Raw genomic sequence first — 57,671 nt, 5'->3', positions numbered from 1 at the left:
TTACAAGAAAGTCGCGACGTTAAAACGATTCGTGAAGGTAACGCCCGCCGTATTTTAACGGTGCTAGATGGTTTGGCGAAATCTGAAGATGTTGCTGATCAAGAGAAGTTTGCAAAATTCTACGCTGAGTTTGGTTCAGTCTTAAAAGAAGGCTTAGGCGAAGACATGGCGAATCGTGAGCGTATTCTAAAATTATTACGCTTTGCTTCGTCAAATAATGATGAAGTGAAAACATCATTTGCAGACTATAAAGCCAATATGAAAGAAGGCCAAAAGGCAATTTACTATGTGACTGCTGATAGTTTAAATGCTGCGAAAAACTCACCACAACTTGAATTGTTCAAGAAAAAAGGTATCGAAGTGCTGCTCATGACTGAACGAGTGGATGAGTGGGCGATGGAATTTGTTTTTGAGTTTGATGGAACACCATTACAGAATGTATCGAAAGGTGCAGTTGATTTGGGTGATCTACAAGATGCTGAAGAGAAGAAAGCACTTGAGGAAGCTGCTGAGCAGTTTAAACCTGTTGTTGAAAAACTGTCGGATGCGTTAAAAGATAAGACCTCTGAAGTGCGTGTAACAACACGTTTAGTGGACTCTCCTGCGTGTTTGGTGGTGGCTGAGGGTGAGTTATCACCGCAACTGGTCCGTATGCTAAAACAAGCAGGACAAGCGGTTCCCGAGTCAAAACCAGTCTTGGAAATCAATCCATCCCATCCGTTGGTACAAAAATTAGAAAGTTCGGTGCAGTTTGATGACTTAGCAAATGTTATTTTTGATCAGGCGTTGATTGCTGAAGGCAGTTTACCCGAAGATCCTGCCCAATACATTAAACGGATTAACAGCTTATTGCTGAAGTAACGGTAGATATGAAATGAACCTCCTTCGGGAGGTTTTTTATTTGGTTTTTCGATAGAGCACATGAATAAAAACGTCCATGTTTTAATCTTTAAAACAAATTAAAAATAAATAATTAATCTATAATAACGATCACTAAGTATTGGGAATTTTAAGATGAAAATTTTAGTGATCGCTGCAGTGGGCTCGCTGCTCTCTATGGGTCTCATGCAATCTGCTCAGGCAGATAGCGCTAAGCAAAAAATGGTGCGTAATGACCGTGTGCAGGTTTCAAAACAAATCGCACAATATGATATTAATCCTTTTGTAGATAGTCGCCGTGTGATGCGAAATGATCGTGTTCAGTATAGTTTTCCTAAAGTGAAAAAAGTCGCTGAAAAACAGCCGAGTATTCTACGTAATGATCGTGTGCGTGTGATTAAGAAAAATTGAAGCTGAGTTATTTAAAAAAAGCCCATCCTGTTGAGATGGGCTTTTTATTCGCTGTGAAATAGCGGGTTCTAGAACAAGGCTTCAAGGCGCACTAAAGCGCCCACAAAGTGGCTTTTATCGTCACGATGGTTGTTGAGGTAGTTGAGATCACCTTGGATATAAAACCATTCACGTAGAAAGGGCTGTCGCCATGATACATAGGGTCCCCAACTGTTTAAACGCAGTTGATCGTTATTGTAAAAACCACCTGTATATAGGCCGTAGTTGAATCGGTTACCTTTAAAAAATTGGTGTTGGCGGTAACTGAAGTTATCCCATTTCAGATCATCATCCTGTGCATCTGCATAGGTCAGGTTGAATTGGTTTGAGATAAAGGGTTGGCCTGGACGGGCATGAGTTAATTCTAAATTGGTTCTTAGATAATTTTCACTATCGATACCATAACGATAAATTTGTTCGGCTAAAAAACTGTAATCATTGTCGAGTTGCCATTTTTTAGCTGCTTTTAAGCGGACATATAGGTCATCACCAGAACGTAAACCTAGATCAACGTCAGTTTCGAAGGGCAGTCGATCTGAAATTTCTGACCAACGTAAAGCCAGTGAACTGTTATCTTCACGGGTTTGCTTATTGTCATAATTTTTATCACTACGCCCCGCAGGGTTTTCATTGGTAATTGCAGCATTATTTTCTAATTCATTATCAAGTGAGTCATCACCAAAGACCACACTCAATTTTTTTTCTAAAGTGGGAAGCTTAATTTTACCGCGAATACGTGGCTTAATTTCGTATTCATCGTGCTTATTCCAACTGTTGTCTAAAATCACCCGTAGGGTTGCATTGGCAGGCTTTTCTGGCTCACTTTGCCCAAACCAATTATCCATACGAACGGCCGTTCGATCTGCCCAATTTCGGACTTTCTTCTGTTGTCGATCGGTCCAGCTATTATTTTCCGTTTGTTCTGTTGTCGGAACAATGGGGTGATCTGATTGTTCAGGTAAGAAGGTCGGTGTTGCATCAATCCAACGTGGAATTTGATCTAAAAAATCATAGGTCTTTGGCATGATATACGGTGAACTTTGCCCGGTTGCAGGCACATCCTGCGAATGTAGCCCCTCAGTTTCATTGATGACAGCATCAGTTTCATTGGCCCAAGCAACTTGATACATCAAGCTCATTGATGCGGAAAAAAGCAAAGTCCGAATAAAGTACTGTTGTTTTTTATGCATATGTTTTGGCTCTATTTAATTATCATCTGAGTATCCTGCATCTGTAGTTTTGTTATTTTTATCGGATAAATGCAAGCCAAACTACAAAATAAATGCAATTAATCTTCGGTCATTTGCTTAAGTGCTTGATAAAGCGAAATCACATCAATGGGTTGAGGCAATTGTTGGATCACATTTTGGATGCTTTGCCAATTTAAACCTTGCTGTCGATGGAGGATCAAATAGGGAAGGGCTTGTTCGGTACGCAAGAGAGCCATGCGTTTTTGACCGTGGATTAACCGTATTTTTTGACGTTCTTGTAATAATAACAACGGGGTATGTAGTGTCGGTTCAGGTTCATCAAAATGAATGAATTTTTGCGTATGAATTAACTGTGCCGGGATAAATGGATAATAGTCGTTTTGCGACCAAATCATTTCAGCCTGCTGAGACTGTTGATAGAGCTGATCAGGTGCAGCACAGAGTTGCTCTAGATTGTCCCATGTCATGACTTTAATCGCGGCAAGTTCATGTTGATGTTGTTGACAAAACAGTTGAGAGAGTCGAATGGCTTCCATTTGCGTTTGCGCACCAAACAACAAGAGATACTTGATGAAGCGACCCTCGGTATTGATTTGCTCTGCTAAATACAGTGGCTGGTTTTTCCAATCTGTACCATCTGTCGTATGCATTAGAACATCAAGTTGCGTTGTGAGTTCAGGCTGATCTATAAACTGCAATTCATACAAGGCCAATTGTGCATCGATGTTTTGCAGCTTTTGAACGCGAGCGGTGTATTGAGCGATTTGAACCTGTTCAGGAAGTTCAACGCCTGCCATTGTCGAGTTGAGATTTTCCTCCGATGGCGCATGTGTTGGCTGCTCAATTAGAACAAGAGGAATGGTATCAGGTGCAGAAAGCTCCGGTTTATTTGTATTTGAGTTATCAAGCAACGTATCCGCTTCATTGATTTGCTTATCGCAATGATCTAGATCGACAGATCCGTCTTTATTTATCGCTTCAATTGGCAGTAGGTCGTCCACACTTGCTGCAACACAGCTTGGCGCTGTGATGATTTCATCCTTTAGGCGTAAGGCATGTAGACGTAGATCGGTATCACTGATTAAACATTTATATAGCTGTTGTTGTTCAATTAACCAATCATAGCATTCGCTAAAATTGCCCCATTCACTGAGTAGAGCTGTGCGCTGTTTGGCTGGAATCATCCACACTTGCCAACCTAATTTATGGTCATGCAGCAAGGCCCAACCCATCTCTGGATATTGATATAAAGCATTTTCAAGTGCAGCATCATGGTTAAAATAGCCACGAAATAACAATGAATATGGCGTTTGTTTGGAAAATTCAGTGGCAGCCATTTGTGGCTTAGTTAATGCACGATAACTTAATATTTGCTTTTGAAAAATTGGTTCATCGCATAAGGCAAAAATTTCATGAATCCGACGTTTAGAAAGCGCAGTTTCATAAAAACTCAAAGCACGGTGTTCAAGTTGATGGGTCAGTACATGGATTTCTTTTATTAATTGTACTTTCTCTTGTAAATTCATTTGTCCGCTTCCTAAAGGACTTTTTGTGCTTTTTCTAAATATTTAGCCAATACAATATTGGTTGCAAGTTCTACTAATTTATATTCAGCCGAATTCGGGTTTCGATATGTATTGGCCAATTCAATCAGGCGTTCAATATCTATGACCTGCGGTGAAATTTTTCCTTGTATCAGTGCCTGAAGTTCTTGCATAGGACAATGTAAATTTAAAAATAAAGAAGTCGATTAGTTCATTTGATTATAGAGATTTCATTAAAAAAAACATGGAAATAAATGTCAGCTTCTACAAATTAAGTGTTGAATATGACAATTAATGCGCATTTTGTTTAAAAATAATACCAAATCATCAGCTTAAAGATACGCTTTGCAAATTTTATCGCGGCATAGTTGGATCAATTTTTTTGAAGTCATCATCAGCGATTGAGCGCTTTTAGATGTTCATTTTTAATGTTAAGTAAAGAATAAAGCCCAAAGTAAAGGCACATAAAATAAAAAACCGATGGTGGGAGCCATCGGTTTTTTATGGAAAAATCAGCTAAAAATTATGCTTTTTTTTCTGTGTTTGTTACAACTTTAGTTGTATCTGCAGCAGGTGCTTTGTTATCTGCATTGGCAGTTTCAGCAGTCACAGCTTTTTTTACTGGAAAATCTGGTACATAAACGATTTGTGCAGAAACAGTTGCAGAAAGCGCCATCACAGCAACAGCCATAGCATATTTGATTGCGTTCATTTGTGTATTCCTATCAATCATTAGTAACTCAAAAATTGAGTCAGGGAGAAAATTAATCACTTGAATTTATGTGAAAATAATATCAAAAAATAATCAATTAAAAATGATCGATTCGGCAACACAAGATAAATGGTAGGATTTAATATTTATATAAAACAGTCTATTAGAGTTATTGCTCTAGAGTTTTTAGTGGCTGAGTGACAGCGGCGTATCACTCAGATATAGATGAAAAATCTATGAATGTTTGGCACATTTCTTTTCATAGACTTTGCCTGCGATACCACCAATAATGGCACCACTAATCGTACCAAAAACAGGCAAAATACTGCCTGCAACAGCGCCGATCGCAGCACCTTTGACGGTCGGAGAAAAACGTGAGAGAAAGCTATTCTTCCCTGTTTGCGACTCGTTGGCGGTTGTTTGAGGGGTTGTATTGGTAGATAGTTCGGTTTCAGCAGAAGTTGCTTGAGGTTCAATAGTCATGACATTACTCCCGAGCATGATCGTTAGAAGAATGAAGCTTTTAGCCTAATCGGTAGTGGCCTTGGCTTAAACAGAAAGCATGTAATAAATGATGGTCAGTTTGTAATCCCTCGAAGTGGAATTCACTCCTGTGTAAGACATGTAATATTTTGCTGTTTTGATGTTTAAAAAATAACCAAAATAAGTGACTTAATCATATGATGAAGATTCAAAATCATAACAATGAGGATAAATACAATGTCTGTTGCTAAAGTCGTTGAAGTAAATGCAAGTAGCACAAAAAGTTTTGAAGATGCAATTCAAACGGGAATTAATAAAGTCACTGAAACCGTGAAAAACGTTCAGGGTGCATGGATTAATGAACAGAAAGTCGTGGTGAAAGACAATAAAATTGCGGAATATCGAGTGAACTTAAAAATCAGCTTCTTGGTTGAATAAGTTTTAATTTTATTGAAGTTAAAAACTGATCATAAAAAATCCCCGAAGTTCGGGGATTTTTGATTGAACACGCTGAATTATTTTTCAGGTGTTTCACAGCTTTCATCATTACAGACAGGTGTAGGAGCAAGCTCAGGGAGTTCCGCAGCTTTGTGCATCACTTTTTTAAATACATCTTTCGGTTGAGCGCCTGCTAAAGGAATGCGTTGCTCAAACACAAAGAACGGTACACCCGTAACTTTAAGTTGATCGCGTGCTACTTCTTCGTCGTATTTGACGAAATCAGCAAATTCATCTGAGTCTAATAAGTCATCGACTTCAACAGGGTTTAGACCAATACGAGATGCAACATCTTCTAAGGTTTCACGTTCACCAATGGCCAAGCCTTGCGTCATATAGCTATAGAAGAAAGCTTCTTTGGCTTCACTGCCGAGACCTTTGCTTTGTGCAAGATGAATCAAGCGGTGCGCGTTGAAAGTATTGCCTGAATTGGCTTTTTGCCAGTTAAATTCAATACCTTCAGCTTTTGCCATTTCGGCAATATTGCGCTGCATTTCTTCAACTTCTTCAATACTACGGCCATATTTTTGAGCCAGACGTTCAGTATTGGAAATTTCTAGGCGAGCGGGCGCATCTGCATCAAGTTGATAGCTATGCCAAAACACTTCAAGTTCTACACCCGATTCTTCGGCAGCAGCTTCAAGGCGTTTTTTCGCAATATAACAAAATGGGCAAACCACGTCTGACCAGATATCTACACGCATGGGAAATCTCTTTTCTATGTTCTGGGAAAATGATGGGGGCAAATCCTAAAATTTAAAGCCAAGCAATGCAAACCATTTTTGTCGAGATGGCGTAATGTGGAATTTTTTGATGCGATTACAACGCTTGAACGATGATCTGTCGGGACATCTAATCTGTGATTAAACGTTTACCCAAACAAATCACTTCAACCTCTTCATAGCCCAATTGTTCATAAAAATTTTGTACGTCAATGTTGTCTTGGCGAATCAGTAATTGAAGTTTGGGGCAACCTAAAGCAATTAAGCGTTTTTCTAATTGCTGAATGAGGGCGGTAGCGACGCCATTTCGCTGAAAATGTGGATGTACGGCAAGATAATTGACCCAGCCTCGGTGTCCATCATAGCCACCCATGACAGTTGCGATTAATTGATCATCTTTGACAGCCAATAAAAATAGTTGGTCACGTTGAGCCAATTTTCGAAATATATCAATTTCAGGGTTATTCCATGGACGGGTCAGATCACACAGTTCCCAAAGTGCAATCACTTCATCTAAATCAGATTCGAGATAGGGGCGGATAATAAACATAATTTTTGTTTTAGCATGTATTTTGACCAATTTAGATTAGTCGAGTTTTGCAGACTTGATAAGTCATATTGAAAAATAAAAGCCATAAAAAACGCTCCGAAGAGCGTTTTTCATTTCACTGTCAATTAAGCAGTTTTCACTTCAGGTTGAGCAGCTAACATGTGGCCGTTCTCTTCGAAGTTGATGTGCCAAGACAATGCTTCACGTAGAAGGTGAGGTGTTTGACCACCTTTCGCACATGCACGGTCGAAGTAATCATTTAGCGCATCACGGTACATAGGGTGAGCACAGTTGTCGATTACTGCACGAGCACGTTCACGTGGAGCAAGACCACGTAAGTCAGCAAGACCTTGTTCAGTAACTAAGATGTCAACGTCGTGTTCAGCATGGTCAATGTGAGAAGCAAATGGAACAACAGAAGAAATGTCGCCGCCTTTTGCAATTGATTTAGTCACGAAGATCGCCAAGTGTGCATTACGTGCGAAGTCACCTGAACCACCGATACCGTTCATCATTTTTGTACCGCAAACGTGAGTTGAGTTCACGTTACCGTAGATATCAAACTCAAGCGCAGTGTTGATACCGATGATACCTAAACGACGTACAAGTTCTGGATGGTTCGAAATTTCTTGTGGACGTAATACAAGTTTGTCTTTGTATTGTTCAAGGTTATTAAATACTTTTTCGCCATATTTAGCAGAAAGCGTAATAGAAGAACCTGAAGCAAATTTCATTTTGCCTGCGTCGATCAATTCAAATGTACAGTCTTGAAGTACTTCAGAGTACATGATCAAGTCTTCAAAGTTTGAATCTTTAAGACCAGTCAATACTGCGTTTGCAATTGAACCGATACCTGCTTGTAATGGACCAAGGTTTTTCGGTAAACGACCTTCTTCTACTTCTTTTTCAAAGAAAGCGATCAGGTGGTTTGCAATACCTTGAGTTTCATCATCAGGTGCAGTCACTGTAGATGGAGAGTCATGCAATTCGTTGTTAAATACGATACCTACGATTTTTGAAGGATCGATGTTGATTGCATGTGTACCAATACGTTCGTCAACTTGAGTCAATGGAATCGCTTGACGTGTTGGACGATACGTTGGGATATAAATATCGTGTAAGCCTTCGAATGCTGGGCTTAAGTTGGTGTTGATTTCAACAATCACTTTTTCAGCAAAAATTGCGAAGCTTGCAGAGTTACCTACAGAAGTTGTAGGGATGATGCCACCATCTTCAGTGATCGCAACAGCTTCAATAATTGCCACATCAGGCTTTTTAAGCTGAAGGTTACGCATTTGTTCAACTGTTTCAGACAAATGCTGATCGATGAACATCACTTCGCCTTTGTTGATGGCTTTACGTAATGTATTGTCTACTTGGAACGGTAAACGACGAGCAAGAACACCTGCTTCAGTCAATTTTTTGTCCAAATCGTTACCCAAGCTCGCGCCAGTAATTAGGGTAATTTTAAGAGGATTAGCATGAGCCTGTTGAACCAACGCTAAAGGTACAGCTTTCGCTTCACCTGCGCGTGTGAAACCACTCATACCTACCGTCATACCATCCTGAATGAATTCAGCAGCTTTTTCTGCGCTGATAACTTTGTCGTGAAGGGCAGCTAAACGGATGCGATCTAAAGACATCATATACTCTCGTGAAATTCTCAAAACTGATACGGATTGTACCGATCAAAAAAGCCATTTTGCATACCTGTTAGGCTAAGGTCTAATTTTTTGAAAAAATGTGGGTATAAGATTTTATTATGTTTTTTAAACTACTGAATAATAAAGTTAAAAATATCAATGGTTAAAGCTTAAACAAAACTGTTCGTTGCTTTTTTGAACGCTTGTTAAAAGCGTTCAGTTAAACTTTGCTTAATTTTTTCCAATGGGCTGTTGTTTAATATTTCATCATTTTCGAGTTTTTGCAGTGGTAAAGAAATGATCGCTTCGAGTCCACCTTCTGCTCGATTGTGAATTGAAAGTTGACCTTCGTGAATATCCACAATACGTTTTACAATGGCTAAACCGAGTCCACTGCCTTGAATGGTACGTGCATCATTACCACGTACAAAAGGTTGCATCAGGTCTTCAATTTGGTCTTCAGGAATCCCTTCGCCATTATCGGCAACGCGAATTTGAATATGGTCACCTTCATATTCGGTAGACAGTTCAATCGGCTCGGCACCATAGCGTTTTGAGTTATTGATTAAGTTCCCTATTAATCGTTTTAAGGACAGGCTACGTGCTTGAATAATCGGTAAGTCTTGAGGTTCAAAGCGAATATCTAAAGGTTTAAATTGAATCACTAATTCCTGCAATAGCGCATTTAAATCAGTATCTTGCGGAACCTCATCAGAGCCATCTCGCATATACGAAATGAACTGATTCAGAATTGCATCCATATCTTCAACATCGTAAATCAGACCTTCTTTTAGGAAGTCATCATCAGGCATCATTTCTGCGCTGAGTCGAATACGGGTCAGCGGAGTACGCAAATCGTGGGAAATACCGGCCAACATGATGCGGCGATCACGTTCAGTTTGTTCCAGCGTGTAGACCATGTGGTTAAAGGCTTGGTTTACTTCACGGATTTCTTGTGGCCCATGGTTGGTTTCTAAATAAGGTGCAGTGCCGTGTTTACTATAGTTGTTTGCCGCATCTTGTAAACGTTTTAGTGGACGGTTGAGCTGACGAACCAAGGTTAAGATAATGATGCCAGCAATCAGCGGAATACCCAATAACCAGCCTAAAATCAGCTCTGCGCTATAGTTGGCATAGGTTTTTAAAGGCTCGCGAACCCAGTTGCCATTCATTTCTGGAGTTTGAATCCAGATGCGTGGGTCAGGTTTAAATTGGAAATACACGGTCGCATTATCAATGCGCATTTCTTTGGCCAGTTTCTTTTCAATTTGATTGGTAAAGAACTCTGCAATGACTTTGTCTTTGACATTGGGGAATTCTTTCGGATCGGTCACATATTCGATCCCGACACGGTTGCGCATCCAGTCGTCGACATCCACTTCGGCATTGTTATGAAAAATCCGTAAATCAGGATTGTTAATGATTTCAAGCTCGACCGCGAGGTAACGAGCATGTTGTTGAATTTCGGGTAAATAGAGTGTGCGCCAAAAGAACCATAAGGACATAAACAGGCTAAAAAACACCACAAATAAGACCAATACGGTGGTCCGCATGGCTGCAGAGCGGGGTTTGATTTTATCGAGGAAGCGTTCCCAAGGTGTCCGTTTTTTTTCGGAGTAGGTAACGTAGTCGGTAAATTCCTGTGGGTCGATGGGTTCGAGTTTCACGCTATATCCCTAGAGTAAATTTTAGAGTGTGAGATCAATTAACCCTGTTGGATACGCGTTCAGGTCATACGCAACTGTTCGAGGCAGGAAGCATGGAATAGATTATGTTTCTGCGATGATTCTGATATGAAGCAGAAATGAGACGAGTTTTGCGTATGACAATGGTTTTGCTTACTTTTGCCGAAACAAAAGTAAGGCGAACCGCAGGTTATTGGATAAATTTAATGTTCAATGAAAAGACTCCGCCTAATGAACGGCGGAATTTTTTATTACTATTTATTTGGATTATTCAGCACCATCTGGAACAAAGACATAACCCACGCCCCAAACGGTTTGGATATAGCGTGCACGTGCTGGGTTTTCTTCAACCAAACGACGCAGGCGAGAAACCTGAACGTCAATTGAACGCTCCATAGCACCCCATTCACGACCACGAGCAAGATTCATTAACTTGTCGCGTGTCAGTGGTTCACGAGGATGTTGAACTAATGCTTTAAGTACGGCAAATTCACCCGTTGTTAATGTGACGACTTGACCTTCACGGGTTAATGTACGAGTAGACAGGTCGAGTGACCACGGACCAAAAGACACCACTTCCATTTGTTGGCTTGGTGCGCCCGGAACTTCACGCACTTGACGACGTAATACGGCACGAATACGTGCCAAAAGCTCATTCGGGTTGAATGGTTTTGGTAAATAGTCATCTGCACCGGCTTCAAGTCCAGCAATACGGTCTGAATCACTACCACGAGCGGTCAGCATAATGATTGGGGTATCGATGCTAGATTGGCGCAGACGGCGACAAATACTCAAGCCATCTTCAACAGGTAACATAAAGTCGAGCACAATCAGGGAAAAGAGTTCCCGCTGCAACAGACGATCCATCTGAGTCGCATCATGTGCGGTTTTGACCACAAAACCTTTATCTTCTAGGAAGCGTTGTAAGAGGGTGCGTAGACGCACATCATCATCGACAACCAGAATGCGTTCGACTCGGTCGGTTTCGGCTTGTACGGCATCTGTTTTTTCAGCAGGTACAACTAAACTCATGACGTGCTCCTTATTCTTTATTGTCATCGTAAACAAAAAGTCGATTTCACTTGAGTATACGATTCATTTATATAAATTTACTATGCTCTAAAGCAACAAATATTGCAGTTAAAATCAAGACATAGATACCAAATGTATACATGTTGTTCGAATCAGTTTGCTTATCTAAGTCTCGCTAATTTGCTGTTTCATAGTCAGTTTCGTAAAAAAATGTGTATTTGAGATGAACTGGCATTAAAAACCACGAATAAATTTATAAAAACAATTGTGGATTTTATGGTCTTGGTCTTTATAATCATGGCTTTTAGAACTTATCCTTGCAGGGATCTAATACGATGACTGACTTAGTTCAGCAGTTGGCAAAAGAAATTGCCGTACGTCCAAATCAAATTGAAGCTGCCATCAAGCTCATTGATGAAGGTGCCAGTGTTCCATTTATCGCACGTTACCGTAAAGAAGTGACGCAAGGTCTGGACGATACTCAATTACGTCAGCTCGATACACGTCTGACTTACCTGCGTGATTTATTTGAGCGCCGTGAAAAGGTAATCGAATCTCTAAAAGAACAAAACAAGTTATCTGATGACCTACTTGCTCGAGTGAATGCAGCAGAAACGAAAAATGCTTTAGAAGAGATTTACGCGCCGTACCGTCCAAAACGTACCAGTAAATCATTTAAAGCCAAAGAAGCCGGTTTAGGCCCAATCGCTGAAAAAATCTTTAATGAAGCAGTTGATCCAACCGAAGCTTTAGCTGGTTTTAGTCATGAAGATTATGCTGATGTTGAAAGCCAATTAGATGCGATTCAACACATTTTAATTGATGACTGGGCACAAAATATTGCATTAACCACTGAGCTAAAAGCGACATTTGCGAAAACTGCAGTGTTGAAAAGTTTAGTTGCAAGCGATGAGAAAAAAGAAGTCGGTAAAAAATTCCGTGATTACTTTGATTTCTCTGAAAGCTTAAACAAAGTTCCTTCACACCGTTTATTGGCGATGCTCCGTGGCCGTCAAGAAAATGTCTTGGGCTTAAAAGTCGATGGTGAAGATGATGCACCATTGGCTCGTATTGATACTGAATACAATTTAGAAACAGCACAACCACAAGCACGTGCAGATTTCTTAAAACAAACTGCAAAATTATTCTGGCTCGGTAAAGTTCGTCCTGCGATTGAACATTCATTATTGACTGAAAAACGTTTGGCTGCTGAAGCTGAAGCGATGGATGTCTTTGCTGAAAACCTACGTCATTTATTACTTTCTGCTCCTGCAGGCGCACGTTGCACATTGGGTGTAGACCCTGGCATCCGTACGGGTGTGAAATTGGCTGTTGTGAATGCATCAGGTGATGTTCTTGCACATAGCACGATTTACCCATTTGCTCCGAAAGAAGACAAAGCTGGTTCAGTGGCTGAACTTGCCCGTCTATGCCGTGAGTTTAATGTTGAACTGATTGCCATTGGTAACGGTACTGCAAGCCGTGAAACTGAAGCTGTTGTGGCTGAAATGATGGCAGCAAATACAGACTTGAACTTGATTCGTGTGTCAGTATCTGAGGCAGGCGCGTCGGTTTACTCAGCATCTGAATTGGCGTCAAATGAATTGCCAGATTTAGATGTATCGATCCGCGGTGCTGTATCGATTGCACGTCGTTTACAAGATCCATTGGCTGAACTTGTGAAGATTGATCCTAAATCGATTGGTGTGGGTCAATATCAACATGATGTGAACCAAACCGGTTTGGCAAAAACGCTAGAAGCGGTTGTGGAAGACTGTGTGAACTCAGTAGGTGTTGATGTCAACACAGCATCATCTGCTATTTTGGGTTATATCGCGGGTCTAAATAAATCGATTGCACAGCAAATCGTTGAATTCCGCAAAGAAAATGGTCGTTTTGATAACCGTCAAAGTTTGAAGAAAGTACCTCGTTTAGGCGAACGTACCTTTGAACAAGCAGCAGGTTTCTTACGTATTCAAGATGGTTCTGAACCATTGGATGCATCTGCAGTTCACCCAGAGTCATATGACTTGGTGGCAAAAATTGTGGAAGCAAAAGCGACGACTGTAAAAGATATTATTGGTAATACTGAAATTATCCGTCAGATCGATGCAGCAGCATTTGTAAATGACCAATTTGGTTTACCGACAATTCAAGACGTTTTATCTGAACTTGAAAAACCAGGCCGTGACCCACGTCCAGAGTTCCGCACGGCTAAATTCCGTGAAGACATCACAGAAGTGGCGCAGTTGACTGAAGGTTTACAGCTTGAAGGTGTGGTTACGAATGTAACCAACTTCGGTGCATTCGTGGATGTGGGTGTACACCAAGACGGTTTAGTGCATATTTCTGAACTTGCAAATGAATTTGTTGCAGATCCGCACAAAGTCGTGAAACCAGGTCAAATTGTTCAAGTTCGTGTCTTGAATGTCGATGTTGAACGTAACCGTGTCAACTTGTCTATGCGTGCAGAAGGTGCTGCTGCAGCGAAACCACAACGTCAACCACGTCGTGACAATGCCCAGCAAGAACAACGTGGTGAGCGTAAGCCACATGCGAAACGTCCACAGCATGCCCGTCCGCAAGGCGACCGCCCACAAGGTCATAAAAAACCTCAAGCAGCGAAACCACAAGAAAATAAAATTGGTGGTTTAGGTGCGTTGTTATTACAAGCAGGGATTAAAGGTTCGAAGTAATCTTTAACTGTTAAAAAAACCTCCCATATGGGAGGTTTTTTTATATAAGATTAAAACAATCAAAGCTTAAATAAACTTAGAAGATCATGATGTTACGTAGTTATTATCAGGGTTCAGTGCAACAATTCATACATACAAATGAACAAGAAATTATGGGGGCTTTGGCACTACAGCATGAATTTGCATTGGAAGATTTACAAAAGAACGCTTGGTTAAAACAAATTGAGATTTTAAAACAACAGTTGGATTTTTTAGATGAGGGAGAAATCTTTTTTGAATTCTCTATTCCACGGATGGGTAAGCGCGTAGATAACATTCTTTTGATACGTAATTTAATTTTTGTTATTGAATTTAAAGTAGGTGAAAAGAGTTACCCACAATATGCTAAGACTCAGGTCATAGATTATTGTTTGGATTTGTTGAATTTTCATGAAGGTAGTCATCAGCAAAAGGTCATACCACTTTTAATTTCAACCCAAGCTCAAAGTTGTGAACAGTCATGGTCAGCGGTATCCACTTATCAAGATACTTTATGCTGTAACACCCATAATTTACGGATTGTAATCGAACAAGCGCTTTATCAATTTGCAGGTCTTACGCAACTTAATATCAAACAGTGGGTTGAGTCTCGATATAAACCAACACCCACAATTATTGAAGCAGCTCAGGCGTTATATCAAGGTCATACAGTGGATGAAATTTCTAGAAGTGATGCCGGTGCAAAAAATTTAGCGATCACTTCGAAAAAAATCGAACAAATTATTGAAGATGCAAAATTAACAAATAAAAAAACGATTTGTTTTTTAACGGGTGTACCTGGTGCAGGAAAGACATTGGCCGGTCTTAATATTGCGAACCAGCGTTTAAAAACAAATGAACAAGAACATTCTGTATTTTTATCTGGGAATGGTCCTTTAGTTGATGTTTTACGTGAAGCATTGGTTCGAAATACCGTGGAACTTGCTAAGCAACAAACAGAAAAAAAGACGCGATCTGAGGCAGAACGTGAAGCCAAAGCCTTTATACAAAATATTCATCATTTTAGAGATCATTATTTGAAATCAAATGAGGTGCCAATCGAAAAAGTCGTTATTTTTGATGAAGCTCAAAGGGCCTGGCAAAAGGATCAGGTTTCAAACTTTATGAAACAGAAAAAAGGTATTGATAATTTTTCGATGTCTGAACCAGAGTTTCTCATTAGTGTTATGGATCGCCACGCTGATTGGTGTGTCGTTGTTTGCCTGATTGGTGGTGGGCAGGAGATTAACACTGGAGAAGCAGGTGTTTCTGAATGGCTATCAGCATTAGAACATAAATACCCGAAATGGAAGATCTACTTTTCTAACAAAATTTTGCAGGATAAAGTCTATTTAACTGATCCTAAACAACAATTCTGGGTTCAAAAAAATGGAAAAAATGAGGAAGATTTACATCTTGCTGTTTCTGTCCGGTCATTTCGCAGCGAACAAGTTTCACATTTGATTCAACATGTATTAGATGGTGATGCAAAGTCCGCGAAAGAAACTTACCATATGATGTCCCAAGATTATCCTATTCTGCTTTGTCGTGATTTTAATGTTGCTAAACAGTGGTTAAAAAGAAAGGCTAAGGGTTCAGAGCGCTTTGGGGTTATTGCTAGTTCGGGTGCCAGACGTTTAAAAGCCGAAGGTATTGATGTAAAGAATAAAATAACACCTGCAGATTGGTTTTTGAATTCAAATACAGATGTACGTTCTGCGTATTATTTGGAAGATATTGCAACTGAGTTTGATGTGCAAGGCTTGGAAATAGATTACAGTTGCGTGGCATGGGATATTAATTTTTATTTTGATCAAGATTGGCAATTTCAAGCCTTTAAAGGTAGTCGATGGCAAAATATAAGGCAAACTGAAAAGCAGAAATACCTGTTAAATGCATATCGAGTGCTACTGACTCGGGCGCGACAAGGTATGGTGTTGTATATACCATCTGTAGATGACAGTGACTGGACTCGTCCCAAGAAATATTATGATTCGACGTATAATTTTTTGAAGCAATGTGGTTTCAATACGCTATAAAAAACCTCCCATTTGGGAGGTTTTTTTATTTCTTTTAAGGCCTATCAAAGATAAATGAGCTGAATCTTAAACTTCGCAATAAAGTGTAAAAATCACACAAATCACGTATCAAAACACACTATAGAATCGTTCGATTGTCAGACAATATAAGTCACGCCATAAAGTGGTCACAAACTTTAGGTTTTACATACTTACATCTAATTATTTGATATTTATTATAAACGGTAAAATGATGACATCTAAAATTGAACGACATCGATTTCATATTCACGACTTTTTATCTGGAACAGTGGTATTTCTCGTGGCTTTACCGCTATGCCTAGGCATTGCATTGGCTTCTGGCGCACCGATTCTCTCTGGCATTATTGCCGGCATTGTCGGTGGTATTTTAGTTGGGGCACTGAGTGGCTCACATATCAGTGTTGCAGGGCCAGCAGCAGGTTTAACAGCAGTCATTTTGGTACAGCTTGAACTACTCAGCGGCAACTATGCCGCCTTTTTATTGTGTATTGTTTTTGCCGGTATCTTACAGATTGGATTTGGCATATTTAGGCTCGGTTTCTTTGCCAACTTTATTCCGAACAATGTCATATTGGGTTTATTGGCAGCTATCGGGCTGATCTTGATTGGGAGTCAAATGCCTTATCTGTTTGGCTTGAACCAATTTTCATGGTCAGTGTTGTGGCAGTCACAGCCGCTCAATTTGCAATGGGATGTGGGTGCCATTGTGATCGGTATCGGTAGCCTTGTACTGATGTTGCTTTGGGAGCAGAGCCCATGCAAAAAATGGGTTTTGCCTTCAGCCTTGGTTGCTGTCGTTCTTGCTGCACTATGTAATGCCGTGTTGGTGCTTAGTGGCTCGTCTTTTGCAGTTCATCCATCAAATCTCATCCAACTTCCTAACCTTTGGGATCAGCCACAAAATGTGATGATCTTTCCGGATTGGACCGCTTTAAATAATCCTCTGATTTATACGGGCGCTATCACTTTGGCGGTTGTGGCGTCATTAGAAACTTTATTGAATTTAGAAGCAGCAGATAAATTGGATCCGCATAAGCGCTCTTCACCCCCCAACCGAGAGTTATGGGCGCAAGGCATCGGCAATGTCGTTTCGGGTGCTATAGGCGGGATGCCGCTAACGTCAGTAATTGTTCGTAGTTCTGTCAATGCTAGTGCTGGAGCTAAAAGTAAATGTTCTGCCATCTTTCATGGCGTATTGCTCTTGTTTGCCGTACTGTGTTTAGTGCCTTTGATGAACATGATTCCGCTTTCAGCATTAGCCGCAATTTTAATCCTCACTGGGTTTAAACTGACACATCCCAAATTGTTTAAACAGTTGTATTTAAAAGGTTGGAAACAATTTATTCCTTTTATCATTACCTTGTTGGCGATTTTACTCACAGACTTATTGCTCGGAATCTTGATTGGTTTAGCCAGTAGTGCGGCCTTTATTTTATATGCCAATTTTAATAAGGGACTGAAGGTGTATAAAGAGCATCATTTACATGGGGTGATTACACGGATTGAATTGCCTTCACAAGTCAGTTTTCTCAACCGTTCGGCATTAATATCTGCATTGGAACATATCCATCGCGGCGAACAAGTGGTGATTGATGCCACACATGTGAGTGATATGGATGCTGATATTTTCCAACTCATTCAAGAGTACCAACAGGAAAAGGCTGTGCAGCGTAAAGTGCAAGTGCAGTTGATTGGTTTCAAGACACACTATGCCGATGCGCAGGAGGCGGCATTAGATATAGATATTAGTACAGCAGCTTTACAGCAACGTTTGAACCCAGAGGACGTGCTCGCTTTGCTTAAAGCAGGCAATAAACGTTTTGTACAAAATGAGCGTTTGCAACGAGATATCTATCGGCAACTGCGGGTGACTGCTGAAGAAGGGCAGCATCCGATTGCGGCAGTGTTAGGTTGTATGGATTCTCGTGCGCCGACTGAAATGATCTTTGATGTTGGAATTGGCGATTTATTTAGTTTACGCATTGCGGGGAATGTCGCGGGACAAAAAGTTTTGGGATCATTGGAATTTGCCTGCGAAGCCAAAGGTGCCAAAGTGATCGTGGTGCTTGGTCATACGGACTGTGGTGCGGTTAGCAGTGCTTGTCAGTTGCATTTAGCTGGTCAATCGATTCAGAGCCTGACGCGTATGCCACATATTCAATATGTGCTGGGGCCACTCAATGAGTCTGTATCGCGTGTTGCCGAATTGATGCAACCACAAACGCTGAGTCCGGCATTTTTAGAGCAAGTGACGCAAATGAATGTGCATTACAACATCCGCTATATTTTGCAAAATAGTGAAGTGCTACAGCAGTTGGTGCAAGAAGGTAAAGTGGCGATTGTTGGTGCAGTGTATGATGTAAAAACTGGACGGGTTAATTTCTTCGGATAAATAAAATCCGATGACATAAAAAAGGATCATCATGAACACATGATGATCCTTTTTATTGAACTAAAATACATTAGCGAATCATCGGTACGATCCAACTGGTAATGATCAGCAAAATACCGAAGTGTCCCAATTTACGGGTGACATATACCAATTTAGACGGTTTTTGTTCCAATTGTTTCGCATAGTCTTCGATACTAATGCCTTGTTTTGCATTACTAGTAAATAAAAATACCGCCAAATCGATACAAATTAAAATGGTACCGACATCTGCCACTACTTCCATTAAATCGTATTGGCCGCTGATCAAGGCGGTTGACACTTGATAAACAAGGAAAAGTGCAAAAGCGATGCAGGCATACTGCAAAACAGTTAAAAATATCCGCATAAATCTATACTAAATAAGCTCAAAATTCTGAAACAGGATTATAGCGTCCCTCGCAAGAGATTACTGTAACGCTTAGAGTGCTTGCATGACTGCTGGGAAATGTTGCTTCTCAACCATTTCCAAAAACTCATCGCCCATACGCTGACTTTCAGCCACGCATTGGTTCCACATTTTAATCCGTTGTTGGTTGTCTAAACCTTTGAGGGTAAAATCTTTGCGGTCAGGCAGTCGGCCAAGCGGCAAGCTTGCAAGGTATTCTTGTGAAGGTGATAGTAACAAGGTACGCGCTTGATTGTCTGGATTAGCCTGACGTTTAAATAATTTATCAAACCAACCGGGGGTGATGCTATCTGTGAAATGTGGATATAGTACGATGCCTTGACTTTGGAAGGGCAGGTCAATGTGATAGTCGATTAGGCCGCCATCGCGGTAACTGCCTTGTGGTGCATCAGGGATATCACGGATCGCGGCCATAACACCAGGAATAGATGCAGATGCCATAAGCCACGGCATAACACTATTTTGAGTCAATGCATGGTAATGCGTGGTAAAGCCATCATCCGCCACGGTAAATTGATGACCTGACACAGGCTGACTAATTACACGCTGCATGAAATAACGACTGTGTTTACGTGCGAGCGCTGTCGTTCCCACGATTCCTGCGACAGAGGCTAATAGCGGCAGAGCTTTATCACTTTGGAAAATATGCTGAGCTTTGACTGAAAGCACAGTGAGGTGATAATCCGGGTGATTAACCAGTGCCGCTTCTTGACCTTGAATCAAATCGATCAGCATGCCACGACACACATCGCTGACTTCTTGACGGCTCATCTTTTTATGAAAGCTCAGATTGGTATACAGCTCAGAGAGGCGTTTCGTCCCTTCAATGGCTCCCCAAGCAGCAATACTGGCAAAGCGCCAACTGCCAATCGATGAACCAATTAAAGTACGCTTTTGTTGCGCGCGTGGCAAAAAGTCAGCAAAAATCGCCTGATCTAAACCTTGAATACCAATGCCTTTCGGACCACCCGCAGCACCGGGCAGGATATCCACTTGAGCAGCGTTTAAACCCTCTTGTTCAATCAGTTGGCGGGCTAAATGGCCAGCACGGATATTGAGCGCAGGCGGTCTTTTTTGCAAAATTTGAGTCATGGTAGTCGCTTAAAATACAGTCGTAGAATTATTCTAATGCGTTTTTGCACAGACCCAATGGCTGAAACTTCCGACAAATGACTTCTCAGTCATATCAGGGCGTCTCTCAGGAATGCTGTAATAGTTGTTCGTTATGCCGATGCAATTGAAACAAACTGAGGCAGACGATTGCCCATGTCGCCATTGGAAAGACCGCCCAAGCAAATAGGTTAATGATAAAAATCACGGCCCCAGCTAATAACCAATAATTTAACCCCGCCATCAGCTTTTGCTGTGGCAAACAAAGTAGGAATAAACAGGGAAGTGCATTAAAGAGAATGATCCACCAAAATGTAGCGCTATGCTGCATCCGATACAGGGTGGTGTTGGCTGGCGGTTGCCAGTTTAGAAAAGGCATGTGCATATTTAATTGAACCAACACATCGAGCAGGGTCGAAAAACTATACAGCAAGGCCGTTGCACATGCTCGGAGAGGGTTTCGACCATACAGTACCCCTAAATAACTGTATGACATGGCGTTCAGCCTTATTTAAATTTTTGAATTTTTTGTTTTTATGGCTTTAAGCCTTTTATTGTCAAAAGGCTTAAAGGAGCTATGGATACATCAAGATCATTTAAACACAGATTATTTAAACACACGCCAAATGGCAAGTAAGCTTGAAAGTGCAATTAATACGATGGAAACATACCATGGCGCAATTATCGCGATGGAGAGGAAGATGGCCATAATACTGCCAAAAACCCAACTACGTTTTTGCTGATGTTCCATTTGCAGGCGCATGCTTTGCAGTTCATTCAGTTGTTTGGCATGCCAAGCCGACTGATTTTTTAAACCATTCAGGCTGTCGATCATCAGCGTTGGTAAATCTTGCGCACCTAAAAGTAAGTCTGGAATTTTTTGCCCGAGTTCTTTTAAGTTTTTCTGCGGATTCATTTGCGCTTTAATCCAATCGGTGAGGATTGGTTTTGCCAAACTCCAAATATCCAATTCAGGATAGAGATCAGTTCCTAAACCTTCAACATGGACCAAGGTCTTGAGCAGCAACATCAGTTGTGGCGGAATCTCTAAATGGAAACGACGCGCAATATCCATCACTTGAATCAGGATGCCGGCGAAGTCCAATTCATGCATTGGTTTAGAGACCATTGGGCCAACGGTACGACGCATTTCACGTGCTAAGGCATCTTGATCTGTACCCGGTGGAATCCAACCCGCTTGATGCACGATTTGAATCAGTTGCATAAAGTCGCTGTTCATAACCGCAAGCAGCATGCGTGCTACGGTCATTTGGTCGTGCTTTGAAAGCTCACCCATAATCGCGCAGTCCAAGGCAATAAAGCGTGGATTGCTTGGATTAATGGTTTCGACGAAGACATTCCCCGGATGCATGTCTGCATGGAAGAAGTTGTCGCGGAACACTTGGGTAAAGAAAATGGTGAGCCCTTTTTCGGCTAAATCTTTACGATCCATGCCCAAGCGATCAAAGGTCGCAATATCTGAAATTGGTACACCCGTAATACGCTCTTCGACCATGACATCACGGCTGTCCATATAGACTTCAGGCACGTACATCATGCTTGAACCGGTGAAGTAATGACGCATACGACGCGTGTTATCCGCTTCTAAAGTCAAATCCAATTCATTGAGAATAATTTGACGGTAGTCTTGAATAATTTCAGATAGATGCAGGGCACGAGCGGCTTCTAGGCGTTTTTCAAGGAACTGACCAAGCCACTCTAATATTTCAAAATCATGCAGAATTTGATTGCGAATATTCGGGCGAGCCACTTTCACTACGACTTCGCGACCATCATGCAGTGCAGCAGTATGCACTTGTGCGATAGATGCTGCGGCTAAAGGTTGCTCGTCAAAGCGTGCAAATAAGGTATTAACATCGGCTTTGAGTGATTCCTGAATGCGCATTTTGGCAACGTCATTTGAAAAAGGTTTTACACGGTCTTGTAAAAGCACCAATTGCTGTAAAACTTCAGGTGGAATCAAGTCACGACGGGTAGACAGTAATTGACCGAGTTTAATGGCCAAAGGTCCCATATCTTCTAAAGCTTGTTTTAGCTTCAGTGGATTTTTACGTTCTTTGCTTAAACGTGCTGCAGGATGTATACGAATGAGGGAAATAATATGACGGGCTTTTTCCGGTAATTCTTCCGCAGGAAACAACGTGTCGAGTCTATAGTGCGCAGCAATGCGCCAAAGGTCGAGTAAACGTGAAACGTGCGGAATCATATATGCAATTACCTAGTCTTAAGTGTTGTCTTGTAATGAGTCAATTTGGCTGTGCAGCTGCTGAATTTTTGCTTCTGCACGGTCCAGATTTTGATTCAAAATTCGGGTGTCTTGATTCAGGTCATCCATTTGCCAGCGTGGGGCAAGCAAGCCTGAATCTTCTTTTAACGCGTCTTCAGCAAAGAACAAATGGCTTTGTAAAGTACGTTTGAGATGTTTGGGTGCAAGTTGTAACTTACCAATTTCATGCGCAAGGCTTGGACCAATCCAAGGGCTTAGATGCGAAGCTAAATCAGGCTCAGCTTGCTGCATAATGCGCTGGATATCCTGCAATAAGTGATAATCACCTTGCAATGGAATATTGCCGACATCTTCAGCCAACAGCAGTTTGAGGAGCTCGACGACCGTTTTGACATGTAAGGTCGCCGTTGCTTCAGTTATGTTTGACTGCTGCTCGAAAGGGCGTTGCTCAAAGATGGATGCGGTTTCAGTATGTCCTGTTGGCGTCGGTTCTAAGCGAACTTTCTGATCGTCAAAAAACACATCCACCGACAACTGTGGTGAGTCGATCACCACACGAAGCATTTTGCCTTGCAATTCATTCAGTTGGATGCGGGTAATCGCATCCAAATCAATGACATGATGAATTAAGCGTTCAACTGCACCAAGTGCGAGAATCGACCACATAGTTCAGCCTGCAGTATTAAAGTTTGAAACCACGGTGTACAGCCACTATACCACCCGTTAAGTTGTGGTAATCACAGTTTTGGAAGCCCGCATTTTCCATCATACCTTTAAGAGTACGTTGGTCTGGGTGCATACGAATTGATTCTGCAAGGTATTTATAGCTTTCAGAGTCATTCGCTACGATTTTACCCATGATCGGTAATGCAGTGAATGAGTACAAGTCATACAGTTTTGAGAAAGGTTCAAATACCGGTTTAGAGAATTCTAAAATCAGTAAACGACCACCTGGCTTAAGTACGCGGTACATGGCAGCTAGTGCAGCATCTTTGTCAGTCACGTTGCGTAGACCAAATGAAATGGTCAATAGGTCAAAACTGTTGTCTGCAAAAGGTTCTAAAGTTTCAGCATTGGCCAAAACGAAATCGACATTGGTACAACCAGCATCAATGAGGCGGTCACGACCGACATTGAGCATCGATTCATTAATGTCTGAAAGCACCACATGACCTGTCGGGCCAACTTCACGGCTAAATACTTTGGCAAGGTCACCAGTACCGCCTGCAATATCTAGGACGTGCTGACCGCGACGTACACCAGACATGTTAATGGCAAAACGTTTCCATAGACGGTGAATACCAAATGACATTAAGTCATTCATGATGTCGTATTTTGCAGCCACTGAGTGGAAAACTTCCGCTACTTTTTGTGCTTTATCTTCGCTGCTCACGGTTTGATAACCAAAGTGCGTGGTTGCCCCAACGTTACCAGTATTCGCGCCACGTGGCAGATTATATTTGGGTACTGAACCTGTAACAGGTGTGTCGGTCAGACGTTGTTCTAAAGATTGTTGCTGACCTTGCGCTGTCCCTTGTGGTAAAGGCTCAGTTAAGAATGGACTCACTTTGTCTGTATTTTGTGCCGACTCAGGTGTAGGGGCAGGCGTTTGATTCTCGTTAGACATTAGAGTCACTCCTAACTTATAAATAGGGTTAATGTTGCTTTGCAAGCATGATGACAGATTCTCTGTTGTTATACAGCAGTCATTTGCATTTGTTGTGAATAATATACAGAAAAAATAAGGGTCTGCTGTAATTGCTTTGCAAATCCCCTATAAAAAATCTGAATTCAGTCTTGCAAGCCCAGTTTGTTTTATATCAAACATGGGCTTTGTGGGATGTGAGTTTTGTTAAGCCGCAGGCTGAAACGGGTTCGGGTCACCGGCATGTACACGGTCAACGATTTGGCGTTCTACAGCGGTAAATTCGCGGACAAATTTTTCTGCTGACTTGAGCGGTTTCATCGCCAAGAAGCCATCTTGCATAAAGTCGTACATCACTTCGAAGTTGTATTTGTTTGCTGCGCCCTTACACATTTTAAAGGCGGTATAGACCATAAACGAGCGCATATATTTATCTAAATTACGACCTAAATCGTCTAACAGTTGCAGTTGCAACATGCGGTCTTTGCCCTGATCGAGCTTGAGATAGGTCTGGCGCATCATTTCATCGGTCAGGGTTGGATTATTTGGATAATCTTCCAGTAATTGAATGGCCACTTGTTCGTCAAGCTGTACGGCCAATATCGCAAGTTGTACGCCCGAAGTGCCGGTCTTAATGGCATTGTCTGGAATTAGTTTTTCTGCTTTATGCGCATAGCGGGTGAGACGTGCAATTTGTGCAGCTAATGCATCAAAATCAGGACCGCCATATAAACGGTTAATAAAATATTCAGACATCAGTACATTGTGTTTTTCAGCAAATTGCACAGCATGCGTACGTTGCATGCGCTGTTTTTGCCACTGCTGGACATCTTGTAAACGCTGTAAAATTTCTGGCTTTTTGTGGTAGTTCAACTGGTAATACAGTTCAAGTAAATCATCTAATACTGCAAGTTTGGACATTGAGTGTCTCAATTATTTTTTAGATGTTTGAATCTTAGTGGGTGTTGGAGCTTAGGGCTATGACAAAGTGACGAAATTACAGGTCAATCTGAGTCAGTTTGTTGCAGAAACGGTCATATTTTGCATTTCAGCACATACATGAAAGCATTGTTGTGTGATGAACGGCATGGTTATACTCAAAACAGAATAAAACCAAGGGTCCGCCATGAGCTTAAAAGAAACAGAATTTCAATTGATGGATGAAGAACAACTCTCGGTTGAGCTGATTGAAGCGCAGTATCAACTGAAAAATACCAGCCGTCAGCCCAATGCCAAAAGCATGTTGATTTTAGTGAGTGGAATCGAGCTTGCGGGTAAGGGAGAGGCTGTCAAACAGCTCCGCGAATGGGTCGATCCACGCTACTTAAGGGTGAAAGCGGATGCCCCGATCATGTTTAATCAAAAACAAACGTTTTGGCAGTCTTATGCACGGTTTATTCCTGCCGAAGGGCAAATCATGGTGATGTTTGGAAACTGGTACAGTGATTTGCTCAGTACCGCCATGCATGTGTCGAAGCCTTTGGATGAAACCTTATTTGATGAATATGTCGAGAACATGCGAGCCTATGAACAAGACCTAAAAAATAATCATGTCGATGTGATTAAGGTCTGGTTCGATTTATCTTGGAAATCCTTACAAAAGCGCTTGGATGAAATGGACCCGAGTGAAGCGCGTTGGCATAAATTGCATGGTTTAGATTGGCGCAATAAAAAACAATATGACAACCTACAACGTTTACGTCAGCGTTTTAGTCATGACTGGGTCATCATCGACTGTGAAGATGAGCAAGTCCGTGATCAACAATTTGCACAGCATATTTTACGCACTTTAAAACATTGTCCACCACATGAAACCAAAGCGGTGGGGCGCTGGAAACAAGCCAAAACACCACAGGCGTTATTGGAACCCAGCACTGTCGTGGCTGATGAGGCTGATTATAAAAAAGAATTAAAAAAATTAAGCCGCAAGGTGGCTGAAGCTTTACGTTTTGATTCACGCAATGTGGTGATCGTCTTTGAAGGAATGGATGCCGCAGGAAAGGGCGGGGCAATTAAACGCATCGTCAAAAAGTTGGACCCACGCGAATATGAAATTCATACCATTGCAGCACCCGAAAAATATGAGCTACGCCGTCCATACTTATGGCGCTTTTGGAATAAAATTGTCCCTGAAGAAAAGATCACGATTTTTGACCGCAGTTGGTATGGTCGCGTTTTGGTTGAGAGAATTGAAGGCTTTGCCAATACGGTTGAATGGCAGAGAGCCTATGATGAAATCAACCGTTTTGAAAAGGACTTATATGACAGTCAAACGGTTGTCATCAAGTTCTGGTTAGCCATTGGAAAGGATGAGCAAGCTGCACGGTTTAAAGCCCGAGAAGAAACCGCGCATAAGCGTTTTAAAATTACTCCAGATGACTGGCGGAATCGTGACCGTTGGGATGATTATCTCAAAGCTGCCGCAGATATGTTGCAACGCACGGATACAGAATATGCGCCGTGGCATGTGATCGCCACCAATGACAAGCACAGTGCGCGCTTACAAGTGCTAGAGACGATCTTGGCGCAATTGAAAGCAGATTAAATGCATGAAAAAAGCCACGATATTCGTGGCTTTTTTCATTTTCAAAACTCGCTCATTTTCAGATTTACTTCATCTTTAGATCTATGGTTTAGATCACTTTGATTATTAAATCTTGTTGATGCGCTATACATCGTTTCGTTAACCATTGTTAGGCGTTGGGACAGGTTGGTTCGGAAATTTCTGTTGAATACGCTTCGCCAATTGGTAGCTTTCTTCTACATGGGTTTCAGCGACTTTTTTCATCACAATATAACCCAAACTGGCTGCCACCAATTGTCCACCTAATGGAATAAATTTAGTGACTTGTTTGGTAATATATTTTGCTGCAATGTTATTCAGCGATTTTTTCATGGCGGTTCGTGCAACCACTAAACCAGAAAATTCGACACCACGTTTACGCAGTTCCGTCCAATGAATTTGTTTGGTTTTTGGATCATACACACTAATTTGATCTGGCGCTAAACCAAAACGCGCATTAATTTCTGGAATGAGCTGTGACAAAATTCCGACGTCAATCACCACATCCAAAAATGGCACAGGAATAATAGCTGCACCTGCTGAAAAATAAGCACGTTTTTTGACGAGCTCTAAGCATTCAGCGCGAATAATGTCCAGATTTAAGTTAGGGTCGATGGAATCAGGAATGTTATCAATTTTCATAAGCAGATACCCTTGATACTGGATTGGTTTTTTTCTCATAAAGTATCATTAAGATACTTGTTTAAAAGCATTTTTTGCAATCTATTCTCTTGTCAAAGTCGCATAGACAGCCCAAGATGTATAGTAAATAATCATTGTTGTTTTGTAGTAGTTGGTCACGCAGGCTGTAAAGGTAATCCATGGCAATACATGTAATTCAAAGTCAACGAATCGAAGTTTTGGTGGATTGTCTAATCGAAAAATTGAAATCGAATCAATCGACCAATGCTTTGTCCGTCTTGCAAGAACGACATATCGTGGTGCCCGATCAAGCCATTGCTGCATGGTTAGAAAAACAAATTGCTGAAAAAATCAGTATTAGTGCCAATATTAAGCATCATCGTAAAATTTTAGGGCTGCAGTGGAAAGCCTACGATTGGGCCTTGCCGAATAAACAAGACCGTGAGCGGATTAAAGGTATCAACATGCCGCCGTTGATTATGCAATGGCGTATTTATAATGTTTTAGCGGTTTTTATTGCGGCTGATCAGTTTGATGCTGCACAGATGCCGACAGATGTGCAGCCCTTAGTCCAGCGTATTTTTGACAGTACAGCACAGCTTTCAGATCGAAAAAAACGTGAGCAAAAGCGGCAAGAAATGTTGTATTGGATCGCTGCTCAAGTCACTCGGCTTTTTACCAACTACATGGCCTTTCGTGGCAGTTGTATTCATACCCCAGATGAAGGTGTTGAGCACTGGGTTTGTCCACATTGCGATACTGACTGGCTAAAAGCGTGGAGTTATAACCAGCCGTTAAATATTATGCAACTTACAGGTCTGAAACCTGAACAAGCTGATGAATATCTACCGACTCAGGCTCGACAACTGGAGCATTGGCAGCGTTGGCTGTGGCATCAAGTATTCCAAAAAGACTTTAATGACCGTCAGGAAATAGACAATAAATTTTGGTTTGCCTTGGCGCATGCTGAGCAAAATCGGCAGCAGCAATTTGATTTGGATGCTGAGGATGATGAGCGCGATGATGATGAGCGTCACCAAACCTATAACGGTTTGCCTGAACAGATTTTCGTCTTTACGACCTTAGAATTACCCCCTGCACAACTGAAATTTTTATATCGCTTGGCAGCGTATACCGAAGTACATTTGTTGTATTTCAACCCATCGCGTGAGTATTGGGCAGACATGGTCGATCCAGTTTGGAAAGATCGTTATAACTTGAAATTACAACAGCGTTATATTGAGCGAAATCCCAATGTCAGCACAGCGCAAATTCAGGCCTATCTGAGTACGACCAATGCCGAATTTCGTGAATCACAGCATTCACTACTGACGCGTTTAGGCAAGCGTGCGCGGGATAACTTTGCATTATTGGTGAATATGTCTGGTGGCGAAGGCTGGGAAGATATTTTTCCAGACACCGAGCCGACAACACTGCTCGCTCAAATTCAATATGACATCATGACCTTAGAAGAACCCGAGCAGCATCAATATGCACTCGCGGGGGCAGATGAATCGATTCAATTTCATGTCTGTCATTCTAGCCTGCGTCAGTTAGAGGTTTTACGTGAACAGTTGGTGCATTGGTTGGCCGATGGCACGGAACAAGAGCCACGCCATCCGAGTGATATCTTGGTCTTGGTGCCAAACTTAAAAGAACTGGAACCGCATATTCGGACGGTCTTTTCGACGACTCGAGGCATGGGTCGCAGTGCTGTGGATTTACCTTATATCCCAGTCAAAATTGCAGGGGTGGTCAGTCAAGATATTCAAAATGCATGGCAAGCCTTTGTTGGACGCATTGAAATTAGTCAAGGTCGTTTTACCGCAGAAGATTTTCATGATTGGCTGAATTTGAATGCGGTGCAAGAACTGTATCAGCTCGACCATGTGCAAATGGAACGTATGATGGAACTGCTGATTCAAGCCGGTTTCCGTCGTGGTTTAGACGAACAGCACATGTTGGCTTATTTGTCCGAGCAAGACCGAGATTATCGTTATACCTTTAAATTTGCATTAGACCGTTTGGCGTTAGGAATTGCGATACCACAACATGCCGTATTTGAGGACACCTTAAGTTTTGCAGGGGTGTCGAGTAGTGATTTTGAGTTGGTTCAAACTTTAATTCAGATCTACCGAGATATCAGTGCGCGTCGAGATTGGCTCAATCCGAATCTCAGCACACAGACTGTCAAAGTGTGGTTGCAACAATTAGATGCAGATTTAAAGCCTTTTGTGGAAGCCAGTGGTCGAGCATTTGAAACCATTCGCAGTGTGATGCGTGCGATGACGCAACGTCTGCATAATGCCCAAAGTGATAAAGTTGAGTCGCTCCCAAACAGCTTTAATTTGCCGTTATCTTTGCTGCTCAAAGAAATACAACAAGGCATCGATAGCTCTGCCGATCAGATCGAACCGACAGGATCAGTGACCTTTGCGGACATGGGGAAAATCCGCCAAGTCCCATTTTCATTGGTGGTGTTAATGAACATGGATAGCGGCAAATTTCCGCGTCGTGATCAGCAAGTGCCTTTTGATTTGATGGATGTGTTTAAACCGGTTTTGGGTGATCGCTCTCGTTTGGAAGATGATAAAGGTGCATTTCTAGATGCCTTGTTATTTGCCCGACAGTCCTTGTGGATTTTCTATAATGGCTTTGATGTCAATGATGGTGAAAGTCGGGAGCCATCCTCTGTGATATATGAATTTAGCCAGTTCCTCGCACGGATGATTCAGCCGCAGCAATTGAACCAACCCCATGATGCCATGCTGGATTTGGATGGCTTACGCATTCCACAGCAGCTCGAGCCGCTATACCATATTTATCCTTTGCAGCCTTTTGACCCGATGGGTTTTCAGCAGTCGAAAAACTTACGATATAAAGATCAATGGTTTGCTGTGGCGGAACATATTTTAGATCAGTCGGGACAACGCCAATCGTGGATTAACCGTGATTATCCTGTGCATGATGAGCAAGAAGTACGGGTATTAGATGGTCAGGAATGGATTAAAGATGTGGTGTTTCCTGCCCGTGCATATTTGAAAACGCTTGGCGTGGCCAGTGTCTATACTGGTGACCAATTGCCGCAGCAAGAGCCTTTGTTGCTGGACCGTTTACAGCGATATCATGTCCGTGACTTATTGCAAAAGCATTATGTGCAGCCTGCCTCTCGTGTCGATCAAACAGAGGATCAGAACTCTACGACCTCAGCTGAACCCGATATGGCCTTGTTCCAAGATGTACTGCCTGTGGGACATAGCCAAATAGCGACTTGGAAGCTCAGTTTGCAAGAGCAGGCACAGTTATTAGAGCGTTTAGATGGACGTTGTGTAACCGTGACCACCCTACAAAACCTACAGCTTGAACCGCATTTGATACTGAGCATCACCGTGCCTGAAGACCCTCAGAGTATGCATTGGTTGAGCTGTATGGCGTCAGGGGCAAAGCCTAAGCGTCAGACGCAAACGTGGCTCGAATATCTACTGTGGTTGAGCTATTTAGACTTAGGGGATGAGGGCGCTGCGTATCGTCGTGAAGTGATTTGTAATGATAAAAGCATAGTCTGTTGTGGATTAAGCTCTGCACAAGCCAAGCTGCAGCTCAGTGAGTGGGTGGCGATGTGGAAACATGCACAAAAACGTCCAGTGGTGCTGCCTGCTGCCTTAATTCGCCAAGAAAAATGCACTTGGGTGGAAAATGAAACAGGCCAACTCATGCCAGATAATTTTGCAAAGCTTCAAGAGGAATGGCTGAAAAATCATAGTTTTGGTGGAGTGGAGTTGGAATCGAATGAAGCCAATAGCCACCATCGTGATTGGACTTTTATTTTACAGCAACAAGCGGCAGATGAGCTTCTGGCATTGTCCTGTCGTTATTATGCAGAACGTTTATATCATGTGATGGATACCGAGGCAGATGACGGCCTAAAAAAACTTAATGTCATCAAGCCTGAGGTGAAAAAATGAATATGCCACAGCAAACGATGAAAATGTCCACCAACCCGATTGCAGACATGAGCTTTACGGGGCTGCACTGGATTGAAGCCTCTGCGGGTACTGGTAAAACCTATACGCTTTCCAGTCTGATGGTACGGATTTTTCTCGATCGCTATATGCCGAATCAGGTCATTGCCACCACTTTCACCCGTAAAGCCACAGCGGAACTCAAAGCGCGAGTTCGGCTGCGGATTGAAGAAACCCGTGACTTTATTTATGGCCTGCTCGCGGCATCTCAAGATGAGTTGGCCGAACTTCAGCAAATTTTGAGTGACCCTTTGTATCAGCAAGTGCTGAAAGATCATGGGCATCATTTAGATTATGCCTACAATCGTCTGAACGTGGTCTTACAACAATATGAAGAACTCTTTGTCGGAACTTTAGACAGCTTTAGTCAAAAGTTATTACGTGAATTTGCCTTTGAAAGTGGTCGTATTGAACAGGTGCAAATCAGTGATGATGAAGACCTGCATATTGAACGGATCATTCATGATTTATTAAGAGATTGGATTCAGCAGCAGCCTGCGCATTTGATTGAATATTTGATGTTGAATCATCAGTTGAAAGGTCCTGAATACTATCTTAGTGTAGTAAAGGAAAGTCTAAATTTCCCATCGGTGGATTTACGCGTCCCTGAATTACCCGAAAATGCTTTGGCGCATTTTGAAGCGATGTGTCATCAGCTTGCACAAATGCTGCCTGCCGCTCGTGTAGAGCTTGCAGCGTGTTTTGATGCCGCAAGTCATTATAAAAACCTGGTGGACGCTCGACGTTTTAATAAAGGGGCATTTTTTGTCACCTTTAACACACGCATTCCCGAGTTTTTACAGCACTTTGAAGCTGCGGGTAGCCAAGGGGTTTTGACCCAGTCCGACGTGTTACAACCGACGATGAAAGCCATTCGCTCATTGTTTTATGATCCGAATAAAACTGAATTTAAGCCACGTGTCTTTAAAGACAAAGTCGTTGAAGAGCAGCCTGATGTCTCAAAAGCGTTTTATCAACATGCTTTTGTTCAACAACTCCGAGCGGTGCTCAGCGCTTATGAACATATCAATCAAGCAGAACAATACCTGAATTTTTATTTGGCGCAGGAAGTCAAAAAGCGTTTGCCTCAAGTGTTGTCCCACGCTGGGGAAACCACCTTTTCACAACAAATTCGGACCTTATCGGAAGCCTTACAGCAAAGTTCAGCAGCGGGGAAAGATAGTTTTGCTGCCCATGTTTTAGCACGATATCCGCTGATTTTAGTCGATGAATTTCAAGACACCAACCAAGATCAAGATGACATGCTGTCCAGTATTTGGCGGGTCAAGGAGCGCTTACATCAGGGCTGTATGATTATGGTCGGCGACCCGAAACAGGCGATTTATGGATTCCGTGGCGGTGACATGCTGACCTATCGTAAAGCGCGTCATGATATTCAAACCAAGGGTGGACGTTGTTATACCTTGAACAAAAACCATCGTTCAGTCAAAAACTTGGTTGAAGTGGTGGATGCCTTGTTTCATCGGCAAACGGACTTTGGTGAGCAAGTTGAATACACCCCGATTCAAGCAGGTGAGCGTGAGCATCCGCCGTTGATTGATCATGATCAAGTCAATCCACAACCTCTGCGTTGGTTGGCTTTGGATGAAACGCTGAATGAAGCTGAGCAAGTGGCTTGGCAGATTCAGTCATTACTCAACCAAGCGCAGCAAGGACATTTATATTTTCAAGAAAACAATATCCAGCGAGCACTGACAACAAACGATATTGCGGTCTTAGGGCAAAACCATTTCGACTTAGAGCAAGTGCAACAATGTTTATTGCAACTGGGTGTTCCTTGTTATAAAGCATCGCGGGACAGCGTCTATAAAAGTTCCGTCGCACAAGACGTTGCCGCTTTGCTGACCGCAATTTTAAATCCTTATCAAGAAGCCAAGGTGAAACGTGCGCTGCTGAGCCGTTTATTGGGTTTTGATCTGAAACAACTGGTCGCACTCGAACAGCAGGCAGATGGGCTGAGCGAAATTATCGAAAAACTCGAACAGATTCGACAAATTTGGAATGAGCAAGGATTCCGCAGCGCGTGGAATAGCTGCATGACGGTCTTTCAGGTGTGGACGCGTTTGGTGGCTGGGCAAAGTCGAGATAATGAACGCACAGTGGTGAATTTACGCCATATCGCAGAATTATTAAGTCAGCAAAGTGAACATTACACAGGTGCACATAAGCTTTATCAATGGTTTATTCGCCAAATCAATTTAGGCATCAATAATGAAAGTACCCAAGAGCGAAAATTGACTGGGCAATTGGGGGTGCAACTGATGACGATTCATGCATCCAAAGGCTTAGAGTTTGGTTGTGTGTTTTTATTGGGAGCAAATGCGGGCTTAAGTGAAAAAAGCAATTTGAATTTTTCCCTTAAAGACAATCAGCAAAAAAGCCTTGGGTTAGAACGTGTGATTGCCGTGAAGTCTTCGGACTTACCCGAAGATGATATTCAACAAAATGATGCGCGCAATGAAGCAGAGCATCATCGCTTGTGGTACGTGGCGTTGACCCGTGCCAGTTATCGTGTTTATGCCGTGCTACGTCATCATGAAGTAGAAAAGAAACAAATGGCAGAAGCGCGTTCAGGACTGACTTTTTGGCGTGGAAGCGCACCAGATCTGTTCCAACACGCAGATAGTGTGGATGCCGATGTCTTGCGTGCAGCACCACCGATGTTGACTCAGACTCAGGTTGAAGCTGTTGTGTTAGAGGCGGAAGAGATTCCCAACAGCCATTTTTATCCACGAGAAACCACCAGTTTTACCGCGCTCACGCGCACGGCGCATAAGGCGCACATACAACGTGACCAACTGGCAGCGGCAATGACCGAGCAGGAAGACAGTGCTGCCGATGAAGTTGAACAAGTTGAAATTATTGAAGCAGAAACGGCAGAGAAAATTAGCTGGATTAAACGGCATTTTCCAAAGGGAACCAAGCCCGGAAGTTTCTTGCATAAATTGATGGAAAAAGTTCGATTTAGCACCCCTGAAGAGAAGTTGGCCAAAGCCATCGCATCACGTTTTCATAGTGATGTTGAGTTTGATTCGCCGCAAATGTTGCAAAACTTAATGAAACAGTTCGGGCAAACGGCAAACCCTGAGCAAGATGAAGCTGAACTGATTGAAGAAATGCGGGAATGGTACAGTCAAATTATTCATACACCATTGCATGATGGTTTTAGCCTGCATCAGTTAAACGATGGTGAATATCGTTCAGAAATGGACTTTCATTTAAGTATGGCAGATCGTGCATTGGCGATACGTAAAATACGCATGCTATTTGAAAGCCTAAATGAGCCAGATTTACAGATACAAGATTTGAATGATGTGTTTACGGCACGCTATCTGACGGGGTCGATTGACTTGGTGTATTTTGATGGTCAGCGCTATCACATTGCCGATTATAAAAGTAATTTCTTAGGCGATCAGACCGCACATTATGATCATGCCTATATTCGAGAAAGTATGAGTCATTCCAGTTACTGGTTGCAGGCTGCATTATATTTGGTGGCCCTGCATCGTTATTTGAAAGCCGTGATGAAAGACTATGATATGACGCAGCATTTGGGTGGGGCGAGTTATCTGTATCTTCGTGGTATGGATGGACAGTCCGATCGTGGGGTATATCACTGGAAGCCGGCGGATACATTCATTCAAAACCTCGATGCAATATTGAGCGAAAAGGTTGTGGCTAAAACGTGAAAAAGCACGAAAAAGATAAAAATATTCACGCTGAAACAATAAGTTGCTTTGTGGATAAGTTTGAGGATAACTGTGTGGAAAATGATCAAAAAGCCTTGTCAGCACAGCCTTTGCACGCGGGACAAGAAAACACTGTAGAAATGCAGGTTTTAGTTACCCAAAATCCCCAAGAAACTGCTGATTTAGATGCGGTTTTGCCGGATTGGATTGACTATTTAATCCAACATTATTTACCCAATCAGGCCAGTCATCCTGCTGCAAATCAGTTAATTCAACAATTGATGCAAGCCGTGGAAAAAGGCGATAGTTGTATTTTGGCCGAAGATGCGCAGATTCAATGTTTGGCTCAGATGGTTCAGCATGAGCAAGCTGAAAAAACACCTGTTGCGCCTTTTATTTTTGATTCACAGCGACTGTATCTCTATCGCTATTGGGCACTAGAAAATGCTTTAGCCAAGCAAGTTGCACGTTTAAAACAGCAAACAGAGCAAAATCTCAATCAAACGCAGATGCTTAATATTGAAAAGGATTTACTGACCGATCCCCATCAGATCCAAGCACTGCACATGGTGTGTCAGCACAATTTTAATATCATTACCGGTGGGCCTGGGACAGGTAAAACTTATACCTTGGCTCGGATTATTGCCGTGTTGAATGAGCAAAATCCAAATTTAAGAATTGCGATGGCAGCGCCGACAGGAAAAGCGGCGCAGCGAATGGAAGAAGCCTTACAAGCAGCGTTTAAAGATCCTGCATTGCAGCATTATTCGATTATTCACAAACATTTGAAACCCGTAACTTTGCATCGTCTATTGGGTTTAGGGACGCGCGCTATCCCGCGGTTTAATGAGCGCCAACGCTTACCCTATGACGTCATTGTGGTCGATGAAGCCTCCATGTTGGATTTAAGTTTGGCGCAGATGCTATTCGCGGCAATCCCTCAACACAGCAAGCTGATTCTCTTAGGGGATGCAGAACAGTTGGCTTCGGTCGATGTTGGCGCTGTTTTGGCCAACCTTCAGGATGTCGATGCCTTACAAGCCAACCGTACCCATTTACAGACCAGCCGCCGTTTTGTACAGGGTGCAGCCATTGGTGAGTTTGCTCGTTTTATTCAACAACAAGAACAACAGCAAACAACCACTGAAGTTCTGGCGAAATTCGAACATCAGGTGGTATCTGCATCCGAACTTCAGCCGATTCAACTGACACCGAATATGAGCGATGTGATTCAGTTGCAATATCTCCCCGACGCTACGAACAGTGCGGCACATTGGGCAAAATATTATGATCAACTGATGTATGGTTTTCAGCCCTATGTGGCATGGTTAAAACAATGGCCAGAGCAACCCGCTGAATATGCAAATTGGTCAGCCCAATTGATTCGCTATTTTGATGATTATCGGATTCTATCGGCCATTCGACATGGAAAATTAGGCTTACACGAACTCAATCAGCAGATTGAACTTCGGGTCTTAAATACCTTGGGTGTGTTGAAACAAGGGGATTGGTATGTCGGTCGTCCAGTCATGATGACCTATAACGATTATCAACTTGGACTATCAAATGGTGATATCGGGATTTGCTTAAAACGACCGATGACGGAAAAGTCGCAGTTTGAGGTTTATTTTCCAAGTTTGGATAAATGGGTGGTGGCAACACGGTTACCTAAAAGTATAGAAACCGCCTATGCCTTGACCATACATAAGTCTCAAGGTTCTGAATTTACCCATACGGCGGTAGTTTTGGAAAATCATGCTACCGAAATGATGAGTAAAGAGCTGATTTATACCGCCATCACTCGTGCCAAAAAAGTGGTGAGTTTGCTTGTTGCAAAAGATGCATTGGCAAAAGCGCTTATAAAAAGAACAGCGCGAGTTAGTGGTCTGTTAGAAAAAATTAACAATCACCTACCTTTGTAAAGCCTAGGCAAAATGTACCGTATTTTGTAAGAAATGGCTTACATCGATTCAGGAGATTTGCGCATAGAGCTTTTTAGAGCTTTTTGAGAAGATGACTTCACAGAAAAAGAACTCAACACGGATGGTTGAGTAAAATCGCAAAAGTATAAGAATAACGTCAAAAGACAGCGAACTTACAGTGAAGTAAGGAAATAGGAAACTTACAGCCGCTAAGCCTTGTAGTTTTGGGAGAGACTACAGGGCTTTTTTATGTCTGGAAAATAAGAAATGCCTATACGCTGTAACAGAAAAGAAATAGAGCTTAACTGATGTACGAAAAAGCTTACATATAGATACGAAAAATACGACTTTTATCTAATAGCCGTTGTGGCAAAATCTACCACATAAGGAAGTGCAAGTTAAAACATGGAATGTTTGACATAAGGACGCGGAAAAGCGCCACATAAAACAATAAATAATAAAACAATAACTAAAAAAGAAGAAACTACAGCGCAAAAAAGCCCGAGCCTAGCTCGGGCTTTTTTTTTAATCATTCCACTTTGAGTTTTGCATGCTAAACATCGAGTGGCAAAATATATCAAAAAATCAGTTTAAAATTCATTCAATGACATCGCATTCAACATGTTAGAAATATGCGGTTTTGTGTCGCATAAAGTATCGAAACATATAAAAAATTTATAATGGAATCGATGTGAAAAAAAAGGCGCTATTATCGTCATGAAAACCTGACGAAGTCGGCCATCTCTTTTTGCAATTGGGACGATTTTCCCTTAATATAATGCACTTGCTGTAGTGATGCACGGCAGTCAGCTGATTTATCAGTTGATTCGTATCAAAAGTTAACTTTATAAGCATCTCGGAGAAATCGAATGGCTTTAACAAACGCAGATCGCGCAGAGATCGTTGCAAAATTCGCTCGCGCTGAAAACGACACTGGTTCACCAGAAGTTCAAGTAGCTCTTTTAACTGCTCAAATCAATGATTTACAAGGTCACTTCAAAGAGCACAAACACGACCACCATAGCCGTCGCGGTCTTATCCGTATGGTTAACCAACGTCGTAAGCTTCTTGACTACCTTAAAGGTAAAGACGCTACTCGTTACAGCGCATTGATTGCTGCTTTAGGTTTACGTCGTTAATTCGATTTAAACTTTTATTTTCGGACTATTGCATGCTTAGTGCTGTATTACTGAAAACTAAAGTCTATCCAACCTTGGTTGGATAATGGGGAAGGGGCGATGATTCGCTCCTTCTTTGTGTCTCAAATTAGCATTTTTAATTAATGTTTTTAATATCTAGTGAGGTCGGCTTCTAAGCTTTGTCATTTATGTTGCAGCGTTTGGGGCGTTGAGTGAATGCCAAACCTTAGGGGTCTCCACTAGAATAAAATCAGGAAAAAATAAAACATGTCGATGTTTAATATTATTCGTAAAGAATTCCAATACGGTCAGCATCAAGTTGTCCTAGAAACAGGTCGTGTTGCGCGTCAAGCGAACACTGTAATCATCACTATGGGTGGTGTACAAGTTCTTGTTGCCGTTGTTGCTCAACCAACAGCTAAAGCAGGTCAAGACTTCTTCCCATTGACTGTTAACTACCAAGAAAAACAATATGCTGCAGGTCGTATCCCGGGCGGTTACGGTAAACGTGAAGGCCGCGCGTCTGAAGCTGAAACTCTTATTTCACGCTTAATCGACCGTCCAATCCGTCCGTTGTTCCCAGAAGGTTACTACAACGAAATCCAAGTGACTGCGACTGTGATTTCTTCTGACAAAACGATGGATGCTGACATTGCTGCAATGTTAGGTACATCTGCTGCACTTGCAATTGCGGGTACGCCTTTCCGTGGTCCAATCGGTGGTGCGCGCGTTGGTTTAATCAACGGTGAATACATCCTTAACCCGAACCACGAACAGCTTAAAGAATCTGACCTTGACCTTGTGGTTGCAGGTACAGAATCTGCAGTATTGATGGTTGAATCAGAAGCGAAAGAACTTTCTGAAGACCAAATGCTTGGCGCTGTATTGTTCGGTCATGACGAAATGCAAATCGCGATCCAAGCGATTAAAGAATTTGCTGCGGCTGCTGGTGCAACAGAGTCTACTTGGACTGCACCTGCGAAAAACGAAGACCTTCGTGCAAAATTAAAAGAAGCGTTTGAAGCGAAAATCTCTGAAGCATACACAATCGCTGTTAAACACGATCGTTATGCAGCACTTGATGCGCTTCAAGCTGAAGCTGTTGCTCAATTTGTTCCAGAAGAAGACGTTGACGGTATCGCTGACGACTTAGCTGAATTATTCGAAGACCTGAAATACCGTACAGTACGTGACAACATCTTGTCAGGTAAACCACGTATTGATGGCCGTGATACTAAAACAGTTCGTGCGCTTGACGTACAAGTTGGCGTGTTAGACCGTGCTCACGGTTCTGCATTATTCACACGTGGTGAAACTCAGGCGTTGGTAACAACAACTTTGGGTAATACACGTGATGCGTTAATGGTAGATACATTAGCGGGTACGAAAACTGACAACTTCATGTTGCACTACAACTTCCCTGCATACTCTGTAGGTGAAACTGGTCGTGAATCTGGTCCTAAACGTCGTGAAATCGGTCACGGTCGTTTAGCGCGTCGTGGTGTACAAGCTGTACTTCCAGCAGCTGACCGCTTCCCGTACGTGATCCGTATCGTATCGGACATCACTGAATCTAACGGTTCATCTTCAATGGCTTCTGTATGTGGTGCTTCTCTATCACTTATGGACGCAGGTGTTCCACTTAAAGCACCAGTTGCGGGTATCGCAATGGGTCTAGTCAAAGAAGGCGAGCGTTTCGCAGTTCTTTCTGACATCTTGGGTGACGAAGACCACCTTGGCGACATGGACTTTAAAGTAGCAGGTTCTGCAAACGGTATTACTGCACTTCAAATGGACATCAAGATCGAAGGTATTACTGAAGAGATCATGGAAGTTGCATTGAACCAAGCGTATGCAGGTCGTATGCACATCTTAAATGCAATGAACCAAGTGATTTCACGCGCTCGTCCTGAAATCTCTATGCACGCGCCTACATTCCAAGTGATCAACATCAACCCTGATAAGATCCGTGATGTGATTGGTAAAGGCGGCGCAACGATTCGTGCGATCACTGAAGAAACTAAAGCAGCAATCGATATCGAAGATAACGGTACAGTTCGCGTATTTGGTGAAACTAAAGCGGCTGCTTCTGCTGCTGTTGCGAAAATCCAAGCGCTTACTGCTGAAATCGAACCAGGTACAATCTACACTGGTAAAGTGATTCGTATCGTTGAATTTGGTGCGTTTGTAAACATCCTTCCAGGTACTGATGGCTTACTTCACATCTCTCAAATTTCTAACGAACGCATTGCGAACGTTTCAGACGTATTATCTGAAGGTCAAGAGATCAAAGTACAAGTTGCTGATGTCGACAACCGCGGTCGTATCAAATTAACCATGAAAGACATCGAACAAGCTTAATGGTTTGTTGATTCACAGGGTTTCGGCTCTGTGAATGGATTCTAAAAAGCCTTGAGTGCAGTCAGAGTATGAACTTTGACTTGCTCAAGGCTTTTTTTATGGCATCATGCAAAAAGTAAACACAATAATAAATGAGATATGCAAACCTATTATTTTTTTCAGCATCCAACAGCCGCGCATATCTATGTGCAAGACCAAGTGCAATGTGAGCATCATCCTGAACTTGAGCCTGAGTTTATTTGGATTGATTGTACCCGTGAAGATGTCGTCAACCGCCCAGAGCTGTGGCAGAGTGATATTTTTCAGGCATCAGACTTGCGGGTCAATGAATACCATCTGCGGGATATTTTAAATTTAGAGCATCCGTGTGCTTTTGACACACTTGATGATTACGATTTATTAATTTTTAGAAAAATGGTCACACCCGATGACCAAATTGCTGCCGGCGCCGATGCGCTTGAAAAGCATGAGCGGGTCTTTGGTTTGGCGACCACCCCGATCAGTTTTTTGCTCACACCCCAAGTGCTGATCACGGTGCGCGAAAAAGGCAACAAAGCCATTGAAAGTTATATCCAACGAATTGAAACCTTAATTTCTCGGCCGATAGAAGAGCAAAATAAGCCGCGAAAATTAGCCCTGACACCCTTAGATTTGGCATTGCGCTTACTGAATAATATGGTAGATGGATACTTGGATTTACGCGTTCCTTTGACCCGCCGTGTCGAGTTTTGGCAGCAAGAATTGCTGCAAGGGCATCGGCGTTTTACCAAGTGGCATCAGTTGCTGCAGGAAAATATGGCCTTTCAGCAAGTGGAAAATTTGTGTGAAGAGCAAATTGAAGCTTTGCAAGAACTGCGTGATGAAGTTGTAGATAATTACCCACATTTGAAAGGCAAAAAGCGCAGTGAAAAGCAGGATATCATGCTGGTTCGGGTAGATGATTTAACCAGTCATATCGAACGCATTCAAAAACACACCACACGATTACGCAGTGCTGTGCAGGCCGCCATTGATCTGCATTTTTCAGCCGTTGCTAACCAAACCAATGAAAATATGCGGATTCTGGCGATTATTACGGCAATTTTCGCACCATTAACCTTATTAACCGGTATATACGGTATGAACTTTGAGTTTATTCCGGGACTCAAATCGCCAACCGGTTTTTGGATCATGCTCGGCATCATGCTGATGACCACGATTTTACTACTGTATTATTTTTATCGACGGCATTTGGTCGGGCGCGGTGAAAAAAGTGTGATTGATATGTTAGCACAGCAGCACGGCGATCAACACATGAATCTGTTTTGGTTTATGGATTATGAACCAATCAAACAGACGGTGAAGGGCACAGTCAAAGGTACGGTTAAAACCATGAAAGAAATTGAGAAGCTGACGAAACTCAAATAATTCGTGTCAGCTTCTCTGATGGGTGGGTTTAGTTGCTAATCATTACGAATCCATGTGGTACTACGTCCGAGTGCAGACACGCCAATATAGCCGCGCATGGTTAAACGTTTGCCATTTGCACTCAGCTTGCCTTTGCCTTTATAGACATTGCCCGAGAGGGGATCCAGCACGGTTCCATTGCTATATTGATTTGGATGTTGTGGGTCTGGTTTAAATTCTTTGATAATTTCGGAACCTATCAAAACCCATTTTTGAGTTTGCCATTACATTTTAAGCATACTTCAACCAAGGGTTTGTACGGCAATGGGCATATTGCAGTGAGTGTTCCACTATACGTCCCGTCGGCATTTTTAACGACGGTGACATCGCCGCGTGAATATCCTGTTTGGTCATCAATTGTTTTCCAAACACTGGTCATATCATTGGCATGCAACAGAGCGCTGAAACTGAGTAATGCTCCAAATAGCACATGATGCATTTGCATGATGAATCCTTTGTCATGATTTTATTGTTTTTAAATTTTGTTTTAAAAATCTGCAGTACAACGCGATTTGACCGATCCTTATGGTCTTAGTAATTCAATTGCTTAGCCTCGTGGGTTGTACTGCGAACGACATGCATCATGAAAATTCCCCTATACGAGTCGATATCTCAAGATATATCATCATTTTCATTACTTTTCAGTAAGCGATAAATTTCATCTTTTAGCTTTAATTTCTTACGCTTAATGGTCTCAATATCCGTGTTGTAGTGATTAACAGGATCTAATTCCAATTGAATGATTTCGCGATCCAACTCATCATGTTCTTCAAAGATCCGCGCAAAATGCGGATTTTCATCACGTAACTGAGTGACCAAATCACGGTACTCAGGAAACATGTTTTTGACTTTTTTATTGCAATCTCGTGTTTTCATGGTTGTCGATCATTTCCTCTACAAGAAAAAAGAAAAACGCCCTGCAGGACAGAGCGTTCACGAATACATTTAGTGCGAATGAAGCTGTTGGTGTTTCACTTGGCGACGTAGTTGTTGGACTTCATCAATCAGGTCGAGCATCATGGCGACCGCAGTAAAACTGGCATCGAAATCTCGTTGAAGCCGATAGGCACGCCGTGCGCGAGATATATCATCGCCAAAAAATTGATGAATCCTGTCTTCTGAACGGCTAGGCAGAATATCGTATTCGAGTAGTTGCAGAACCCATTCTGGACTTTGCCCACAGGCAGAGGCAAAGTGTTGTAGATCAAAACTACTTTTTTCGTCTACGATTTCAGTCTGTTTACATCCGTCACAGACAATTTCACGATAATGAATTGTTGTCATGGTGCTCTCCTTAAGACTGTCGTGGATTAAATGACGGAAAAGCTTGAGCAAAAGCCGCATAAGCTTGTTGCTCTTGTTCTGTTTGTGCAGCTGGTATCACTATATTTAAAACCAGGTAAAGCTGTCCGGGTGTTTTGTTTGGTATCCCTTTGTCCTTTAATCGTAGCTGCTGTCCAGTACGCGCATTTTTAGGAATCTGTAGCTCTAATGTTTTGCCATCAGGACTGGTAAATGCAATTTTTTGACCCAATGCTGCTTCCCAAGGACTGATATTCAGTTGTTGGAAAATATCAGCACCTTCTACACGGGTTTGCTCGGTTTGTTTATACAAAATTTCAATGTATAAATCACCAGCAGCTCCACCGTTATAGCCAGCTTGCCCTTGGCCCGAGAGTCGAATTTGTTGACCTGATTTCATGCCTGCAGGAATTTTGACTTGTAGGGTTTTACGTTGAACTTCAGGCTCACCATGGGCATTTAAGCTCGGAATCTGCAAGGTGATATTCTGCGTTGCACCATGAAATGCGATTTCTAAATCCACTTCTAAACTGGCGTGTTGGTCTTCACCACGGAAGCTCTTGGTTTGGCGGTTTGCACGTTGATACTGATAGTCACCGCCACCAAAGCCTTGCCCAAAACGACCAAACAAGTCTTCAAATCCACTAAAGTCCGCATGCTGACCATCAGTCGTCGATTGGCGATAAAACTGAGATTGGTCAAAACCATCTTGGTTGCCAGCATTAAACCCAGCAAATCCTTGAGGATGATCGAGTTCAAAATCGTATTGTTTTTTCTTTTCGGCATCACTCAAGGTGTCGTATGCAACATTAATCGCTTGCATACGCGCTTCAGCATCAGCCTCTTTACTGACGTCAGGGTGATATTTACGCGCCAATTTTCGATAGGCTTTTTTAATTTGATCTGCCGAAGCATCTCGGGCGATCCCTAAAGTTTGATAGTGATTGTCTGGCATACTCTCTGTATAAATATTAATCATGTTTTAATCAATATAGAAGGGTTCATCAAACTGTCATAGGGGCAAACTGCAGCATATTGTTTCAAAACATGACAATAAAAAAGCCTCACGAGGAGGCTTTTAAAAACACATTTAAAATTAATATTTTATCCAAGTGACACTACGACCAATCACAGATACACCAACATACCCACGTATAGTTAAATGTTTTCCTGAAGCACTAAGTCTTGCTTTGCCTTTATAGATTTTTCCACCAATCGGGTCCAGAACTTTACCGTTTTGGAATTCACGTGGATTTTTTGGATCTTGTTTAAAGTCCCAAATAAATGGCAAGCCGATAAAAGGTTTATTTTTCAATTCACCTGGGCAGTTCGAGCAGACGCCCATTTTTTCAGTGCCAGGGACATTGCGTGTGGTGACAATGATGCCTTCATAGCTTCCATCGGCTTTTTTGCGAATTTCAACGTCTGCACGTGAATATCCGGTGCGGTCATCGACAGTTTTCCACTTACCCACTAGCGGATCGGTTTCCGCAGCGATTGACAATCCTGACAAAGTGCTAAGTACTATTCCGGCAAATAATTGTTGATATATTTTTTTCATTTCATCCCCTGAAAATTCAGAATTGTGTTTTTAGAGTAAGTTGCCTAATTTATATATAAAGCCCTACAAAATCAATGTGATGGTTTGTGATGTATTTGGCAGATTTTTTTAAAACACTGCTTTAATATGGAGTTTTTACTCTAATTTTTAAGTTAAAAAAGGCCTTTAATGATTTAAAGGCCTCGTGCTTAGTTTTTGACCCAAGTGACATTGCGTCCAATTGCAGAGCCTTCAGTACGACCATTGATGATCAAATGCTTGCCATTATTCATCAAACGAGCGCGTGCATTGTAGTGCTTGCCTGATTTGGGATCGAGCATCACTCCACCCACAAATTCATTGGGCTTTTCTGGATCAGCGCTTAAGCCGCTTAAAGTGGTTAAACCGACCATGGGTTTATTTTTCTGAGCACCGGTGCATTGCGTGCATGTCGAAACATTTGCTGTTCCGGGTACGCTTCGGCTTTGGATAATGGTGGCCGAATACAGGTCATGCTTATCTTTACGAATCACCACATCGGCAAGGGAATATCCTGTTCGATCATCAATGGTTTTCCATGTCCCCACTAAGGGGTCAATCGCTGCAAAAGCAGAGGATAAACTGCAGATGGAGAACATGCCGAACAGGATAGAAGGGAGGAATTTAACAGCCATATAATTACCCACATTACACAAAAAGCGGATGCCTAAAACTTAAAGGCATAAAAATATTATGGGTTTAATGTAGCCTGAAATAATATGAATATTCTAGTGATTTTTTAAGAATTGGTATTTATATTTTGAGCCAAAACATGAACGAGTTGGCGCTAAATGAGGTTTATGCTGAACGTCTACGCACTAGTAAAATAGTCGGAATTCATCTCAAAGTAGATTATTATCGGCATGATGAACTCGTCTGGAGTTGAGTTCATCATGCCAATGAAAGCCAAATGGCGACTTTAGTTGACGCGGATCCAAGATACCGTCCGGCCGAGAAGCGTGGTTCCAACATAACCTCGAAGTGTCAGGACATTGCCGCGCGCATTCAATTGCCCTTTACCTTGATAAGTATTGCCTGAAAGTGGGTCGATCACCTTGCCATCGGTATAGGCATTCTCTTTTGCATTATGTTTAAAGCCAGAGAAGATCGGTAAACCAATTAAGGGTGCATTTTTGAGTTTACCTTCGCATTTTTCACAAATCGTGGTGACAGGGCGGTTGGGGATGGCATGTACTTTGGTGATTTTACCGCTATAGCTGCCGTCTTTTAATTTAGTGATTTGGACTTCAGCACGGGCATAGCCTGTTTTATCATCTATGGTTTTCCATGTCCCGACGAGGTCTGCTGCATGTGCTGTTATTGGGCCAAAGCAGATCATGGCTAAGGGAATAGCGAGTGTTTTGAGTTTCATAATTTATCCAATTTTTTTACATTATTTTTCTATTAAAAATAAAGCTTTGTTGGTTTTTTTGACTTTATTTCTGGCGCGATTCTACTCGAAAAAAAATTGATCGCAAATACAGCTGATCATGTTGATGCTTTATAGTTCGAACCCATTCGACTAAGCGCAAGAAAGTAGTAGGTCTAAATTTTATCGGGACAATAAAAAAGCACCCCGAAGGATGCTTAGATTTAGGCTTTTAATCATGCAATGATTTAGCTAAGGTGTTGACCAAAAAGGGATAAAGCTTCTTCTGCCGTAAAGGTATATTTTGTATTACAGAATTGGCAGTCCATTTCAATTGGGTTTTGAAACTCTAAGGTTTCACGAACTGCAGCAACACCAATTTGTTCAAGTGCTGTCGCACAGCGTTCTTTTGAACATGTGCAGCCAAATTTTAAGGCTTCAGTTTCAGGTAGACGAACTTCTTCTTCGTTATATAAACGATATAAAATTTCGTTTGCAGATAAAGACGTTAACTCTTCTGCTTTTAATGTCTCGGTCAGCATGGTTAAACGTGGCCATAGATCTTCATCAACTCGGCGTTGTTCTTCTTCGCTGTTACGCGGCAATAACTGGATCAGTAAACCACCTGAACGGCTGTTGCTGCTTGCTAAGACGATGCGTGTCGGGATCTGTGCAGATAGATCATAATATTGCATCAAGCAACCCGCTAAAGTCGGTTTGTCTAAAGGTACAATCCCTTGATAACGCTCACCAAATTCAGGCTCGATATTAATGAAAAGTACTGGGTTTACCAAGGCTTTCAGTACCGTGCTGCTGTCTTCAGCGGTTTGAAAGTGCGGGTCTTCTTCATAATCTGCAAGTGCGCGAACTTCACCGAGATGATTACATTCCGCCATTGCCCATTTAAAAGTGCCTGCAGCCTGAATTTGTAAGCTAATACGACCTTTAATTTTTAAGGTACTGGCCAACAAGGCAGTCGCGCTGAGCATTTCACCCAAGAGAATTTGTACAGCAGGTGCATAGTCACGCTGTGCAAGAATCGTTTGTAGAGCTTCTTCAAGATGAACCACTTCTCCACGAACAGGGCTATCTTCAATAAAAAAGCGTTGGCGTAAATCTGACATAAAATTCTCCATAACCCTGCTTTAATGGTGACGATATTGTAAAACACAAGTCATTCATTATCATCTCTTGTGACATCAATACGATGACGTTGTAAGCTGCGTTGTAAATCAACACCTGTAGGTTTTTCACGGGCTTGCGCATCGCTTTCAAACAAATGTTCCAGTTCAGCTAAAGCGTTACGATGCGTTTCATAAATCTTTTGTTCATCGGTATAGATTTGCTGCTGTTGAGTCAGCAGTTTTTCATCATAATCACGGAACAATTCGATACTTTTATAGGCATCTTCATCGCTGATGCCTAAGTCACACAGCATGTGATAGGCCATTCCTAAAGAGGATAAATAGGTTTCACGCCAAATATGCTCAATCCCCAAATCACGCAGCAAATGCACCTGATGACGGTCACGCGCACGGACCAATAATTTTAACTGAGGGTAATTCAGGCGAATATGACGCGCCACATTCATCGAGTCTTCAATATCATCTATAGCAAGGACGAACACTTTGGCATGTTCAATGCCCGCAGCGCGTAAAATATCTGGTTGTGTGGCATCGCCATAATACAGATGACCACCATAATTACGTACGAAATCGACTTTGTCTAAGTTGCTATCAATGGCGGTAAAAGACAAATGCTGTAAATGCGCCACACGAGCAATGATTTGTCCAAAACGTCCAAAGCCCGCAATAATCACAGGATTATGTTCATCCGGAATGTCGTCATACTCTGGGATGGTTTTAGGATTAAAACGCGGCAAAATTTGTGATTGTATTAACCAGTACAACATAGGGGTCAACACCATCGACAAAGTGACGATGAGGGTTAATGGCTCCAAAATGGCTTGCTGTACGACATTTTCACTTTTCGCCACACTAAAGACTACAAAGGCAAATTCACCGCCTTGAGCCAAACAGGTCGCCAGTAAAATACTGTTGCGCCATGAATTTTTAAGATAACGCGCAATCGCGGTAAGTGAAGCCATTTTGATGAGCATCAGTGCCAACGCACCACCGATAATGAACCATGGCATTTCAACGAATAATGACAGTTCCGTGGTCATGCCCACGGTCATAAAGAACAGACCAAGTAAAAGCCCTTTAAACGGAGCAATACTTGCTTCGAGTTCATGGCGGAATTCAGAGTCTGCCAGTAGCACGCCAGTCAGAAATGCACCGAGTGTGGTACTGATGCCAAGTACGTCCATCAATACCACCACACCCAGCACTATAAATAAGCCGACGGCGGTGATCAGTTCATGCGCGCCACTTTTCGCGACGAAGCGGAAAAACGGTCGCATTAAGTATCGACTAAATAAAAATAAGCCTGAAAAAGTCGCAATGATTGCAGCGAAATAGGCGATTCCGTGATGTGATGATTCTGTCCCTGCGAGCAGGGGAATGACTGCAATCAGGGGAATTGCAGCCATATCTTGAAACAGCAAAATCGAAAAGGATTGCTGCCCATAGGTGGTGTTCAATTGCTGCTTTTCACTCAGCATCTGCAAGACAAAGGCAGTAGAAGAAAGAGCGAGAGCGGAACCGATAACGATACTGGCTGCAATGCCTTGTTGTAATGCAAAAAAACTGCCTAGCGCTAAAACAAGACCGGTCAGACCGACTTGTAAACTCCCCATGCCGAAAATAGAACTACGCATACTCCATAGACGCTGTGGACGGAGTTCGAGGCCGATCAGGAACATCAGTAAGATCACGCCAAACTCAGCGAGATCTTGGATCGCTTGGGGATCACTGGCAATGTTAAAGACATCGGGGCCGAGCAAAATACCAGTGAACAGATATCCCAATACCGTTGCAATACCAAAGCGCTTGAGCAAAGGGACAAGCAATAAGGATGCGCCAAGGAAAATTGTGATCTGTAACAGTAGTGACATTTACTCGTCCTAGAGTTGTGTTTTTGGTCGAAAGTTGCAATTCAGTATGACTGATATTTTCAGACTGAATTGTACGCGTTTAACTGAGTTCCTGTGGGTCTATATCGAGGCTTAATTTCATATTTGATGGCTTGTTATGCAAGATATTTTGCCACCAATAACGCAGATAATAATGTAAGCGCGCACGATCTGTAGACAGTAAAACCATGTGGGATTGGTAACGCCCTGCTTTGCGCTCCATCGGGGCAGGAATCGGCCCCCAAATATCAATAATTCCAGCAGAGTCCTGACGCAGCAATTGGGCATGTTGCTGTAAAAATTCAGTATTGAGTTCTTGGTTTTTTGACTCACAGCGTACCAATGCGGCATAGCGAAACGGTGGCATTTGTGCCATTTCCCGTTCTTTCATGGTTTCTTTGGCAAATTTTCGATAGTTCTCATTGACCAAAATATTCAAAAGCGGATGGTCGGGTCTTAATGTTTGTAGGAATACATCGCCTTTACGTTCGCCACGGCCGGCACGCCCTGTGACTTGCACAATGAGTTGAGCGGTACGTTCGATGGCACGGAAGTCCACACTCAGCAGACCTGAATCGATATCTAAAATCGCCACCAAGGTGACGTAAGGGAAATGATGACCTTTGGCCAGCATTTGCGTACCAAGCAAAATAGCAGGCTCACTTTTTTGAATTTTGTCATAAATCTTTTGCCAACTACCAACGCGGCTGGTTGAGTCACGATCCACTCGAATGATGTCATGTTCAGGAAACAACTCATTTAAACTTTCTTCAACTTTGGCTGTGCCCATCCCAATAGATTTGAGCTCCTGATGATTACACTGTGGACAGTGATCTGGCATACGGTGAATGGTGCCGCAGTGATGACAATGTAAATGTTGATAAGGTGTACGATGAACCGTGAAATTGGCATCGCAATGTGGGCATTTAGCTTGCCATGCACAACTTTCACAAATCAGTACAGGTGCATAACCCCGGCGGTTTAAAAACACTAATACTTGCTCTTTTTTTTCAAGCCGTTTACGGATTTCACCAATCAAAAGTTGGCTGATTCCATGCTGTTTCTGTGCCACTTTCAAGTCAAGGATGTGCATTTTCGGCATGACCGCGGTGCCCGCACGTTGGTTCAATTCCAGTACGGTCATTTTGCCTTGTTTCGCCAGTGCATAGCACTCGATACTAGGCGTGGCAGAACCTAAAATTACAGGGCATTGTTCCAGATGCCCACGGTAAAGTGCGACATCCCGAGCGTGATAGCGAAAGCCTTCTTGTTGTTTAAAGGACAGATCATGCTCTTCATCAATCACAATTAAACCTATATTAGGCAGTGGCGTATAAATCGCAGAACGTGTGCCTAAGATAATTGACGCCTTACCTGTTTGCGCAGCTTGCCAAGCTTGCATACGTTTTGAATCGTTTAACCCCGAATGTAATAGGGCAATATTGCAATGAAAACGTGATTGGAAGCGGCTAATGGTCTGTGGGGTGAGTCCAATCTCAGGAACTAAAACCAAGACCTGTTTGCCTTGCTTGAGAACCTCTTGCATGATTTGTAAATAGACTTCAGTTTTACCACTGCCAGTTAAGCCATCGAGCAGGAAGGCCTGATATTTTTTACGTGCTTTTAATACGCTATCGATCGCTTTTTTTTGGTCAGGGTTTGCTGTAAGTGGCATTTGCGCCATGCTCATCGGCATCGGGCTAAAATCTTGTTCTGCTAACACACATTCGCAGATGCCTTTTTTCTCTAAGGCTTTGAGTGTTGCTGTTTCAACACCTGACAAATTTAAAAGATTTTCACCTGTGCCTGTGGGATGTAATTTTAGTATTTTATAGGCTTCTTGTTGACGCTCTGAACGTTTAATTTTGGCTTCAGCATTATGGTCAATCAGATTCCATGTCCGTGCCAATAAATTATAAGGCTTTCCTTGGCGTAACAGCGTCGGAAGGGCACTTTGCATCACTTCACCAATCGGAAATTGGTAATACTGTGCAGACCATGTCAATAAATTTAAAACTTTCTCATCTAAAATGGCACGATCATCAAGAAGTTCGGTAATGGCCTTGAGTTTAAAGCTTGAATTGAGTGGTGCATCGGGAGCAATTTTTTCCACGATGATACCGGTCAAATTTTGCCGACCAAAAGATACAGCAACGCGTGCACCTACTTCAGCTTGTTGGTATTGCTCTTGGTTTAAGCTGTAATCGAAGCAGTCGTATAAATATACCGGAACGGCGACTCGAACGCGGTAAATAGGTGTTGCAATGCTCGCTGAATTTGCCATAAAACGTGGATAAGTTCCTGATTAAATTTCGTCGTGATCGTAAAGGAGTTGTGTTAGAGTGAGCTCATATTTTATATCTAAGAATATGAATGATTTTGATGGTCAGACGCAACTGCGCTGATAGAAATTTTGGAAAATTAGAGCATTACAATGCCTGCATATCAGTTTATTGCCATAGACGCTTCAGGGAAGCAGCAGAAGGGTGTACTTGAGGGTGATTCTGCGCGTCAAATTCGTCAACAGCTCAGAGATCAGTCACTTATTCCAGTTGCTGTCGATCCGATAGAGCAAAAAGACAAACACGCGCAGCAGCGCTTGTTTCAAAAAGGGCTGAATGCCTATGACTTGGCTTTATTGACTCGCCAACTTTCAGTTTTGGTTGCCGCTGCGATTCCATTAGAAGAAGCGATTCGTGCTGTGGGAAAACAAAACGAAAAAGCCCATGTGCAAAACCTGTTGATGTCGGTGCGTTCTAAAGTTTTGGAAGGGCATTCTTTAGCCAACGCACTACAACAAGCGGGACGCTTTCCTGAACTGTATATTGCCACGATTGCAGCAGGTGAGCGTTCAGGTCATCTCGATCTCATTCTCGACCAACTTGCCGATTACACCGAAAACCGCTTTGCCATGCAAAAAAAAGTGCAGGGTGCGATGATTTATCCCATCATCCTGATGTTAATGTCTTTCGGTATTGTGATGGGACTCATGACCTATGTGGTCCCAGATATTGTCAAAACCTTTGACCAAAGCAAAGATGCCTTGCCGTGGATAACGATCGCTTTAATGAAAGCCAGTGATTTTATTCGAATGGCCTGGCCATTTTTATTGGTCGGTAGCGTAGTCTCGATTTTTCTCTTGGTTCGATTCCTCAGAACAGCGGCGGGACATTATGCCTTTGACCGTTTGACCTTGAAATTACCGTTATTTTCCAAACTGTCTAAAGGCATTAATGCCGCTCGTTTTGCCAGTACTTTATCGATTTTAACCAAGTCTGGTGTGCCTTTGGTCGACGCTTTAAAAATTGGAGCAGCGGTCAGTAATAATTGGGTGATTCGAGATTCGGTCAACCTTGCGGCAGAGAAAGTAACAGAAGGTGGTAATTTAGCAACACAGCTTGAGCGAAGTGGTTATTTCCCACCGATGATGGTACAAATGATCAAAAGTGGTGAAAGTTCAGGCGAATTAGATCGGATGCTCGAACGTGCGTCGACGATGCAAGACCGAGAAGTGACGACCTTAATTTCAACTTTATTGGCGTTACTTGAGCCGCTGATGTTGGTATTTATGGCGAGCATTGTACTAGTGATCGTGATTGCTGTGATGCTGCCAATCGTGAATATGAATAATATGATTTAAAACATTCGAACAATGATGTGAACAGAGATTTGTAACATGCAAGTGAAGACAAAAAATATGAAGCAACAAGGTTTTACTTTAATTGAAGTGATGGTGGTCATTGTCATTTTAGGTGTTTTGGCAGCGCTGATTGTACCGAACGTGATGGGCCGTGGTGAAAAAGCTAAAGTCGATACTACGGCGATTACTTTAAAAAGTGTCGCTGGCTCATTAGATCAATACAAAATGGACAATGGTAAATTCCCTTCAATGCAAGACGGCGGATTAAATGCTTTGGTCACTAAACCTGAGTCTGCTAAAAACTGGTTGCCAGGTGGCTACATCAAAGGTGGCTATCCAAAAGACAGTTGGGACAATGACATTCAATATGTGATTCCCGGTTCTGAAGGCCGTCCTTATGATCTTTATTCATTTGGTGCGGACGGTCAGTCTGGTGGTGAAGAAAATGATGCTGATATTTACTATAAACACTAACTGAGAATAATTATAAATTCAGTTTTAATGGAATTAATCACTTCACTTAATAGGGTGTTTCAATATTGAGTGAAGTGATAATAAATCTTAATTATAAAATTAATATTAAGTTATTGAATTTAATTTAAATTACATAATGCAAAATATGTGATATTTATAATAAGAATTATTCCCAATTTTATTGATTACAATAATCGCAAAATATGAATAAATATAGGCTTTTCATTTAAATAAAACCGAGCATAATATCTTTTATGGTACTTTTTTAGCCATGGAGAATAGTATGAAAGCATTATTATTAACGGATGAAATTAACCAATTTCATTGGTCTATGCTGAAATCTGTTCTATTGATTTTAAGTATTCTGCCGATCAGTCAAGGCATTGTGTATTTATGGCAAAGCACTGAGGGCAGTAGCCAAATTATGGTGGGCTTCTTTGCCATGAGCTTAATGAGTTCATTACTAGCTTTAAGTTTTTGGTCTGCATTAAAAGCGACTGTGGCAAATTTAAAACAAGAACATGCATCTGCCATCGAACAAATGGTTGTTCGTCTTTATCGATATATTCCAATGGTTTCTTTAGCTGCCATGCTTTCCTATTTAGTTACGCAGTTATAACCCCAAAATTAAACCTTCAAAACTGGAGCTTGCTCCAGTTTTTTTATGTCTCGTGTTAATGAACAGTTCGTAGCGTACATCATTGCATACTTCTACATGGTACGCGCTCTAACATAACCTTGCTTTGTCCGTTTTGACGCATCGAATGTCTGTTTCACATATGGTCAGCCTGAATGAAATTTTTATAATCTTTAGATATCAGATCTTAGATAGTTAGATGAAGTACAACAAAGAAAAGAAAGAGGGAAAAATGCAACAGATCGATTGGCAAGATTTTTTGAAAGTTGAATTACGTGTGGGGAAAATTGTACAGGCGGAAGTCTTTGAGCAAGCACGTAAACCTGCGTACATTCTTTATGTGGATTTTGGAGAGGAACTGGGCATTAAAAAATCCAGTGCGCAAATTACACAGCTATATCAGCCGGAAAATCTATTGGGAAAATTGGTCGTTGCCGTCGTGAATTTTCCAAAAAAACAAATTGGGCCGATCCAGTCAGAGTGTTTGGTCACAGGTTTTCATAATGCAGAGGGGCATGTTGCTCTTTGTGTGCCTGATGCACAGATTCCCCTAGGCACTAAGTTACTTTGAAAAAGTAAGGTGAGCTGGCACCCTGAAAGTTTATCAATAAAAAACCGAGCCAAAGCTCGGTTTTTTGATCTTTTGTAGCGGAATTAACGGCGTGATTTAAAAGAAATATCAACTTTACGCGGGCGATAAATCCAACCGAGAACCAATAACAAGAATGAGAAAATCAACACAGGCCAATCACTTAAGCGAGTGTAAAGTGTTTCGCCTTGCATGGCAGGTAAATCACCACGAAGTACCGCATCTTTATCCATCGGTGCCTGTTTCACAATGTGACCATTATGATCAATAAAGGCGGTAATACCTGTATTGGTTGCACGAATAAACCAACGGCCATTTTCTTTGGCACGCATTTGAACCATTTGTAGGTGTTGATGCGGGCTCGCTGTTCCAGTAAACCATGCGTCATTGGAAATGGTCACTAGGTAGTCACTTTGACTGGCATTACGGCGCGTTAAGTTGGGATAAGCCACTTCATAGCAAATCGCTGCACCTAAATCATGACCTTTAACATTCAAAGGCTTTTGGTTGTTTGCACCACGTGAAAAGCCACTCATCGACGGGTCATTTTGTAGGGCAGGCAGTACCCAACTTAGCATCCCTGAAAGCGGAATGTATTCACCAAAGGGAACTAGACGTTGCTTCTTGTATAGGCCAGAAGACTCATCACCAGTTGCCATGATGGTGTTGTAATACATAGGGTGTTGGTTTTGCTGTGATTCTGCCAAATCCCAATAGGGAATACCTGTCACCCAAGCCGTACCTGTTTTATTGGCTTGGACTTTCATCGCATCCAAAAACGGCTCAATATCAGTTTGGAACATTGGAATGGAGGATTCTGGCCAAACAATGACATCACGGCCCCATTCTGTCCGACTTAATGATGCATATTTCATTAAGGTTTGAGCTTGGTATTCTGTTAACCATTTTAAATCTTGTGGAATATTGCCTTGAATTAAGGAAACACTCAGCGGTTTTTCATTTTTAGGCTGAACAAATTGCAGTTGTGCTGCACCCCATGCACCGAGCAAAACAAGGACAGAGGGAACAATCCAAAAGATGCGTTTACGTAGGATTTCAACCAAGGCACAGGCCAATACAATGACCGCAAAAGATACCCCAAAGATCCCGAATAATGGCGCATAGCCATCGAGGAATCGTTCAGTAAAGGCATAACCTGCAAACAGCCATGGAAAACCGGTAAAGACCCAAGTTTTACTCCATTCGAAAAACACCCACAGTGGCGCAAAGGTCAGAGGTGTTTCTGGAAAGAAGCGGCGGTAGAGCCAACTCTGAACTGCGGTAAACAGGCCCATCACAATCGCCATAATGGCAATCATCAAAACACTGAGTGCTGAATTGGTATCACCATAGACATGGATCGAGGTATACAGCCAAAAAGCCCCGACAAACCATAAGCCAAAGCCATAAGCTAGACCAATGAAAAACGATTGTTTAGGGGCACGCTGACTTAAGCAAGCATACAGCAGGGCTGGAGATAAAATTGCCAACCACCAATAATGATAAGGTGCCAGCGACAAGCTGAAGATGGCACCTGAAAATAATGCAATCAGCAAAGGATAGATGAAAGGTAGCTGTTTTTTTTGTTCTGAGTGGTTTAGCAGCTTATCAAAGTAGGTTCTCATTTACGGACAGCTCGGATCAGATGAATAGTACGTGCATCTGCCTCCAAAATGGTAAATTCCCAGTTTTCAAGTTCAATCACTTGACCTTGTAAATCACTGACCAAGCCCATTTCTTGTAGCAGTAAGCCGCCCACAGTTTCTACTTCATCATCTGAAAAATCAGCATCTAAAAGATTGTTAAAGTGTTCAATTGGTGTAAGTGCTTGAACCAACCATGTATTTGCACTTAACGGGTCTTCATCTGGAATGATAAATTGAGCTTCTTCATCAACTTTGTCGTGTTCATCTTCAATTTCACCCACAATTTCTTCAAGAATGTCTTCTAAAGTGACTAAACCTGAAGTTGTGCCATATTCATCAATCACTACAGCGATATGGGTTTGGGTATTTTTCAACATACGTAAAACTTGGTCAGAACGCGCGCTCTCGGGTACAAATAAGGGTTGACGCATTAATGCACGAATATCGACTTTGGTGGTCGGTTCTGTCAAAAATGGCAACAAATCTTTGGCCAACAAAATACCGACAACATTGTCTGGCTGGTCTGAGGAAAAGACTGGGAAACGTGAGTGTGCAGATTCAACAAGTACATGCAAAATATCTAATAGCTCATCATCTTCTTGTAAGCTGATCATCGCAGTACGGGGGGTCATGACCTCGCGGATTTTAGTTGCAGGTAAGTCGAGTACCCCTTCGAGCATGGCAACTGTATCGGGTTCTAAGAAGCGACGTGAATCTTGTACCAATTTCAACAGTTCGTCACGGGTTTCTGGTGCAGTGCCCAGCCATTTACGTAAGCCGCGCATGCCCCACGACGGGCCGGATTCCTCTTGCATGATCTTTCCTAAAGACTCTTAATATCTAATAAATGATGATTTTATCATACCGTAGAAAATACAGTTGTCTATTGTTAATGTTGATCTCGATGATGAGCGATCAAGTCATTTTAAGACGCTATCGTTTGCATTTTTCAAGCTAACATTCGGTCGTCAGGATTATGCTAAAATAGCCCTAGATTTTAATGCTGAGTTTTCTAATGTCTGAGCCTTCTGTGCCCCCATCAATTCAATTAAACACCCGTGGCTTACGTTGCCCTGAGCCTGTGATGATGTTGCATCAAGCCATTCGTAAATCAAAATCGGGTGATATTGTGGAGGTTTTTGCAACAGATAATTCGACCTCTTGGGATATTCCGAAATTTTGTATGCATTTAGGTCATGAGCTTTTGCTTCAAGAAGAACGTCTTGATGAAAATGGAAATAAAGAATTCCATTATTTGGTTCAGAAAGGTTAATTTAAGAGATTGTAAAAAATAATAATTATTAAGATGTTACATTTTTATTAATAAAATAGGCTGGTCAAGTCTGATGGCTAGCCTATATCATTCGCAGCATAATTATACAAAGTTTAAAAAACAGACTTTTAAAATGTCAAATTCGATTGCTCTTATACTTGAAAAATTAGGCTTATCCGCCCAAAAACGTGCCATTCATGTGCAATTTTCCAACCCTGCGTTGAATGACGAGCTTTTTATTCAACGTATTGATGGGGAGCATGTCTTAAACCAAGGCCTGCAAGCGACTTTGATTTGCCT

Annotated in this window: 50 protein-coding genes (1 of these 50 running past the window's edge); 19 read left to right on the top strand and 31 right to left on the bottom strand. The window is 42.1% G+C overall.

Features of this window, described 5'->3' with window-relative positions; genetic code table 11:
- A protein-coding gene (htpG, locus tag FTV11_RS10585) for a molecular chaperone HtpG (protein ID WP_180073977.1) crosses the window boundary here: on the top strand, nt 1–861 show its 3' portion. 1,059 nt of this gene lie to the left of the window's left edge; only the last 861 of its 1,920 coding nucleotides appear in the window; its start codon lies beyond the left edge, outside the window; its stop codon occupies nt 859–861.
- 153 nt (nt 862–1,014) lie between these two features.
- Nucleotides 1,015–1,290, top strand: coding sequence for a hypothetical protein (locus FTV11_RS10580; RefSeq protein ID WP_180022684.1), 276 nt, complete (start codon nt 1,015–1,017; stop codon nt 1,288–1,290).
- Between the two features lie 68 nt (nt 1,291–1,358).
- Here FTV11_RS10580 and FTV11_RS10575 read toward each other — a convergent pair whose 3' ends face one another.
- From FTV11_RS10575 to FTV11_RS10555, 5 genes are all read right to left on the bottom strand, one after another.
- Nucleotides 1,359–2,519 carry a hypothetical protein gene (locus FTV11_RS10575; protein ID WP_373685420.1) on the bottom strand — a complete coding sequence of 387 codons (1,161 nt, stop codon included), beginning with the start codon at nt 2,517–2,519 and terminating at the stop codon, nt 1,359–1,361.
- Nucleotides 2,520–2,617: 98 nt separating this feature from the next.
- Nucleotides 2,618–4,066 carry a hypothetical protein gene (locus FTV11_RS10570; protein WP_180073976.1) on the bottom strand — a complete coding sequence of 483 codons (1,449 nt, stop codon included), beginning with the start codon at nt 4,064–4,066 and terminating at the stop codon, nt 2,618–2,620.
- An 11-nt stretch (nt 4,067–4,077) separates the two neighbouring features.
- On the bottom strand, nt 4,078–4,257 hold the full coding sequence (locus tag FTV11_RS10565; protein WP_078189814.1) for a hypothetical protein: 180 nt from the start codon (nt 4,255–4,257) through the stop codon (nt 4,078–4,080).
- A gap of 350 nt (nt 4,258–4,607) precedes the next feature.
- Nucleotides 4,608–4,796 carry a hypothetical protein gene (locus tag FTV11_RS10560; protein WP_180010237.1) on the bottom strand — a complete coding sequence of 63 codons (189 nt, stop codon included), beginning with the start codon at nt 4,794–4,796 and terminating at the stop codon, nt 4,608–4,610.
- Between the two features lie 234 nt (nt 4,797–5,030).
- A complete protein-coding gene (locus FTV11_RS10555; RefSeq protein WP_218950517.1) occupies nt 5,031–5,279 on the bottom strand; it encodes a glycine zipper domain-containing protein in 249 nt (82 codons plus the stop codon).
- A gap of 237 nt (nt 5,280–5,516) precedes the next feature.
- Here FTV11_RS10555 and FTV11_RS10550 point away from each other — a divergent pair, with 237 nt between their 5' ends.
- Nucleotides 5,517–5,717: a dodecin family protein gene (locus FTV11_RS10550; RefSeq protein ID WP_067761311.1), complete on the top strand. Its 201-nt coding sequence runs from the start codon at nt 5,517–5,519 to the stop codon at nt 5,715–5,717.
- A gap of 77 nt (nt 5,718–5,794) precedes the next feature.
- Here FTV11_RS10550 and FTV11_RS10545 read toward each other — a convergent pair whose 3' ends face one another.
- The 5 genes from FTV11_RS10545 to ompR form a co-directional block, all read right to left on the bottom strand.
- Nucleotides 5,795–6,481 (bottom strand): DsbA family protein, encoded by a 687-nt coding sequence (locus tag FTV11_RS10545; protein ID WP_180073975.1) that lies wholly within the window; start codon nt 6,479–6,481, stop codon nt 5,795–5,797.
- Nucleotides 6,482–6,629: 148 nt separating this feature from the next.
- A complete protein-coding gene (locus FTV11_RS10540) occupies nt 6,630–7,049 on the bottom strand; it encodes a GNAT family acetyltransferase (protein ID WP_168377983.1) in 420 nt (139 codons plus the stop codon).
- 125 nt (nt 7,050–7,174) lie between these two features.
- A complete protein-coding gene (locus tag FTV11_RS10535) occupies nt 7,175–8,692 on the bottom strand; it encodes an acetyl-CoA hydrolase/transferase family protein (RefSeq protein WP_180007250.1) in 1,518 nt (505 codons plus the stop codon).
- 206 nt (nt 8,693–8,898) lie between these two features.
- A complete protein-coding gene (locus FTV11_RS10530; protein WP_111885830.1) occupies nt 8,899–10,359 on the bottom strand; it encodes an ATP-binding protein in 1,461 nt (486 codons plus the stop codon).
- A gap of 285 nt (nt 10,360–10,644) precedes the next feature.
- Nucleotides 10,645–11,409: a two-component system response regulator OmpR gene (ompR, locus tag FTV11_RS10525; RefSeq protein WP_078189809.1), complete on the bottom strand. Its 765-nt coding sequence runs from the start codon at nt 11,407–11,409 to the stop codon at nt 10,645–10,647.
- 335 nt (nt 11,410–11,744) lie between these two features.
- Here ompR and FTV11_RS10520 point away from each other — a divergent pair, with 335 nt between their 5' ends.
- The 3 genes from FTV11_RS10520 to FTV11_RS10510 all read left to right on the top strand — a co-directional run bounded on the left by FTV11_RS10520 (nt 11,745) and on the right by FTV11_RS10510 (nt 18,575).
- Nucleotides 11,745–14,105, top strand: a complete 2,361-nt coding sequence (locus tag FTV11_RS10520) for a Tex family protein (protein WP_180073974.1) — start codon at nt 11,745–11,747, stop codon at nt 14,103–14,105.
- 89 nt (nt 14,106–14,194) lie between these two features.
- A complete protein-coding gene (locus tag FTV11_RS10515; protein ID WP_180007251.1) occupies nt 14,195–16,162 on the top strand; it encodes a DUF2075 domain-containing protein in 1,968 nt (655 codons plus the stop codon).
- A gap of 232 nt (nt 16,163–16,394) precedes the next feature.
- Nucleotides 16,395–18,575, top strand: a complete 2,181-nt coding sequence (locus FTV11_RS10510) for a SulP family inorganic anion transporter (RefSeq protein ID WP_180073985.1) — start codon at nt 16,395–16,397, stop codon at nt 18,573–18,575.
- 70 nt (nt 18,576–18,645) lie between these two features.
- Here FTV11_RS10510 and FTV11_RS10505 read toward each other — a convergent pair whose 3' ends face one another.
- The 7 genes from FTV11_RS10505 to FTV11_RS10475 form a co-directional block, all read right to left on the bottom strand.
- Nucleotides 18,646–18,960 (bottom strand): hypothetical protein, encoded by a 315-nt coding sequence (locus FTV11_RS10505; RefSeq protein WP_078189807.1) that lies wholly within the window; start codon nt 18,958–18,960, stop codon nt 18,646–18,648.
- A 72-nt stretch (nt 18,961–19,032) separates the two neighbouring features.
- On the bottom strand, nt 19,033–20,112 hold the full coding sequence (locus FTV11_RS10500; protein ID WP_180048786.1) for a patatin-like phospholipase family protein: 1,080 nt from the start codon (nt 20,110–20,112) through the stop codon (nt 19,033–19,035).
- Between the two features lie 106 nt (nt 20,113–20,218).
- Nucleotides 20,219–20,626 (bottom strand): hypothetical protein, encoded by a 408-nt coding sequence (locus tag FTV11_RS10495; RefSeq protein ID WP_180010239.1) that lies wholly within the window; start codon nt 20,624–20,626, stop codon nt 20,219–20,221.
- Nucleotides 20,627–20,737: 111 nt separating this feature from the next.
- A complete protein-coding gene (locus FTV11_RS10490; RefSeq protein ID WP_180007065.1) occupies nt 20,738–22,357 on the bottom strand; it encodes an AarF/ABC1/UbiB kinase family protein in 1,620 nt (539 codons plus the stop codon).
- 18 nt (nt 22,358–22,375) lie between these two features.
- Nucleotides 22,376–23,044 (bottom strand): SCP2 domain-containing protein, encoded by a 669-nt coding sequence (locus tag FTV11_RS10485; protein ID WP_180002881.1) that lies wholly within the window; start codon nt 23,042–23,044, stop codon nt 22,376–22,378.
- A 16-nt stretch (nt 23,045–23,060) separates the two neighbouring features.
- Nucleotides 23,061–24,005 carry a bifunctional demethylmenaquinone methyltransferase/2-methoxy-6-polyprenyl-1,4-benzoquinol methylase UbiE gene (ubiE, locus tag FTV11_RS10480; RefSeq protein WP_078189802.1) on the bottom strand — a complete coding sequence of 315 codons (945 nt, stop codon included), beginning with the start codon at nt 24,003–24,005 and terminating at the stop codon, nt 23,061–23,063.
- A 225-nt stretch (nt 24,006–24,230) separates the two neighbouring features.
- The gene (locus FTV11_RS10475; protein ID WP_180026789.1) at nt 24,231–24,944 is read right to left on the bottom strand and encodes a hypothetical protein; all 714 of its coding nucleotides are present in this window, start codon (nt 24,942–24,944) and stop codon (nt 24,231–24,233) included.
- A 205-nt stretch (nt 24,945–25,149) separates the two neighbouring features.
- On the opposite strand from FTV11_RS10475, the gene FTV11_RS10470 reads away from it, so the two are divergent.
- On the top strand, nt 25,150–26,568 hold the full coding sequence (locus tag FTV11_RS10470; protein WP_180026790.1) for a phosphate--AMP phosphotransferase: 1,419 nt from the start codon (nt 25,150–25,152) through the stop codon (nt 26,566–26,568).
- A 138-nt stretch (nt 26,569–26,706) separates the two neighbouring features.
- Here the strand turns inward: FTV11_RS10470 and FTV11_RS10465 are convergent, their stop codons facing one another.
- Complete coding sequence (locus FTV11_RS10465) at nt 26,707–27,228, bottom strand: hypothetical protein (protein WP_180024754.1); 522 nt, start codon at nt 27,226–27,228, stop codon at nt 26,707–26,709.
- Nucleotides 27,229–27,407: 179 nt separating this feature from the next.
- On the opposite strand from FTV11_RS10465, the gene FTV11_RS10460 reads away from it, so the two are divergent.
- The 6 genes from FTV11_RS10460 (at nt 27,408) to FTV11_RS10435 (ending at nt 41,789) form a co-directional block, all read left to right on the top strand.
- Complete coding sequence (locus FTV11_RS10460; RefSeq protein ID WP_180073973.1) at nt 27,408–31,193, top strand: exodeoxyribonuclease V subunit gamma; 3,786 nt, start codon at nt 27,408–27,410, stop codon at nt 31,191–31,193.
- Nucleotides 31,190–34,960 carry a UvrD-helicase domain-containing protein gene (locus tag FTV11_RS10455; RefSeq protein ID WP_180073972.1) on the top strand — a complete coding sequence of 1,257 codons (3,771 nt, stop codon included), beginning with the start codon at nt 31,190–31,192 and terminating at the stop codon, nt 34,958–34,960. The genes FTV11_RS10460 and FTV11_RS10455 overlap by 4 nt, the downstream gene beginning before the upstream one ends.
- A 140-nt stretch (nt 34,961–35,100) precedes the next feature.
- Complete coding sequence (gene recD / locus FTV11_RS10450) at nt 35,101–36,882, top strand: exodeoxyribonuclease V subunit alpha (RefSeq protein WP_180026800.1); 1,782 nt, start codon at nt 35,101–35,103, stop codon at nt 36,880–36,882.
- Nucleotides 36,883–37,751: 869 nt separating this feature from the next.
- Complete coding sequence (gene rpsO / locus FTV11_RS10445) at nt 37,752–38,021, top strand: 30S ribosomal protein S15 (RefSeq protein WP_005007057.1); 270 nt, start codon at nt 37,752–37,754, stop codon at nt 38,019–38,021.
- Nucleotides 38,022–38,294: 273 nt separating this feature from the next.
- On the top strand, nt 38,295–40,382 hold the full coding sequence (gene pnp, locus FTV11_RS10440) for a polyribonucleotide nucleotidyltransferase (protein WP_171262611.1): 2,088 nt from the start codon (nt 38,295–38,297) through the stop codon (nt 40,380–40,382).
- 138 nt (nt 40,383–40,520) lie between these two features.
- Nucleotides 40,521–41,789: a magnesium transporter CorA family protein gene (locus tag FTV11_RS10435; protein WP_180073971.1), complete on the top strand. Its 1,269-nt coding sequence runs from the start codon at nt 40,521–40,523 to the stop codon at nt 41,787–41,789.
- 35 nt (nt 41,790–41,824) lie between these two features.
- On the opposite strand, the gene FTV11_RS17135 is transcribed toward FTV11_RS10435, so the two are convergent.
- From FTV11_RS17135 to FTV11_RS10385, 11 genes are all read right to left on the bottom strand, one after another.
- Entirely contained in the window at nt 41,825–42,031 is a 207-nt protein-coding gene (locus FTV11_RS17135; protein WP_180066201.1) for a DUF2147 domain-containing protein, read from the bottom strand.
- On the bottom strand, nt 42,028–42,273 hold the full coding sequence (locus FTV11_RS17130; protein ID WP_257223238.1) for a hypothetical protein: 246 nt from the start codon (nt 42,271–42,273) through the stop codon (nt 42,028–42,030). Before FTV11_RS17130 ends, FTV11_RS17135 begins: the two co-directional genes overlap by 4 nt.
- Nucleotides 42,274–42,440: 167 nt before the next feature.
- On the bottom strand, nt 42,441–42,704 hold the full coding sequence (locus tag FTV11_RS10425) for a YdcH family protein (protein WP_180002890.1): 264 nt from the start codon (nt 42,702–42,704) through the stop codon (nt 42,441–42,443).
- A gap of 69 nt (nt 42,705–42,773) precedes the next feature.
- Nucleotides 42,774–43,112, bottom strand: a complete 339-nt coding sequence (locus FTV11_RS10420) for a chaperone modulator CbpM (RefSeq protein WP_078189792.1) — start codon at nt 43,110–43,112, stop codon at nt 42,774–42,776.
- Between the two features lie 10 nt (nt 43,113–43,122).
- Nucleotides 43,123–44,085 (bottom strand): DnaJ C-terminal domain-containing protein, encoded by a 963-nt coding sequence (locus tag FTV11_RS10415; protein WP_180010275.1) that lies wholly within the window; start codon nt 44,083–44,085, stop codon nt 43,123–43,125.
- 141 nt (nt 44,086–44,226) lie between these two features.
- Entirely contained in the window at nt 44,227–44,691 is a 465-nt protein-coding gene (locus FTV11_RS10410) for a DUF2147 domain-containing protein (RefSeq protein ID WP_168377965.1), read from the bottom strand.
- Between the two features lie 188 nt (nt 44,692–44,879).
- The gene (locus FTV11_RS10405; RefSeq protein ID WP_168377964.1) at nt 44,880–45,344 is read right to left on the bottom strand and encodes a DUF2147 domain-containing protein; all 465 of its coding nucleotides are present in this window, start codon (nt 45,342–45,344) and stop codon (nt 44,880–44,882) included.
- A gap of 284 nt (nt 45,345–45,628) precedes the next feature.
- Complete coding sequence (locus tag FTV11_RS10400; RefSeq protein ID WP_180026794.1) at nt 45,629–46,081, bottom strand: DUF2147 domain-containing protein; 453 nt, start codon at nt 46,079–46,081, stop codon at nt 45,629–45,631.
- A gap of 245 nt (nt 46,082–46,326) precedes the next feature.
- A complete protein-coding gene (gene hslO, locus FTV11_RS10395; protein WP_078189788.1) occupies nt 46,327–47,202 on the bottom strand; it encodes an Hsp33 family molecular chaperone HslO in 876 nt (291 codons plus the stop codon).
- Between the two features lie 50 nt (nt 47,203–47,252).
- A complete protein-coding gene (locus tag FTV11_RS10390) occupies nt 47,253–49,094 on the bottom strand; it encodes a monovalent cation:proton antiporter-2 (CPA2) family protein (RefSeq protein ID WP_180073970.1) in 1,842 nt (613 codons plus the stop codon).
- A gap of 79 nt (nt 49,095–49,173) precedes the next feature.
- A complete protein-coding gene (locus tag FTV11_RS10385) occupies nt 49,174–51,396 on the bottom strand; it encodes a primosomal protein N' (RefSeq protein WP_180073969.1) in 2,223 nt (740 codons plus the stop codon).
- A gap of 150 nt (nt 51,397–51,546) precedes the next feature.
- On the opposite strand from FTV11_RS10385, the gene gspF reads away from it, so the two are divergent.
- From gspF to FTV11_RS10365, 4 genes are all read left to right on the top strand, one after another.
- Entirely contained in the window at nt 51,547–52,752 is a 1,206-nt protein-coding gene (gene gspF / locus FTV11_RS10380; protein ID WP_180073968.1) for a type II secretion system inner membrane protein GspF, read from the top strand.
- A gap of 36 nt (nt 52,753–52,788) precedes the next feature.
- Nucleotides 52,789–53,226: a type II secretion system major pseudopilin GspG gene (gene gspG, locus FTV11_RS10375; protein WP_078189784.1), complete on the top strand. Its 438-nt coding sequence runs from the start codon at nt 52,789–52,791 to the stop codon at nt 53,224–53,226.
- Nucleotides 53,227–53,509: 283 nt separating this feature from the next.
- Nucleotides 53,510–53,845 (top strand): hypothetical protein, encoded by a 336-nt coding sequence (locus FTV11_RS10370; protein ID WP_078189783.1) that lies wholly within the window; start codon nt 53,510–53,512, stop codon nt 53,843–53,845.
- A gap of 250 nt (nt 53,846–54,095) precedes the next feature.
- The gene (locus FTV11_RS10365) at nt 54,096–54,434 is read left to right on the top strand and encodes a tRNA-binding protein (RefSeq protein ID WP_180073967.1); all 339 of its coding nucleotides are present in this window, start codon (nt 54,096–54,098) and stop codon (nt 54,432–54,434) included.
- 83 nt (nt 54,435–54,517) lie between these two features.
- Here FTV11_RS10365 and lnt read toward each other — a convergent pair whose 3' ends face one another.
- Together lnt and FTV11_RS10355 are read right to left on the bottom strand one after the other, a co-directional pair.
- Nucleotides 54,518–56,077, bottom strand: a complete 1,560-nt coding sequence (gene lnt, locus FTV11_RS10360) for an apolipoprotein N-acyltransferase (RefSeq protein ID WP_180073966.1) — start codon at nt 56,075–56,077, stop codon at nt 54,518–54,520.
- Nucleotides 56,074–56,913 (bottom strand): HlyC/CorC family transporter, encoded by an 840-nt coding sequence (locus tag FTV11_RS10355; protein WP_078189781.1) that lies wholly within the window; start codon nt 56,911–56,913, stop codon nt 56,074–56,076. The genes lnt and FTV11_RS10355 overlap by 4 nt, the downstream gene beginning before the upstream one ends.
- A 200-nt stretch (nt 56,914–57,113) precedes the next feature.
- Between FTV11_RS10355 and tusA the strand changes: the two genes are divergently transcribed.
- Nucleotides 57,114–57,371, top strand: coding sequence for a sulfurtransferase TusA (gene tusA / locus FTV11_RS10350; RefSeq protein ID WP_078189780.1), 258 nt, complete (start codon nt 57,114–57,116; stop codon nt 57,369–57,371).
- A gap of 133 nt (nt 57,372–57,504) precedes the next feature.
- Nucleotides 57,505–57,671, top strand: a 167-nt coding sequence (locus tag FTV11_RS17330) for a hypothetical protein (protein WP_180073965.1), incomplete at its 3' end; no start/stop codon positions are given.

It is taken from the genome of Acinetobacter sp. YH12231, from assembly GCF_013417755.1.
In the GTDB taxonomy this organism is placed as follows: domain Bacteria; phylum Pseudomonadota; class Gammaproteobacteria; order Pseudomonadales; family Moraxellaceae; genus Acinetobacter; species Acinetobacter amyesii.
This window is presented reverse-complemented; position numbering and strand designations above follow the sequence as displayed.

Coding starts and splice junctions, on each gene's coding strand:
- gspF (WP_180073968.1), top strand. CDS start 51,547: ATGCCTGCATATCAGTTTATTGCCATAGACGCTTCAGGGAAGCAGCAG.
- FTV11_RS10460 (WP_180073973.1), top strand. CDS start 27,408: ATGGCAATACATGTAATTCAAAGTCAACGAATCGAAGTTTTGGTGGAT.
- FTV11_RS10400 (WP_180026794.1), bottom strand. CDS start 46,081: ATGAAACTCAAAACACTCGCTATTCCCTTAGCCATGATCTGCTTTGGC.
- recD (WP_180026800.1), top strand. CDS start 35,101: ATGCAGGTTTTAGTTACCCAAAATCCCCAAGAAACTGCTGATTTAGAT.
- FTV11_RS10425 (WP_180002890.1), bottom strand. CDS start 42,704: ATGAAAACACGAGATTGCAATAAAAAAGTCAAAAACATGTTTCCTGAG.
- FTV11_RS10495 (WP_180010239.1), bottom strand. CDS start 20,626: ATGTCATACAGTTATTTAGGGGTACTGTATGGTCGAAACCCTCTCCGA.
- FTV11_RS10390 (WP_180073970.1), bottom strand. CDS start 49,094: ATGTCACTACTGTTACAGATCACAATTTTCCTTGGCGCATCCTTATTG.
- FTV11_RS10485 (WP_180002881.1), bottom strand. CDS start 23,044: ATGTGGTCGATTCTCGCACTTGGTGCAGTTGAACGCTTAATTCATCAT.
- FTV11_RS10365 (WP_180073967.1), top strand. CDS start 54,096: ATGCAACAGATCGATTGGCAAGATTTTTTGAAAGTTGAATTACGTGTG.
- FTV11_RS10575 (WP_373685420.1), bottom strand. CDS start 2,519: ATGCATAAAAAACAACAGTACTTTATTCGGACTTTGCTTTTTTCCGCA.
- FTV11_RS10415 (WP_180010275.1), bottom strand. CDS start 44,085: ATGCCAGACAATCACTATCAAACTTTAGGGATCGCCCGAGATGCTTCG.
- FTV11_RS10490 (WP_180007065.1), bottom strand. CDS start 22,357: ATGATTCCGCACGTTTCACGTTTACTCGACCTTTGGCGCATTGCTGCG.
- FTV11_RS10405 (WP_168377964.1), bottom strand. CDS start 45,344: ATGGCTGTTAAATTCCTCCCTTCTATCCTGTTCGGCATGTTCTCCATC.
- FTV11_RS10475 (WP_180026789.1), bottom strand. CDS start 24,944: ATGTCCAAACTTGCAGTATTAGATGATTTACTTGAACTGTATTACCAG.
- FTV11_RS10540 (WP_168377983.1), bottom strand. CDS start 7,049: ATGTTTATTATCCGCCCCTATCTCGAATCTGATTTAGATGAAGTGATT.
- rpsO (WP_005007057.1), top strand. CDS start 37,752: ATGGCTTTAACAAACGCAGATCGCGCAGAGATCGTTGCAAAATTCGCT.
- pnp (WP_171262611.1), top strand. CDS start 38,295: ATGTTTAATATTATTCGTAAAGAATTCCAATACGGTCAGCATCAAGTT.
- FTV11_RS10560 (WP_180010237.1), bottom strand. CDS start 4,796: ATGAACGCAATCAAATATGCTATGGCTGTTGCTGTGATGGCGCTTTCT.
- ompR (WP_078189809.1), bottom strand. CDS start 11,409: ATGAGTTTAGTTGTACCTGCTGAAAAAACAGATGCCGTACAAGCCGAA.
- FTV11_RS17130 (WP_257223238.1), bottom strand. CDS start 42,273: ATGCAAATGCATCATGTGCTATTTGGAGCATTACTCAGTTTCAGCGCT.
- gspG (WP_078189784.1), top strand. CDS start 52,789: ATGCAAGTGAAGACAAAAAATATGAAGCAACAAGGTTTTACTTTAATT.
- FTV11_RS10370 (WP_078189783.1), top strand. CDS start 53,510: ATGAAAGCATTATTATTAACGGATGAAATTAACCAATTTCATTGGTCT.
- FTV11_RS10435 (WP_180073971.1), top strand. CDS start 40,521: ATGCAAACCTATTATTTTTTTCAGCATCCAACAGCCGCGCATATCTAT.
- FTV11_RS10420 (WP_078189792.1), bottom strand. CDS start 43,112: ATGACAACAATTCATTATCGTGAAATTGTCTGTGACGGATGTAAACAG.
- FTV11_RS10570 (WP_180073976.1), bottom strand. CDS start 4,066: ATGAATTTACAAGAGAAAGTACAATTAATAAAAGAAATCCATGTACTG.
- FTV11_RS10535 (WP_180007250.1), bottom strand. CDS start 8,692: ATGTCTTTAGATCGCATCCGTTTAGCTGCCCTTCACGACAAAGTTATC.
- FTV11_RS10510 (WP_180073985.1), top strand. CDS start 16,395: ATGACATCTAAAATTGAACGACATCGATTTCATATTCACGACTTTTTA.
- FTV11_RS10455 (WP_180073972.1), top strand. CDS start 31,190: ATGAATATGCCACAGCAAACGATGAAAATGTCCACCAACCCGATTGCA.
- FTV11_RS10550 (WP_067761311.1), top strand. CDS start 5,517: ATGTCTGTTGCTAAAGTCGTTGAAGTAAATGCAAGTAGCACAAAAAGT.
- FTV11_RS10505 (WP_078189807.1), bottom strand. CDS start 18,960: ATGCGGATATTTTTAACTGTTTTGCAGTATGCCTGCATCGCTTTTGCA.
- ubiE (WP_078189802.1), bottom strand. CDS start 24,005: ATGTCTAACGAGAATCAAACGCCTGCCCCTACACCTGAGTCGGCACAA.
- FTV11_RS10555 (WP_218950517.1), bottom strand. CDS start 5,279: ATGACTATTGAACCTCAAGCAACTTCTGCTGAAACCGAACTATCTACC.
- lnt (WP_180073966.1), bottom strand. CDS start 56,077: ATGAGAACCTACTTTGATAAGCTGCTAAACCACTCAGAACAAAAAAAA.
- FTV11_RS10465 (WP_180024754.1), bottom strand. CDS start 27,228: ATGAAAATTGATAACATTCCTGATTCCATCGACCCTAACTTAAATCTG.
- FTV11_RS10580 (WP_180022684.1), top strand. CDS start 1,015: ATGAAAATTTTAGTGATCGCTGCAGTGGGCTCGCTGCTCTCTATGGGT.
- tusA (WP_078189780.1), top strand. CDS start 57,114: ATGTCTGAGCCTTCTGTGCCCCCATCAATTCAATTAAACACCCGTGGC.
- FTV11_RS10515 (WP_180007251.1), top strand. CDS start 14,195: ATGTTACGTAGTTATTATCAGGGTTCAGTGCAACAATTCATACATACA.
- FTV11_RS10565 (WP_078189814.1), bottom strand. CDS start 4,257: ATGCAAGAACTTCAGGCACTGATACAAGGAAAAATTTCACCGCAGGTC.
- FTV11_RS10545 (WP_180073975.1), bottom strand. CDS start 6,481: ATGCGTGTAGATATCTGGTCAGACGTGGTTTGCCCATTTTGTTATATT.
- FTV11_RS10410 (WP_168377965.1), bottom strand. CDS start 44,691: ATGAAAAAAATATATCAACAATTATTTGCCGGAATAGTACTTAGCACT.
- hslO (WP_078189788.1), bottom strand. CDS start 47,202: ATGTCAGATTTACGCCAACGCTTTTTTATTGAAGATAGCCCTGTTCGT.
- FTV11_RS10355 (WP_078189781.1), bottom strand. CDS start 56,913: ATGCAAGAGGAATCCGGCCCGTCGTGGGGCATGCGCGGCTTACGTAAA.
- FTV11_RS10500 (WP_180048786.1), bottom strand. CDS start 20,112: ATGACTCAAATTTTGCAAAAAAGACCGCCTGCGCTCAATATCCGTGCT.
- FTV11_RS10520 (WP_180073974.1), top strand. CDS start 11,745: ATGACTGACTTAGTTCAGCAGTTGGCAAAAGAAATTGCCGTACGTCCA.
- FTV11_RS10385 (WP_180073969.1), bottom strand. CDS start 51,396: ATGGCAAATTCAGCGAGCATTGCAACACCTATTTACCGCGTTCGAGTC.
- FTV11_RS10470 (WP_180026790.1), top strand. CDS start 25,150: ATGAGCTTAAAAGAAACAGAATTTCAATTGATGGATGAAGAACAACTC.